This is a genomic window from Pseudomonas sp. WS 5532, assembly GCF_012985445.1.
GTDB classification, from domain to species: Bacteria; Pseudomonadota; Gammaproteobacteria; order Pseudomonadales; family Pseudomonadaceae; genus Aquipseudomonas; species Aquipseudomonas edaphica.
In genome coordinates, this window is the sequence record NZ_JAAQWK010000028.1 from 1 (window position 1) to 56,583 (window position 56,583).

Annotated in this window: 54 protein-coding genes and 1 pseudogene (1 of these 55 only partly in view); 33 read left to right on the plus strand and 22 right to left on the minus strand. The window is 59.8% G+C overall.

The genetic code is table 11. The annotated features are described in order from the left end of the window. Positions 1 to 308: 308 nt before the first annotated feature. Positions 309 to 1,529 (minus strand): CaiB/BaiF CoA-transferase family protein, encoded by a 1,221-nt coding sequence (locus HBO23_RS30095; RefSeq protein ID WP_170040721.1) that lies wholly within the window; start codon positions 1,527 to 1,529, stop codon positions 309 to 311. Positions 1,530 to 1,541: 12 nt separating this feature from the next. Next, a complete protein-coding gene (locus tag HBO23_RS30100) occupies positions 1,542 to 2,723 on the minus strand; it encodes an acyl-CoA dehydrogenase (protein WP_003187423.1) in 1,182 nt (393 codons plus the stop codon). A 157-nt stretch (positions 2,724 to 2,880) separates the two neighbouring features. On the opposite strand from HBO23_RS30100, the gene HBO23_RS30105 reads away from it, so the two are divergent. The 20 genes from HBO23_RS30105 to HBO23_RS30200 all read left to right on the plus strand — a co-directional run bounded on the left by HBO23_RS30105 (position 2,881) and on the right by HBO23_RS30200 (position 23,539). After that, positions 2,881 to 3,780 (plus strand): LysR family transcriptional regulator, encoded by a 900-nt coding sequence (locus HBO23_RS30105; RefSeq protein ID WP_017139060.1) that lies wholly within the window; start codon positions 2,881 to 2,883, stop codon positions 3,778 to 3,780. A gap of 452 nt (positions 3,781 to 4,232) precedes the next feature. After that, positions 4,233 to 5,354: a Re/Si-specific NAD(P)(+) transhydrogenase subunit alpha gene (locus HBO23_RS30110; RefSeq protein WP_099550154.1), complete on the plus strand. Its 1,122-nt coding sequence runs from the start codon at positions 4,233 to 4,235 to the stop codon at positions 5,352 to 5,354. Positions 5,355 to 5,369: 15 nt separating this feature from the next. After that, positions 5,370 to 5,690, plus strand: coding sequence for an NAD(P) transhydrogenase subunit alpha (locus HBO23_RS30115; RefSeq protein ID WP_003220416.1), 321 nt, complete (start codon positions 5,370 to 5,372; stop codon positions 5,688 to 5,690). Then, positions 5,690 to 7,126 (plus strand): NAD(P)(+) transhydrogenase (Re/Si-specific) subunit beta, encoded by a 1,437-nt coding sequence (locus HBO23_RS30120; protein WP_017139062.1) that lies wholly within the window; start codon positions 5,690 to 5,692, stop codon positions 7,124 to 7,126. Before HBO23_RS30115 ends, HBO23_RS30120 begins: the two co-directional genes overlap by 1 nt. 235 nt (positions 7,127 to 7,361) lie before the next feature. Beyond that, positions 7,362 to 8,855: an acetyl-CoA hydrolase/transferase family protein gene (locus tag HBO23_RS30125; RefSeq protein WP_017139063.1), complete on the plus strand. Its 1,494-nt coding sequence runs from the start codon at positions 7,362 to 7,364 to the stop codon at positions 8,853 to 8,855. A gap of 318 nt (positions 8,856 to 9,173) precedes the next feature. Beyond that, on the plus strand, positions 9,174 to 9,389 hold the full coding sequence (locus tag HBO23_RS30130) for a DUF1127 domain-containing protein (protein ID WP_003214752.1): 216 nt from the start codon (positions 9,174 to 9,176) through the stop codon (positions 9,387 to 9,389). Positions 9,390 to 9,652: 263 nt separating this feature from the next. Beyond that, positions 9,653 to 9,838, plus strand: coding sequence for a DUF1127 domain-containing protein (locus HBO23_RS30135; protein ID WP_017139065.1), 186 nt, complete (start codon positions 9,653 to 9,655; stop codon positions 9,836 to 9,838). A 160-nt stretch (positions 9,839 to 9,998) separates the two neighbouring features. After that, on the plus strand, positions 9,999 to 10,319 hold the full coding sequence (locus HBO23_RS30140) for a DUF2388 domain-containing protein (protein WP_017139066.1): 321 nt from the start codon (positions 9,999 to 10,001) through the stop codon (positions 10,317 to 10,319). A 106-nt stretch (positions 10,320 to 10,425) separates the two neighbouring features. Beyond that, the gene (locus HBO23_RS30145; protein ID WP_017139067.1) at positions 10,426 to 10,734 is read left to right on the plus strand and encodes a DUF2388 domain-containing protein; all 309 of its coding nucleotides are present in this window, start codon (positions 10,426 to 10,428) and stop codon (positions 10,732 to 10,734) included. 39 nt (positions 10,735 to 10,773) lie between these two features. Next, on the plus strand, positions 10,774 to 11,094 hold the full coding sequence (locus HBO23_RS30150; RefSeq protein ID WP_060756468.1) for a DUF2388 domain-containing protein: 321 nt from the start codon (positions 10,774 to 10,776) through the stop codon (positions 11,092 to 11,094). Further along, positions 11,091 to 13,052: a DUF4105 domain-containing protein gene (locus HBO23_RS30155; RefSeq protein ID WP_170040723.1), complete on the plus strand. Its 1,962-nt coding sequence runs from the start codon at positions 11,091 to 11,093 to the stop codon at positions 13,050 to 13,052. The genes HBO23_RS30150 and HBO23_RS30155 overlap by 4 nt, the downstream gene beginning before the upstream one ends. Before the next feature lie 256 nt (positions 13,053 to 13,308). Further along, positions 13,309 to 14,616, plus strand: a complete 1,308-nt coding sequence (locus HBO23_RS30160) for a CitMHS family transporter (protein ID WP_170040724.1) — start codon at positions 13,309 to 13,311, stop codon at positions 14,614 to 14,616. A gap of 65 nt (positions 14,617 to 14,681) precedes the next feature. Next, on the plus strand, positions 14,682 to 15,449 hold the full coding sequence (locus HBO23_RS30165; RefSeq protein WP_017139071.1) for a TerC family protein: 768 nt from the start codon (positions 14,682 to 14,684) through the stop codon (positions 15,447 to 15,449). A gap of 289 nt (positions 15,450 to 15,738) precedes the next feature. Next, on the plus strand, positions 15,739 to 17,397 hold the full coding sequence (locus HBO23_RS30170; RefSeq protein WP_017139072.1) for a Na/Pi cotransporter family protein: 1,659 nt from the start codon (positions 15,739 to 15,741) through the stop codon (positions 17,395 to 17,397). 58 nt (positions 17,398 to 17,455) lie between these two features. Further along, positions 17,456 to 18,838, plus strand: a complete 1,383-nt coding sequence (locus tag HBO23_RS30175) for a pitrilysin family protein (RefSeq protein WP_170040725.1) — start codon at positions 17,456 to 17,458, stop codon at positions 18,836 to 18,838. Between the two features lie 70 nt (positions 18,839 to 18,908). Continuing rightward, on the plus strand, positions 18,909 to 19,940 hold the full coding sequence (locus tag HBO23_RS30180) for a DUF5924 family protein (RefSeq protein ID WP_017139074.1): 1,032 nt from the start codon (positions 18,909 to 18,911) through the stop codon (positions 19,938 to 19,940). Positions 19,941 to 19,994: 54 nt separating this feature from the next. Further along, entirely contained in the window at positions 19,995 to 21,143 is a 1,149-nt protein-coding gene (locus HBO23_RS30185; protein ID WP_017139075.1) for an ABC transporter permease, read from the plus strand. After that, positions 21,140 to 21,943 carry an ABC transporter ATP-binding protein gene (locus tag HBO23_RS30190; RefSeq protein WP_017139076.1) on the plus strand — a complete coding sequence of 268 codons (804 nt, stop codon included), beginning with the start codon at positions 21,140 to 21,142 and terminating at the stop codon, positions 21,941 to 21,943. The genes HBO23_RS30185 and HBO23_RS30190 overlap by 4 nt, the downstream gene beginning before the upstream one ends. Position 21,944: 1 nt before the next feature. Beyond that, the gene (locus HBO23_RS30195) at positions 21,945 to 22,883 is read left to right on the plus strand and encodes an MlaD family protein (RefSeq protein WP_017139077.1); all 939 of its coding nucleotides are present in this window, start codon (positions 21,945 to 21,947) and stop codon (positions 22,881 to 22,883) included. After that, positions 22,880 to 23,539: an ABC-type transport auxiliary lipoprotein family protein gene (locus tag HBO23_RS30200; protein ID WP_170040726.1), complete on the plus strand. Its 660-nt coding sequence runs from the start codon at positions 22,880 to 22,882 to the stop codon at positions 23,537 to 23,539. Before HBO23_RS30195 ends, HBO23_RS30200 begins: the two co-directional genes overlap by 4 nt. An 86-nt stretch (positions 23,540 to 23,625) precedes the next feature. Here the strand turns inward: HBO23_RS30200 and HBO23_RS30205 are convergent, their stop codons facing one another. The 5 genes from HBO23_RS30205 to HBO23_RS30225 form a co-directional block, all read right to left on the minus strand. Beyond that, positions 23,626 to 24,855, minus strand: coding sequence for a spore maturation protein (locus HBO23_RS30205; RefSeq protein ID WP_017139079.1), 1,230 nt, complete (start codon positions 24,853 to 24,855; stop codon positions 23,626 to 23,628). A gap of 98 nt (positions 24,856 to 24,953) precedes the next feature. Then, entirely contained in the window at positions 24,954 to 26,285 is a 1,332-nt protein-coding gene (gene gltP / locus HBO23_RS30210; RefSeq protein WP_017139080.1) for a glutamate/aspartate:proton symporter GltP, read from the minus strand. A gap of 729 nt (positions 26,286 to 27,014) precedes the next feature. Then, positions 27,015 to 27,482 (minus strand): inhibitor of vertebrate lysozyme family protein, encoded by a 468-nt coding sequence (locus tag HBO23_RS30215; RefSeq protein ID WP_170040727.1) that lies wholly within the window; start codon positions 27,480 to 27,482, stop codon positions 27,015 to 27,017. Between the two features lie 2 nt (positions 27,483 to 27,484). Beyond that, a complete protein-coding gene (locus tag HBO23_RS30220; protein ID WP_003170804.1) occupies positions 27,485 to 27,649 on the minus strand; it encodes a DUF1328 domain-containing protein in 165 nt (54 codons plus the stop codon). Between the two features lie 78 nt (positions 27,650 to 27,727). Further along, a complete protein-coding gene (locus HBO23_RS30225) occupies positions 27,728 to 28,018 on the minus strand; it encodes a hypothetical protein (protein WP_017139082.1) in 291 nt (96 codons plus the stop codon). Between the two features lie 378 nt (positions 28,019 to 28,396). Between HBO23_RS30225 and algB the strand changes: the two genes are divergently transcribed. Both algB and HBO23_RS30235 read left to right on the plus strand, forming a co-directional pair. Further along, complete coding sequence (gene algB / locus HBO23_RS30230; RefSeq protein ID WP_170040728.1) at positions 28,397 to 29,743, plus strand: sigma-54-dependent response regulator transcription factor AlgB; 1,347 nt, start codon at positions 28,397 to 28,399, stop codon at positions 29,741 to 29,743. 10 nt (positions 29,744 to 29,753) lie between these two features. Next, on the plus strand, positions 29,754 to 31,541 hold the full coding sequence (locus HBO23_RS30235; protein ID WP_017139084.1) for an ATP-binding protein: 1,788 nt from the start codon (positions 29,754 to 29,756) through the stop codon (positions 31,539 to 31,541). A gap of 124 nt (positions 31,542 to 31,665) precedes the next feature. Here the strand turns inward: HBO23_RS30235 and HBO23_RS30240 are convergent, their stop codons facing one another. The 6 genes from HBO23_RS30240 to HBO23_RS34000 form a co-directional block, all read right to left on the minus strand. Further along, positions 31,666 to 32,442 carry an N-acetylmuramoyl-L-alanine amidase gene (locus HBO23_RS30240; RefSeq protein ID WP_017139085.1) on the minus strand — a complete coding sequence of 259 codons (777 nt, stop codon included), beginning with the start codon at positions 32,440 to 32,442 and terminating at the stop codon, positions 31,666 to 31,668. A gap of 88 nt (positions 32,443 to 32,530) precedes the next feature. After that, a complete protein-coding gene (locus HBO23_RS30245; protein WP_170040729.1) occupies positions 32,531 to 34,600 on the minus strand; it encodes a diguanylate cyclase in 2,070 nt (689 codons plus the stop codon). Beyond that, positions 34,597 to 35,475: an endonuclease/exonuclease/phosphatase family protein gene (locus HBO23_RS30250; RefSeq protein WP_017139087.1), complete on the minus strand. Its 879-nt coding sequence runs from the start codon at positions 35,473 to 35,475 to the stop codon at positions 34,597 to 34,599. The genes HBO23_RS30245 and HBO23_RS30250 overlap by 4 nt, the downstream gene beginning before the upstream one ends. Positions 35,476 to 35,485: 10 nt before the next feature. Further along, positions 35,486 to 36,121 carry a thiol:disulfide interchange protein DsbA gene (dsbA, locus tag HBO23_RS30255; RefSeq protein ID WP_017139088.1) on the minus strand — a complete coding sequence of 212 codons (636 nt, stop codon included), beginning with the start codon at positions 36,119 to 36,121 and terminating at the stop codon, positions 35,486 to 35,488. Between the two features lie 170 nt (positions 36,122 to 36,291). Next, positions 36,292 to 36,933 carry a c-type cytochrome gene (locus HBO23_RS30260; protein WP_017139089.1) on the minus strand — a complete coding sequence of 214 codons (642 nt, stop codon included), beginning with the start codon at positions 36,931 to 36,933 and terminating at the stop codon, positions 36,292 to 36,294. A 33-nt stretch (positions 36,934 to 36,966) separates the two neighbouring features. Next, positions 36,967 to 37,188: a cytochrome gene (locus tag HBO23_RS34000; RefSeq protein WP_017139090.1), complete on the minus strand. Its 222-nt coding sequence runs from the start codon at positions 37,186 to 37,188 to the stop codon at positions 36,967 to 36,969. A gap of 192 nt (positions 37,189 to 37,380) precedes the next feature. Here HBO23_RS34000 and yihA point away from each other — a divergent pair, with 192 nt between their 5' ends. After that, positions 37,381 to 38,022 carry a ribosome biogenesis GTP-binding protein YihA/YsxC gene (gene yihA, locus HBO23_RS30265; protein ID WP_042943980.1) on the plus strand — a complete coding sequence of 214 codons (642 nt, stop codon included), beginning with the start codon at positions 37,381 to 37,383 and terminating at the stop codon, positions 38,020 to 38,022. Between the two features lie 269 nt (positions 38,023 to 38,291). Here the strand turns inward: yihA and polA are convergent, their stop codons facing one another. Continuing rightward, positions 38,292 to 41,069, minus strand: a complete 2,778-nt coding sequence (gene polA / locus HBO23_RS30270; protein WP_170040730.1) for a DNA polymerase I — start codon at positions 41,067 to 41,069, stop codon at positions 38,292 to 38,294. 74 nt (positions 41,070 to 41,143) lie between these two features. Between polA and HBO23_RS30275 the strand changes: the two genes are divergently transcribed. Then, positions 41,144 to 41,434, plus strand: coding sequence for a DUF2782 domain-containing protein (locus tag HBO23_RS30275; protein ID WP_017139093.1), 291 nt, complete (start codon positions 41,144 to 41,146; stop codon positions 41,432 to 41,434). Between the two features lie 55 nt (positions 41,435 to 41,489). Beyond that, positions 41,490 to 42,443: a homoserine kinase gene (locus tag HBO23_RS30280; RefSeq protein ID WP_017139094.1), complete on the plus strand. Its 954-nt coding sequence runs from the start codon at positions 41,490 to 41,492 to the stop codon at positions 42,441 to 42,443. A gap of 121 nt (positions 42,444 to 42,564) precedes the next feature. On the opposite strand, the gene HBO23_RS30285 is transcribed toward HBO23_RS30280, so the two are convergent. After that, entirely contained in the window at positions 42,565 to 43,494 is a 930-nt protein-coding gene (locus HBO23_RS30285; RefSeq protein WP_017139097.1) for a zinc ABC transporter substrate-binding protein, read from the minus strand. Between the two features lie 46 nt (positions 43,495 to 43,540). Here HBO23_RS30285 and HBO23_RS30290 point away from each other — a divergent pair, with 46 nt between their 5' ends. Genes HBO23_RS30290 through HBO23_RS30305 form a run of 4 tightly spaced genes read left to right on the plus strand, consistent with a single transcriptional unit; the run spans position 43,541 to position 46,358 of the window. Next, on the plus strand, positions 43,541 to 44,035 hold the full coding sequence (locus tag HBO23_RS30290) for a Fur family transcriptional regulator (RefSeq protein ID WP_170040738.1): 495 nt from the start codon (positions 43,541 to 43,543) through the stop codon (positions 44,033 to 44,035). Next, a complete protein-coding gene (znuC, locus tag HBO23_RS30295) occupies positions 44,035 to 44,820 on the plus strand; it encodes a zinc ABC transporter ATP-binding protein ZnuC (protein WP_017139099.1) in 786 nt (261 codons plus the stop codon). Before HBO23_RS30290 ends, znuC begins: the two co-directional genes overlap by 1 nt. After that, entirely contained in the window at positions 44,813 to 45,601 is a 789-nt protein-coding gene (znuB, locus tag HBO23_RS30300) for a zinc ABC transporter permease subunit ZnuB (protein WP_159953511.1), read from the plus strand. Before znuC ends, znuB begins: the two co-directional genes overlap by 8 nt. 37 nt (positions 45,602 to 45,638) lie before the next feature. Next, the gene (locus HBO23_RS30305; protein ID WP_099488101.1) at positions 45,639 to 46,358 is read left to right on the plus strand and encodes a PA5502 family lipoprotein; all 720 of its coding nucleotides are present in this window, start codon (positions 45,639 to 45,641) and stop codon (positions 46,356 to 46,358) included. Positions 46,359 to 46,459: 101 nt separating this feature from the next. Here HBO23_RS30305 and katE read toward each other — a convergent pair whose 3' ends face one another. Continuing rightward, on the minus strand, positions 46,460 to 48,601 hold the full coding sequence (gene katE, locus HBO23_RS30310; RefSeq protein WP_017139102.1) for a catalase HPII: 2,142 nt from the start codon (positions 48,599 to 48,601) through the stop codon (positions 46,460 to 46,462). Between the two features lie 265 nt (positions 48,602 to 48,866). Between katE and HBO23_RS30315 the strand changes: the two genes are divergently transcribed. Genes HBO23_RS30315 through HBO23_RS30325 form a run of 3 tightly spaced genes read left to right on the plus strand, consistent with a single transcriptional unit; the run spans position 48,867 to position 51,372 of the window. Then, positions 48,867 to 49,874: a methionine ABC transporter ATP-binding protein gene (locus HBO23_RS30315; RefSeq protein WP_017139103.1), complete on the plus strand. Its 1,008-nt coding sequence runs from the start codon at positions 48,867 to 48,869 to the stop codon at positions 49,872 to 49,874. Continuing rightward, a complete protein-coding gene (locus tag HBO23_RS30320; RefSeq protein WP_017139104.1) occupies positions 49,874 to 50,548 on the plus strand; it encodes a methionine ABC transporter permease in 675 nt (224 codons plus the stop codon). Before HBO23_RS30315 ends, HBO23_RS30320 begins: the two co-directional genes overlap by 1 nt. A gap of 50 nt (positions 50,549 to 50,598) precedes the next feature. Continuing rightward, complete coding sequence (locus HBO23_RS30325; protein WP_170040731.1) at positions 50,599 to 51,372, plus strand: MetQ/NlpA family ABC transporter substrate-binding protein; 774 nt, start codon at positions 50,599 to 50,601, stop codon at positions 51,370 to 51,372. 302 nt (positions 51,373 to 51,674) lie between these two features. On the opposite strand, the pseudogene HBO23_RS30330 reads toward HBO23_RS30325, so the two are convergent. The 6 genes and pseudogenes from HBO23_RS30330 to HBO23_RS30355 all read right to left on the minus strand — a co-directional run. Continuing rightward, positions 51,675 to 52,001, minus strand: a pseudogene (locus HBO23_RS30330) (Bro-N domain-containing protein); the annotation flags it as partial. 459 nt (positions 52,002 to 52,460) lie between these two features. Continuing rightward, positions 52,461 to 53,096: an SCO family protein gene (locus HBO23_RS30335; protein ID WP_017137893.1), complete on the minus strand. Its 636-nt coding sequence runs from the start codon at positions 53,094 to 53,096 to the stop codon at positions 52,461 to 52,463. Then, positions 53,093 to 53,992, minus strand: a complete 900-nt coding sequence (gene cyoE / locus HBO23_RS30340; RefSeq protein WP_017137894.1) for a heme o synthase — start codon at positions 53,990 to 53,992, stop codon at positions 53,093 to 53,095. Before cyoE ends, HBO23_RS30335 begins: the two co-directional genes overlap by 4 nt. Beyond that, positions 53,980 to 55,059, minus strand: a complete 1,080-nt coding sequence (locus HBO23_RS30345; RefSeq protein ID WP_058420534.1) for a COX15/CtaA family protein — start codon at positions 55,057 to 55,059, stop codon at positions 53,980 to 53,982. The genes cyoE and HBO23_RS30345 overlap by 13 nt, the downstream gene beginning before the upstream one ends. Before the next feature lie 10 nt (positions 55,060 to 55,069). Further along, entirely contained in the window at positions 55,070 to 55,654 is a 585-nt protein-coding gene (locus tag HBO23_RS30350; protein WP_170040732.1) for a hypothetical protein, read from the minus strand. Continuing rightward, positions 55,620 to 56,384 carry an SURF1 family protein gene (locus HBO23_RS30355; protein WP_170040733.1) on the minus strand — a complete coding sequence of 255 codons (765 nt, stop codon included), beginning with the start codon at positions 56,382 to 56,384 and terminating at the stop codon, positions 55,620 to 55,622. Before HBO23_RS30355 ends, HBO23_RS30350 begins: the two co-directional genes overlap by 35 nt. A gap of 43 nt (positions 56,385 to 56,427) precedes the next feature. Here HBO23_RS30355 and HBO23_RS30360 point away from each other — a divergent pair, with 43 nt between their 5' ends. Next, positions 56,428 to 56,583, plus strand: partial view of a twin transmembrane helix small protein gene (locus tag HBO23_RS30360; RefSeq protein WP_110623938.1) — the 5' portion only. Its footprint extends 48 nt past the window's final position; the window shows 156 of its 204 coding nt (coding positions 1-156); it begins with the start codon at positions 56,428 to 56,430; the stop codon falls past the right edge of the window.

The window sequence follows — 56,583 nt, forward strand, 5'->3', positions numbered from 1 at the left end:
AACAACTTCAACCACTTGCGCTTACGATCTCTCGTTAGCGGGAGGCGAATTCTACAGCGTTACACGCTGCTGTCAACACCTCTTTTTCAACTTCCTTTTGGCTTCGATGAACTGAAGCAACTTGCTGTCGTAACTCGTTGTTTACCAAGGAGTTTTCCGTTTCGACTGCGCCGGAAGTGGGGCGAATTATAGACTTCTAGAATCTGCCGTCAACACTTAATTTAGTGCCTCTATCAATAAGTTAGAATTGATCAAAAAACAACCAGACCAACGCTCTTTGATCAAACTACTTATATAGAAGAGCAGCTTCAGATAACGCCCGCAGCCTTCAGCGCAGCCACATTCGCCGAATCCAGACCCAACACCCCCTGCAGCACCTGCACCGTATGCTCGCCCAATAGAGGAGGCGCATTACGATATTCCACCGGTGTCTTGGACAACCGCATCGGACTGGCGACCTGAGGCACCATCCCCGCCAATGCATGCGGCAACGCCATCGCCAACCCACGCGCCTTGACCTGCGGGTCGGCAAACACCTGCGCCAGATCATTGATCGGCCCACACGGCACGCCTACTTGCTCCAACTGCGACACCCACTCAGCCGTCGTCTTGAACACTGTGGCCTGGCGAATCAGCGGAATCAGCTCCGCACGGTTAGCCACCCGCACCTTGTTAGTCACGAAGCGCGGATCATCCGCCCACTGCGGCTGCCCGGCCACCTCAGCAAACTTGCGAAACTGTCCGTCATTACCCACCGTCAGAATGAAGTCGCCATCAGCCGTGGGAAAGTCCTGGTAAGGCACAATATTGGGGTGAGCATTGCCCAGGCGCTTGGGCGCAGTACCCGTCGTCAGGTAATTCATCGCCTGATTGGCCAGGCACGCCACCTGCACATCCAGCAACGCCATGTCGATATGCTGCCCACCGCCGTCATGATCCCGATGAGCCAGCGCCGCCAGGATCGCCACGGTCGAGTACAGCCCCGTCAGGATATCCGTCAACGCCACGCCCACCTTTACCGGCCCAGCTCCCTCATCACCCTCGGGCCGACCGGTCAGGCTCATAAGCCCACCCAGCCCCTGGATCATAAAGTCGTAGCCTGCACGCGTCGCATAAGGCCCCGTCTGGCCGAAGCCCGTGATCGAGCAATAGATCAACTCTGGATTGATTTCCTTGAGCGATTCATAGTCCAGCCCATACGCCGCCAGACCACCCACCTTGAAGTTCTCGATCAGGATATCGGACTTGGCCGCCAGGTCGCGCACCAACTTCTGCCCCTCCGGGCGCGTGAAGTCGATGGTCACCGACTCTTTGTTACGGTTGGCCGACAGGTAATACGCCGCCTCACTGGTGTTCTCGCCATAGGCGTCTTTAAGGAAGGGCGGCCCCCATGCCCGCGTATCATCGCCACTGCCCGGCCGCTCAACCTTGATCACCTCGGCCCCAAGGTCTGCAAGGATCTGCCCGGACCACGGGCCGGCCAGCACTCGTGACAAATCCAATACCCGCAGATGTGAAAGCGCACCCATGCCGTTCTCCTATTAATAGAACGCTTGAAGACCGGTCTGCGCGCGCCCAAGAATCAAGGCGTGCACGTCATGGGTGCCCTCATAGGTATTGACCACCTCCAGGTTGACCAGGTGACGCGCCACCCCGAACTCATCCGAAATACCGTTGCCGCCCAACATGTCCCGCGCCATGCGCGCGATATCCAGGGACTTGCCACACGAGTTGCGCTTCATGATCGACGTGATCTCAACCGCCGCCGTCCCTTCATCCTTCATGCGCCCCAAACGCAGGCAGCCTTGCAAGGCCAGGGTGATTTCGGTCTGCATATCTGCCAGCTTCTTCTGGATCAGCTGGGTAGCCGCCAAGGGCCGCCCAAACTGCTGACGGTCCAGGGTGTACTGACGAGCGGTATGCCAGCAAAACTCGGCAGCCCCCAGCGCCCCCCAGGAAATGCCATAGCGTGCCGAGTTAAGACAAGTGAAAGGCCCCTTCAGGCCGCGCACATCCGGGAAGATGTTCTCCTCGGGTACAAACACGTTATCCATGACGATCTCACCGGTAATCGAAGCCCGCAGGCCGACCTTGCCGTGAATCGCCGGAGCGCTCAGCCCCTTCCACCCCTTCTCCAGGACAAAACCACGGATATCACCCGCATCGTCCTTACCCCACACCACAAACACATCGGCGATCGGGCTGTTGGTGATCCACATCTTGGCGCCGGTCAGGCTGTAGCCGCCATCGACCTTACGTGCACGGGTAATCATCGCACCCGGGTCAGAACCGTGGTTAGGCTCGGTCAGGCCGAAACAGCCGATCCACTCGCCCGATGCCAGCTTTGGCAGGTACTTCTGCTTTTGCGCCTCGGTGCCAAATTCGTTGATCGGCACCATCACCAATGACGACTGCACACTCATCATTGAGCGATAACCGGAGTCGACACGCTCCACCTCACGGGCAATCAGCCCGTAGCTCACGTAGTTCAGGCCACTGCCGCCGTACTGCTCAGGGATCATCGCGCCCAGCAGGCCGGTTTCACCCATCTCGCGAAAAATCGCAGGGTCGGTCTTTTCATGGCGAAAGGCTTCGAGCACACGCGGCGCCAGCTTGTCCTGGGCGAATTGCTCAGCACTGTCGCGCACCATGCGCTCTTCTTCGGTGAGCTGTTGATCCAGCAACAGCGGATCGATCCAGTTGAAGCTTGCCTTGCCAGCCATGAATAAGTCCTCGGGGAAGAAAACAGAAGTCGTGGATGCAGCCTAGGCCTAGCAACCGCAGAGGGCAAACGAGGTTTATGCATAGGGTTGTGCTAATTTCTCACTTCGTAATGAGCTAGAAGCGCACAAATGCGCTTTATGAGTGAGTACAACGTACATGCGCAGAAAAATTCCCAGCACCACCGCCCTGGTCAGCTTTGAAGCAGCGGCCCGCCACGAGAGCTTTACCAAGGCGGCGCACGAGCTTTCACTCACTCAAGGCGCCATCTGTCGACAGATCGCCAGTCTGGAGGAGTTTTTGAGTGTCGAGCTATTTCGACGCTCACGGCGGGGCGTCAAGCTGACGGAAGCGGGGCTGTCGTATAGCCGTCGCGTTGCCATGCAACTGGACGCCGTAGAACGCGATACCTTGTCGGTCATGGGGCAGCAAGGTGCGAATGTCATCGAGCTGGCAGTGGTGCCAACGTTCGGCACCCAATGGCTGATCCCACGGCTTAAGGACTTCCAGCACCAACACCCGGAAGTCACGGTCAACCTCACCAACCGCACGCGCCCTTTTTTGTTTGCCGACACCGAGTTCGACGCCGCCATCTACTTTGGCGATGCCGATTGGTCGGGCACCGAATCCCACCGACTGATGGGCGAAAACCCCGTTCCCGTGTGCAGTCCGCGCTTACTGGGCAGCCGTGCCCACTTCAGCCCGGAAGAGATCGCCCAACTGCCACTGCTGCAACAAACCACTCGGCCATATGCCTGGCGCCAGTGGTTCAGCGCGCAACAACTGAACATACCTCGCGACATGACAGGCCCGCGTTACGAGCTATTCTCGATGTTGTCGCAGGCAGCCATGCATGACATGGGGATCGCGCTGATTCCGCCTTTCCTCATCCAGCGCGAGCTGGAGGAGAAGCATCTGGTGATCGCAAGCCTCGAAGCGCTGAGCAGCACAAAGGCTTACTACCTGATGATTCCCGAAAGAAAAGTCGAATCTGCGTCGCTGCACGCGTTTAGAGATTGGCTGATCGACCAGTCACAGCGCTATAACCCCAGCATTTAAAGGGCAAGGTTATTTTATTGATCTTGTAGTCAAGTAAATTAAGCGCCTACAGATGTAACTATATGTCGTGTTTTGGAAGACTGTACCTCTCAGCGTAAAAATGAGCTTAACGCCATGACTGACAAGGCTTGTAGCGACTATCAGCTGCCAATGCCCGACCATTCACGGCAAAGATAGGAAAACCGTCTACAACCCTCTAAAACCCTTTAAACACCTGTATTTAAAGAGGTTATTTTGCCATGTTGCGACAATCAGTCACAGGGTGACTTGTAGTTAATTTTTCGTCACCCGTCATAATCCCTTGAAGGCCGTAAAGTTCGCCTGCAAAATGCCGCGCCCCGCTGTCATTTCAGCGGGATCGTGCTGATCGGCCGCCCCAGCTGCGCCCCTCACGGTGCACTGGCCTTTTTACAAAAAGATCAAAAGCAAAAAGATCATGCAGGAGATTTGACGTGCACATTGGTGTTCCTCTCGAAACCCAGACCGGTGAAACGCGGGTGGCTGCCACCCCGGAAACCATCAAGAAGCTGATCGGCCAGGGCCATAAGGTCACTGTACAAAGCGGCGCAGGCATTACCGCCAGCATCGTCGACAGTGCCTATGAAACGGCAGGCGCAACCATTGGCAGCGCCAGCGACGCGTTTGGCGCCGAGCTGATTCTCAAGGTGGTTGCCCCCAGCGACAGCGAACTGACGCTGATCAAAAGCGGCACCGTGTTGGTGGGCATGCTCAACCCGTTCAGCAACGAAACCATCGCCAAGCTGGCAGAGCGAGGCATTACCGCCTTCGCGCTCGAAGCTGCGCCACGTACCTCGCGAGCCCAAAGCCTCGACGTGCTGTCGTCACAGGCCAACATTGCCGGCTATAAAGCCGTATTGCTGGCAGCCCATCACTACCCACGCTTCATGCCGATGCTGATGACTGCCGCCGGCACCGTCAAAGCCGCGCGCGTGCTGATCCTCGGCGCGGGTGTCGCAGGCCTGCAAGCCATCGCTACAGCGAAACGCCTGGGTGCCGTGATCGAAGCGTCTGACGTGCGCCCTGCCGTAAAAGAGCAGATCGAGTCCCTCGGCGCCAAGTTCGTCGACGTGCCCTACGAAACCGATGAGGAGCGTGAATGCGCGGTCGGTGTCGGCGGTTACGCGCGCCCGATGCCATCGAGCTGGATGCAGCGCCAGGCCCTGGCCGTGCATGAACGCGCCAAACAAGCGGACATTGTCATCACTACAGCGCTGATCCCGGGCCGCAAAGCCCCGACCTTGCTCAGTGCCGAAACCGTCGCACAAATGAAGCCGGGTTCGGTGGTCATCGACCTCGCCGCCGCCCAGGGTGGCAACTGCCCACTGACCGTCGCCGACCAAGTCGTGGTGGAAAACGGCGTGACCATTTGCGGCCCGACCAACCTGGCCGGTGCCGTCGCCGCCGATGCTTCTGCTTTATATGCGCGCAACCTGCTGGACTTCCTGAAGCTGGTCTTCACCAAGGAAGGGCAGTTTGAAATCAACCTCGAAGACGACATCGTCGCCGCGTGCCTGATGTGCCGCGACGGCCAAGTCATCCGCAAAAACGCCTAAGCAGGGATTCAGACGATGGAAGAGCTTATCTCCCCCGGTATCTACAACCTGATCATCTTTGTGCTGGCGATTTATGTCGGTTACCACGTGGTCTGGAACGTCACACCCGCGCTGCACACACCACTGATGGCGGTGACCAACGCGATCTCTGCGATCGTAATCGTCGGCGCCATGCTCGCCGCAGCCCTCACCGTGACACCACTGGGTAAAACCATGGGCACCCTGGCCGTGGCCTTGGCGGCGGTTAACGTATTCGGCGGGTTCCTGGTCACGCGCAGGATGCTGGAGATGTTCAAGAAGAAAGCCCCGAAAGCAAAAGAAGAGGCGCCAAAGTAATGAGCATGAATTTGGTTACGACGCTCTACTTGATCGCGTCGATCTGCTTTATCCAGGCCCTCAAAGGCCTGTCGCACCCAACCACATCGCGACGCGGCAACCTGTTCGGCATGCTCGGCATGGCGCTGGCGGTGCTGACGACCGTGGGCCTCATCTACAAGCTCGGCGCTGAGCTTGCAACAGCCGGTATCGGTTACGTGATCGTCGGCCTGCTGATCGGCGGCACCGCCGGTTCGATCATGGCCAAGCGCGTAGAAATGACCAAGATGCCAGAGCTGGTTGCCTTCATGCACAGCATGATCGGCCTGGCGGCGGTATTCATCGCGATTGCCGCCGTGGTCGAGCCGCAATCCTTGGGCATCGTCAAACACCTGGGCGACTCGATTCCTGCGGGCAACCGCCTGGAACTGTTCCTCGGCGCAGCCATTGGTGCAATTACCTTCTCCGGTTCGGTGATCGCATTCGGCAAACTCTCGGGCAAGTACAAGTTCCGCCTGTTCCAGGGCGCACCGGTACAGTTCGGTGGCCAGCACAAACTGAACCTGGTGCTCGGCCTGGCAACCCTGGGCCTGGGCCTGGCGTTCATGTTCACCGGCAACCTCACTGCGTTCGCGTTGATGCTGGCCCTGGCTTTCGTGCTGGGCGTGCTGATCATCATCCCGATCGGCGGCGCCGACATGCCGGTGGTTGTCTCGATGCTCAACAGCTACTCCGGTTGGGCAGCGGCGGGCATCGGCTTCTCGCTGAACAACTCGATGCTGATCATCGCCGGCTCCCTGGTGGGCTCCAGCGGCGCGATTCTGTCGTACATCATGTGCAAGGCAATGAACCGCTCCTTCTTTAATGTGCTGCTCGGTGGCTTCGGCAACACAGCAGATGCCGGCGCAGCGGCAGGCTCCAAAGAAGCGCGTCCGGTGAAATCCGGTTCGGCGGACGACGCCACGTTCCTGCTGACCAACGCCGACACCGTGATCATCGTTCCCGGCTACGGCCTGGCAGTCGCTCGGGCGCAACACGCCCTTAAAGAGCTGACCGAAAAGCTGACACACCGTGGCGTGACCGTGAAGTACGCGATCCACCCGGTAGCGGGCCGTATGCCTGGGCACATGAACGTGTTGCTGGCCGAGGCGGAAGTGCCTTACGACCAAGTGTTCGAGATGGAAGACATCAACTCCGAGTTCGGCCAGGCCGACGTGGTGCTGGTGTTGGGCGCCAACGACGTGGTCAACCCGGCCGCCAAGAACGACCCTAACTCACCGATTGCCGGTATGCCGATCCTTGAGGCATTCAAGGCCAAGACCATCATCGTCAACAAGCGCTCGATGGCCAGCGGCTACGCCGGTCTGGATAACGAGCTGTTCTACCTGGACAAGACCATGATGGTCTTCGGTGATGCCAAGAAAGTCATCGAAGATATGGTCAAAGCCGTCGAATAACACTGCGCCAGCGCAATACACGAAACCCTGGCCTCCAGTAGGCTGGGGTTTTTTTATTGTTCCCAAGCTCTGCGTGGGAATGCATCCGGGAATGCTCGGCGTTCCGCTTTGTACTCACGTGAAACCCGACCAAAGGCTCTAAATCGCTGCCTGGCATTCGACCATGGTAGCGGGCCGAATTTTTTTGAAATCACTACACTGCCCACCTTGCTTCCGTAGCCTGAGATAACAATTCATGTACCGTGATCGTATCCGCTTGCCTTCGTTGTTGAACAAGGTCATGAGCGCGGCAGATGCCGCCGCACTGATCGAGGACGGCATGACCGTCGGCATGAGCGGCTTCACCCGTGCCGGTGAAGCCAAGGCCGTCCCCCACGCCCTGGCCGAACGCGCCAAGACTTCGCCGCTGAAAATCACCCTGATGACCGGTGCCAGCCTGGGCAATGACTTGGACAAGCAACTGACCGAGGCCGGCGTTTTGTCGCGCCGCATGCCGTTTCAAGTCGACAGCACACTGCGCAAGGCGATCAACGCAGGCCAAGTTATGTTTATCGACCAGCACCTGTCGGAAACCGTCGAGCAACTGCGCAACAACCAGCTCAAGTTGCCGGACATCGCCGTGATCGAAGCCGTCGCGATCACCGAACAAGGACACATCGTGCCCACCACCTCCGTGGGCAACTCGGCCAGCTTTGCGATTTTCGCCAAACAAGTGATTGTCGAGATCAACCTGGCGCACAACCCGAACCTGGAAGGGCTGCACGACATCTATATCCCGACCTATCGGCCGACGCGCACGCCAATCCCACTGGTCAAGGTCGACGACCGCATCGGCAGTACCGCGATTCCGATCCCGCCGGAAAAAATCGTCGCCATCGTGATCACCAATCAGGCCGACTCCGCCTCAACCGTGACACCACCGGACGCCGACACCCAAGGCATCGCTAACCATCTGATCAACTTCCTCAAGCAGGAAGTCGACGCCGGGCGCATGACCAACAAGCTCGGCCCGCTGCAGGCCGGGATCGGCAACATCGCCAACGCGGTGATGTGCGGCCTGATCGAATCGCCATTCGAAGACCTGACCATGTATTCGGAAGTGTTGCAGGACTCGACCTTCGACCTGATCGACGCGGGCAAGCTGAGCTTTGCTTCGGGCAGCTCGATCACCTTGTCGGAGCGACGCAACGCTGACGTGTTCGGCAACCTGGAACACTACAAGGACAAGCTGGTACTGCGCCCTCAGGAAATCTCCAACCACCCTGAAGTGGTTCGGCGCCTGGGCATTATCGGTATCAACACTGCGCTTGAGTTCGACATCTACGGCAACGTCAACTCCACCCACGTCTGCGGCACGCGGATGATGAATGGGATTGGCGGCTCCGGAGACTTCGCGCGTAACGCGCACCTGGCGATTTTCGTCACCAAGTCGATTGCCAAGGGCGGCGCGATTTCCAGCGTGGTGCCGATGGTCAGCCATGTGGACCATACCGAGCATGACGTGGACATACTGGTGACCGAGGTTGGCCTCGCTGACCTGCGTGGCCTGGCGCCACGCGAGCGCGCACGGGTGATCATCGACAATTGCGTGCACCCGGCTTACCGCGATGCGCTGAACAGTTACTTCAACGCTGCCTGCGCGATCGGTGGGCATACTCCGCACATCCTGCGCGAAGCACTGAGTTGGCACATCAATCTGGAAGAAACCGGGCATATGCTCAAGGCTTGATTGATACAGATCCGAGCTGATGCAAACACAGTTTGTTCAGCTCGGTGACCACAGCCGTACATTTTGAAAAAACTGTACTGCTGTACCGGTCATTTCCTACTGAATTCTCCTACGAACCCCACCGCAAATGCCAATTTCGCACCGATAAAGTGCAGACAGGTACAGTTGCCTCATTTCCGTACAGTACAGCCGCTATAAACAGTTAACTGGCCCCTCACAATACAGGTGAACTGTATCTAGAGAGTCTTGCGTCGGAGGAGGATCATTGGCATCAGTTAAACCACTACCTAATCCCGCCACAAGCGGAAGGATGTCATCATGGAACGTACACTCAGTTCCGATCTGTTCTTCGAAGAAAAAGCTGTAAACACCCAGGCTTCCCTGCCTTTGCGCGTTCTCGCCAACCTGATGTTGTGGCAGCGCCGCATCTCCAGCCGCCATCAACTGGCTCGTCTGGATTCGCGTCTGCTGGCTGACGCCGGTATCAGCGAAGCTCAACGCTACGAAGAGCTGAGCAAGCCGTTCTGGCGCTAATTGGCGCCCGCTGGCCCTGACCCGCCGGGTCCACCGCCAGCACCCTGATTTAACAAAACAAAGCCCGCCCCGGGAAACCGGAGGCGGGCTTTGTTGTTTCCGGGTTTCAAACTTTACACGGCTAAAACAGACCCCAGAGATAAGGACCAGTACAGTTTAAATAACATAACAATTAGACGGTACAATTTAACTTTGGTGTATCTGTATTGGTAAAAGCTGGCCGCCCAAGATGGTGTTCCAAGACCTCATGGAAGGCCGCCGTCATGAACACACAGACCTCGCGTTACAAACAGTTGATCATTCGAATGGCTTGCGCCCTGGGCAGATGGGCGCGGCAGGCCCATGAACGCCGCCAACTTGCGCAACTTGACCCACGTGAATTAGCCGACGCCGGCATCAGCCAGGGCGACCGTACTGCCGAGCTGTCCAAACCTTTCTGGCGTGACTAGGCAGATAGAGGCTTTCCGAACGGATAAGCGGCAGCTTAAGATCCCGTTATTACGTGGCGAACCTTGTAGAGCGGACGTCTGATGCTTAATCCGCAGCAATGTCCGTTTCACAGTGGCCGCTTTGCGCCGCTTTTATTTGATCTTCTACAGGAGTTTTTCCATGTCCCGTCTTCGCCTGCTGAGTGCTGCCACCCTGTTGGCCCTGGCCGCCAACGCCAACGCGAGCAGCCTTATCGTGACCACCGACTCGATCGTCGGCGCCCTCAAAGCCACTTCCGATGCCAGCTCCGATGCCACGTCGTCCCTGCGTGACAACAAAGTCGTGCAAGCCGCCCGTGACGACGCTGCCAGCTTTGTTGCCAGCGAAGGCGCCATTCGTGGTGTGAAGCTGGAAAGCGCCCTGGCCCAGATTCGCCAACAGGCCCCACAACTGAACACAGCGACCGACGCACAACTGGCCCAGGCGATTCTGGCCATTTGATGATCCGGTAACGCCAGGGCATGCCAGCCGCTACCAAATGTGTCAGCGCTGGCTCTCGCCCGGGCGTTGCGCTAGCCTTGGCGCTCGCTTTCAGTTGTCGAGTCCCATGGCTTTTTCATACCGCCTGTTGATTGTTCCCGTGTTGTTTTCTGCCTGCTGGCCACCCTTGGCTTCGGCCTTTGATGTGTCCACCCAGAGCACCGTCATCAGTGCCTACGCCACCAGCAAGGTGACGTCAGCGCCCTTTGACAGAAAATTGATACTGGCCGCCCAGGATGACGCTGCCGCTTTTATCGCCACTGACGGCCAATGGCGGGGAGCTCGTCTGGAATCTGCGCTGGAGTATCTGCGCCGAACCCAGCCAAAACTTCATGTCAGCGACCTTGAACTGGCGCAGGCAATTCTCGTCCAATAATCATCGTATATTTCTATCTTTGTATTTCGGAGTCATTCCATGCGTAGCCCGCTGATCGCCGCCGCTCTGGGCCTGCTGTTGTTGGCCGATGTCGCCCACGCGCAAACCCTGAAAGCCACCAGTAACATCATCGTGCGTGCCTCGGCGCGCACCATTGATTTCACTTCGGACACCACCACTTCCATCCGCGACTCCAAAATCGTGCGCGAAGCCCACGATGACGCTGCCAGCTTCGTCGCCTCCAACGGCGAAATCCGCGGCGCACAATTGGAAGCAGCCTTCGATACCCTGCGCACCCGCGTACCGGAAGCCCGCGACGCCAGTGACCAGACCCTCGCCGAAGCTATCCTCGCTCTGTGAGGCGCCTGTTCGCCTGGCTACTGGCCGGGACTGTGCTGCTCTGTGCAGGCACAGCCCAGGCCAGCCTGCAACTGCGGCTCAAGACCGATGGCTTGAGCCCGGCCGAACAGCAGGCAAGCCAGGCGTTGCTCGACGAAGCGATGCGCGCTCTGCCGCCGCGCTTTATCGAGCAGTTGGACCGGCGTATTGATGTCGGCTGGACCGACAAGATGCCTGAAAACGCCTATGGCCAGGCTTCTCTGGTGTCCGAACTGGACCTCAACAGCAACCTGCTCGCCAGCCTCACCGACGGCAGCGCCGCCACCCAGAAGACCAATCGCCCCCATGGCACTGTGCGCCGCGAAATGCTCGCCACCGTGCTGCATGAGCTGACCCACATCTATGACCGTGCGCGCTTGTGGTCCACAGACGAGCGCCGCCTGATCCAGCGCTGCAGCCGCCAGAACAACATCACCGGCCTGATCGGCCTGCCCGATCAATGCCGTGGCCAGAACGACCGTCGTTTCACCCTGAGTGACGACCCGCGCCTGCTGGACATTGCCGGCTGGCCCCAATACGTGGGCCGTCGCGGCGAGCGCGAGCAACACAACCACCAGGTCGCCCGCAGCCCCGATATCTACGAAACCACCAGCCCGCTGGAGTTCGTGGCGGTCAATATGGAGTATTTCCTACTTGACCCGAGCTATGCCTGCCGTCGCCCCGCGCTGTTTCGCTATTACAAGGAACACTTCGGCTGGGCACCGCCCGAACAAGACACCTGCGCCAAGACCTACGCGTTCCTGAACGCCGGTAACGACTTCGCCAAAACGCCGTTGGGCCAGATCGACCCGGAGCGCGTGTATGAAATCGACTACTTGCTGGCCGAGGCCAACCAAAATCTGGTGAGCCGCTGGGGCCACAGCATGTTGCGCCTGGTGATCTGCGCACCCGGCCGCCCGCGTGGTCCGGATTGCCGATTGGACCTGGACCAGCACTTGGTGTTGTCTTACCGCGCTTTCGTCGGTGACGTACAGCTCTCGAGCTGGGATGGGCTGGTGGGCAAGTACCCGTCACGGCTGTTTGTGCTGCCGTTGGCGCAGGTGATCGACGAATACACCAAGACTGAACTGCGCGGCCTGGCCTCGGTGCCGCTCAAGCTCACCCGCCAAGAGATCAACGACACCGTCGAACATGCCGCCGAGATGCACTGGAGCTACGACGGCAATTACTTTTTTATCTCCAACAACTGCGCGGTGGAGAGCCTCAAGCTGCTACGCAGCGGCAGCGCCAACCCGCAACTGACCGGCCTGGACAACATCACCCCCAACGGCTTGCTCGAGGTGCTCAGTGCCCGCGGCCTGGCTGATACCAGTGTGCTAGACGACAAGCGCGAAGCCTTGCGCCTGGGTTATCACTTCGACTCGTTCCGCGAGCGCTACCAGGCGATGTTCGACGTGCTGCGCAAACACCTGCCGATCAAGCAGACCCAAGTCGAAGACTGGCTCGCCCTCAGTGCCGCAGAACGCCGCCAGTGGTTCATCCAGGCCGACCTGCGCACCAGCGCCGCGCTGCTGCTGCTGGAACAAGCCAGCTATCGCAAACAACTGATGCTGGCCCAGGACGAAGTCAAGCAGCGCTACCTCAATGCCCGTGAGCTGAAAAACGGCGGCATGGAAAAAGCCAACAACACACTGCAACAGATCCTCGCCAACAGCGGTTTTCTAAGCCGCCCGGCGGAATTGCTCGACAGCGGCGGCTACGGCCTGCCGCAACCTTCGGAAGCCAAACGCCTGGAATCGGAAAGCGCCGAGCGCCAGAAGCAACTGCAATCGTTGACCGGCGATCTGGATAAAGAGGTGAGGGCGCTGCTGGACCCCTCACGCGCCGACGAGATTGCCGCCTGCGAAGCCAACCTCAAGCAGATGGGCGAGCACCTGCGCGCCTTGCACAAAGCCTCAGGCGGTTTGGAGCTGCCCTGAGTCACCTTAAAGAAAACTCCTACAAACCTTCCATCATCTGACTTACACAGCGAAAGCTGGCTGAAAGCTTCCCCGTCTAGGATCGCCCCCACTGCCGGCAACAGACCGGCTGTAAACAACAACAATGGTGATTCCTGATGTCCGCTACTACCCGCCTGTTCGCTCCAACTCCACTCGTACGCTACGTGCCTTTCGTACTGCGCTGACCCCAACCCGGTTCGCCATTCCCTAGCCGCGCTACGCCCGGAGTATTCCTATGCTGACTTTCCTTGGCTTCGCCATGGTCATCACGTTCATGTACCTGATCATGACCAAGCGCCTGTCCGCGCTGATTGCCTTGATCATTGTGCCAATCCTGTTCGCCCTGTTTGGTGGTTTTGCCCCCGAGATCGGCCCGATGATGCTTGCGGGCATCACCAAGCTTGCGCCGACCGGCGTAATGCTGATGTTCGCCATTCTCTACTTTGCCCTGATGATCGACTCCGGCCTGTTCGACCCGGCCGTGCGCAAGATCCTCAAGATGGTCAAGGGCGACCCGCTGAAAGTTTCGGTCGGTACCGCCGTGCTTGCCCTGGTGGTGTCCCTGGACGGTGACGGCGCCACCACTTACATGATCTGCGTGGCCGCCATGCTGCCGCTGTACCAGCGCATCGGCATGAGCCCGCGGATCATGGCCGGCCTGATCATCCTCGCCGGCGGCGTGATGAACATGACGCCGTGGGGCGGCCCGACTGCCCGCGCCGCGAGTGCTTTGCATGTAGACCCGTCGGACATCTTCGTACCGATGATCCCGGCCATGGCTGTCGGCGTCGTGGCGATCCTGGTGATTGCCTATATGTACGGCAAACGCGAACGTGCCCGCCTGGGTGAACTGCACCTGCAGGGCGACGAGATCGATCACAGCGAGATCAGCGTGTCGCAATTCCCGGACGCCCGTCGCCCCAAGCTGATCTGGTTCAACGGCGCACTGACCTTCGCACTGATGTGCACCCTGATTGCCGGCCTGTTGCCGCTGCCAGTGCTGTTCATGGTGGCGTTCAGTATCGCGATGATCGTCAACTACCCGTGCCTGCAACAGCAGAAAGACCGCGTCGCCGCCCACGCCGGCAGCGTGCTGGCAGTCGTCGGGCTCATCTTCGCCGCGGGCATCTTCACCGGCATTCTGTCCGGTACCGGCATGGTTGATGCCATGTCCAAGAGCTTGCTGGCGGTTATCCCGGACGCACTCGGTCCGTACCTGGCGGTAATCACTGCCTTGGTGAGCATGCCGTTTACCTTCTTCATGTCCAACGACGCGTTCTACTACGGCGTACTGCCCGTACTCGCCGAAGCGGCCAGCCATTACGGCATAACCGCCGTGGAGATGGCTCGCGCGTCCATCGTTGGCCAGCCCGTGCATTTGCTCAGCCCGCTGGTGCCTTCGACTTACTTGCTGGTGGCCCTGGCCGGTATCGAGTTTGGCGATCACCAACGCTTTACCCTCAAGTGGGCAGTGCTGGTGTGCCTGTGCATAATGTTCGCCGCTTTGCTGATGGGGATTTTTCCGCTGTTCAGCACTCTATAATCGTAACGACCTGACCGCGCGGCGCTGCAGCTTGCGCGGTTTCACATTTGCTCAAAGGAATACACATGGAATGGCTGACCAATCCGGAAATCTGGATTGCCTTCTTCACCCTGACGGCCCTCGAGATCGTCCTGGGCATCGATAACATCATCATGATTTCGATCCTGGTCAGCCGCATGCCCAAGCATATGCAGGCGCGCACCCGGATCTTCGGCCTGGCCCTGGCCATGGTCACGCGAATCCTGTTGCTGCTGTCGATCACCTGGGTCATGCAACTCACCGCCGACCTGTTCGTGGTCTTCGGCCAGGGCATCTCCGGTCGCGACCTGATCCTGTTCTTCGGTGGCCTGTTCCTGCTGTGGAAAAGCTCCCAAGAGATGTACCACGCACTCGAAGGTGAAGACGAAACCCACGACGAGCCGGGCGGCAAGGGTGGCAAGTTCATCTACACCATCATCCAGATCGCGATCATCGACATCGTGTTCTCCCTGGACTCGGTTATCACGGCTGTCGGCATGGTTTCCCATGTGCCGGTCATGGTCGCTGCGATCGTGGTAGCCGTACTGGTGATGATGCTGGCTGCGGGCACTATCAGCGAATTCATCGACAAGCACCCGTCGCTGAAGATGCTGGCGCTGTCGTTCCTGCTGGTGGTGGGTACGGTGCTGATCGCCGAATCCTTCGACGTGCATGTGCCAAAAGGCTACGTCTACTTCGCCATGGCGTTCTCGCTGGCAGTAGAAGCGGTGAACATCAAGATGCGCACCGCCATCGCGAAAAAGAAGAAACAGCAGGATCCTGTGAAACTGCGCAAGGACATTCCGGGTCAATAAACCTGACCCGCTGCTGTTGATCGTTGTTGATCGTTCCCACGCTCCGCGTGGGAATGCCGCCTCAGGACGCTCCGCGTCCGCCCTCAAAGCGACGCAGAGCGTCACGGGATGCATTCCCACGCAGAGCGTGGGAACGATCTTCATGACAGTTTTGTTTCAATCCCCACTTTAGCTATGCGATGCTGGCGCAGAGCCCATTCGCCAACTACAGCTTAAGTACAAGACGTAGAACGGCACGCGGCAATTCTCATTTGCTCTTTCTGGAGCACACCCACACGGGGGGCCGAGCATGCTGACCTTGCTCAATCTGCTTTCCGCCGTGACCCTGCTTATCTGGGGCACGCACATCGTCCGTACCGGCATCTTGCGGGTCTACGGTTCCAACTTGCGCCAAGTCATCGGGCAGAACATGTCCAAGCGCTGGCTGGCGTTTATCGCCGGTATCCTGGTGACGGCCATGGTCCAGAGCAGCAACGCCACGGCGATGCTGGTGACGTCGTTTGTCGGCCAGGGCTTGATGGGCCTTATGCCGGCGCTGGCGACCATGCTCGGTGCCGACGTCGGCACGGCGTTGATGGCGCGGGTACTGACTTTCGACCTGTCCTGGCTGTCGCCACTGCTGATTTTTCTTGGGGTGATTTTCTTCCTCTCGCGTAAACAGACGCGGGCGGGGCAGATGGGCCGCGTCGGTATCGGCCTGGGCCTGATCATTCTGGCCCTGCAACTGATCGTCGAAGCCGCCGGGCCGATTACCCATGCCCAAGGCGTCAAAGTAATCTTTGCCTCGCTGACCGGCGATATTCTGCTGGATGCCTTGGTCGGCGCGCTGTTTGCGATGATTTCCTACTCCAGCCTGGCCGCCGTACTGCTGACCGCCACCCTCGCCGGTGCCGGTGTGATCGGCTTGCACGTGGCCATCGGCCTGGTGATCGGCGCCAACATCGGCAGTGGTGTGCTGGCCTTCCTCAGCACCAACATGCAGAACGCTGCCGGCCGCCAGGTCGCGCTGGGCAGCTTGTTGTACAAACTGATCGGCCTGTTGCTGATTATTCCGGTGCTCGACCCTCTCGTACGCTGGATGGATGGTTTGGACTACAGCGCCCAAGGCATGGTCATCACCTTCCATGTGCTCTACAACACCACGCGCTGCCTGATCCTGCTGCCCACCATCGGGCCAATGGCGCGCCTGTGCGCCTGGTTGCTGCCGGAACAACAGGAGACCAACGGCAAAGCCAGGCCACGTCACCTGGACCTGGCCTCGCTCGCCACCCCAAGCCTGGCGCTGGCCAACGCCGCCCGCGAGACCCTGCGCCTGGGCGACCTGATCGACAACATGCTCACCGCCATGCTCGAAGTACTGCGTGGCAAGCAAACCGCCATTACCCAGGAAATGCGCAGCCTCAGCGATGACGTCGAGGCCCTCTACAGCGCGATCAAGCTTTACCTGGCGCAAATGCCCCGCGAAGACCTCAGTGAACAGGACAGCCGCCGCTGGGCCGAGATCATCGAGCTGTCGATCAACCTCAAGCTGGCCGGCGACCTGATCGAACGTATGCTGCGCAAAGTCCAACAGCAGAAAACCTCACAGCGCCGACAGTTCTCCGAAGTCGGCCTGGAAGAACTCACCGGCCTGCACAGCCAGTTGATTGCCAACCTGCGCTTGGGCCTGTCGGTGTTTCTCAGCGCCGACCCCGAAAGCGCCCGCCAACTGCTGCGTGAAAAGCGCCGTTTCCGCGCCCAGGAGCGCCGCCTGGCCCACGCCCACGTCAGCCGTCTGCAGCGTAAAATCGTACAGAGCATGGAGACCAGTTCCCTGCACCTGGAGCTGATTGCCGACATGAAACGCCTGAACTCGTTGTTTTGCAGCAGTGCTTATGTAGTGTTGGAAACCTCAGACACCGGCGCACTCTCTGCCGAAGATATTGCCGACATCACTCATTCGCCCTGAACATACGATGGCCCGTGAAGTCAGTTAACAATGGACCTCACCCGCCAGGAAGCTTGTTATGCGTCGCCTGTTACTTGCCTGCCTGCTCATGGGCTCGGCACACACCTTTGCCTTCGACCGCCTGCAAGTCGAAGGCTACACCTTGCCCAATGGCCTGCAATTGTTGCTCAAGCCGGGCACCGAGCGTGGGCACGTGGCGATCCGCCTGGTGGTCGGCGTAGGCCTGGATGACTTTCCCTGCGCTGAAAAAGAACTGCCGCACTTGCTCGAACACTTGCTGTTCAGCGGCATCGACGGCGGTGGTGAAGGCGACCTTGAGGACCGCATGCAAGCCCTCGGCGGCGAATGGAACGCCTACACCAGCAATGCCGATACCACCTTTGTGATCGAGGCACCCGCGCAAAACCAGCGCAAGGTGCTGGACCTGTTACTGGCGATCCTCACCCGCACCGAACTGACCGACGCGAACATCAATGCCGCCAAAAAAGTGGTCGAGCGCGAAGACGGCGGCCATTACTCGCACCTGCAACGCTTGCTCGACCGCCAGGACCTGGGTCACACCGCCAGCAACCAATTGGCCATCGAACTGGGACTCAAATGCGCCGAGCGTGCCGAAGTCAGCCAGCTGACCCGCGATCAGTTGCAAACCCTGCGCACACATTGGTACGCGCCCAACAACATGACGCTGATCATCGTCGGCGACCTCGACAAACTGCTGCCGGCTTATCTGGAACGCACTTACGGTCAACTTGATCCGGTCGACCCCACCGAGCATCGGCCGCTGCCGGAAATCCAGCACACCGCCGCCAGCCATCGCGACCTTATCCACGGCTGGGTCGGTGACAGCGCCAAACTGCACTGGCTGTTCCCCGAACCGGTTTTGGACGACCAACACGATGAAACCTACGATTTGCTCAAGGACTACCTCGACTGGGCGCTGTACCGTCAGCTGCGCCTCAAGCACGGTTTGTCCTACGGCCCATGGAGTGAGCGCGAAGTGCTCGGCGGCGTCGGCTTCCTCAGCCTGAATGCCGACCTTGAGCGCGACAAACTCCCTGAGGCTGAACAGGTGTTGCAGAACCTCACGGCGCAACTGCTCAGGGACGGCCTCGACCCAGCGGTATTCGCCCGCCTGCAGCAAGCTGCCATCGCGCGCCAAGCCTGGGCGGTGCAGGGTAACAGCGCGCTGGCCGACTATTACTGGAGCGCTGCCGGCGACTATGCCGATGGCCATATCAGCGACCCGGCCAAGCGCATCAAGGCCGTAAACCTGGCGCAAACCAACCAGGCCATGCGCGAGGTGTTTAACCAGAAGGGCTACTGGCGCATCGAAAAACCCTTGCTGAGCTATGACGCCCTGAGCTGGATCGGTGCCGGTGTACTCGTGCTGATCGCCAGTGTGTTGATCGGCGTGCGCCTTTATCGCAAACAGATCACGTAATGAGGCACCGAACACAGGGCTAAGACGTTATTCTGTCTGGGATTTTTCCTACACCAATTGTGAATCGCCAATGCCAAATCTACCGCCCCTTATCCAGCGCATTATCGAACTGATCAAGCGCTATCCAGGGGTGATCGCACTCGGCGGTTTCATATCCGGTGTGTGCAGCTTCATCCTGGTGGACCGCCAGCAGGGCATGGCCAGCTGGATCGCGGTGATCATGCTGGTGAGCTGGCTGTGGCTGATGCTGGAAAACAGCTTTACCCAGCTGTTCGCCAAAGTCTTCAAGCGCGAAATCCCCGAGCCGCTGCTGCGCTACGCGACCCAGATGATCCACCAGGAAAGCCTGTTCTTCGTATTGCCGTTCTTTTTCGTCACCACCGCCTGGAACAGCGGCCAATCCGTATTCACTGGCCTGCTCGGCGCGGCGGCGCTGGTGTCGATCACCGACCCGCTGTACTACAAGTGGCTGGCACCCAAGCGCTCGCTGTTCCTGGCGCTGCACACCCTGACCTTGTTCGCGGCACTGCTCACCGCACTGCCCATCATCATGCACCTGACTACCGCCGAGAGTTACAAATTGGCGCTCGGCGTGGCCATGGCGCTGTCGATCCCGAGCCTGGCCGCGAGCCTGCCGCTGCGCAGCGTCAAAGGCTGGGCGATGCTGCTCGGGGTGACGGCCGCCATCGGCTGCGCCGGTTGGTTCCTGCGCAGTTGGGTGCCGCCGGCCACATTGTGGATGACCGAAGTGGCGATCAGCACCCAGCTGCAAGACCGCACACCGGGCGATGACCTCAAGGAAGTCACCGCCGCGCAACTGCGCAGCGGCGGGCTGTACGCTTACACCGCGATCAACGCGCCACGCGGGCTGGATGAGCGGATTTACCATGTGTGGAAATTCAACGGCCAAGAGGTCGACCGCATCGCCCTGGATATCCATGGCGGACGCAAGGAAGGCTATCGCGCCTGGACCCACAAGCAGAACTTCCCGGCCGACGCGGTCGGGCGCTGGCAGGTGCAGGTGTTGACGGAGGATGGGCAAGTCATCGGCGTGCTGCGTTTTAAAGTCACTGACCCAGCACAAACGGACAACCCAAAGTAGGCCGTATCGTGCTATTACGTAGCAATTGTGGATAGCCAAACAAGCTCGGAGCTTATGACCACTCGTACCACGGCCGGCGCAGCCCACCTCGACACCTCCAGCGTTCCCCCGTTGCTCAGGATTACGGGGGACTGGACGCTTGCCCACTACGCCAATCTTAAAAAGCTGAGCGACAAGCTCGACGGCCAATACGACGCCGGTGCACGCATCGACCTCAATGGCCTCGGCGCCCTGGATACCGCGGGTGCCTCGCTGCTGGTCGAGTTGCTGGGCCCGGAGCGCATCGAGCATTCCGCCGAGCAGACCGATTGCAGCTTGTCTACCGCCGACCGGGCACTGCTCAAAACCGTCTACCGCTCCCTGAACGATTTCTGCGTACCCGACAAAGAGCCGGAAGAAGCCGCCGGTATCCAAGTGCTGGCGCGTATCGGTCGAGCTGTCGACACTGTATGGCAGGACGGCATGAAACTGCTGGGCTTTATCGGCCTGATCCTCGAAACCTTCGCCCGTGGCGTTTTGCGCCCCAAACGCTGGCGCATCACACCGATGGTCGCGCATATCGAACAAACCGGCCTCGACGCTGCGCCCATCGTCGCGTTGCTGACCTTTCTGGTGGGCGCCGTGGTGGCGTTCCTCGGCGCCACCGTGCTCAAAAGCTTCGGTGCGACGATTTTTACCGTGGACCTGGTGGCGTTTTCTTTCCTGCGAGAATTCGGCGTATTGCTTACCGCCATCCTGATCGCAGGCCGAACGGCCAGCGCCTTTACCGCGCAAATCGGCTCGATGAAGGCTAACGAAGAAATCGACGCGATCCGCACCCTGGGCCTGGACCCAATGGAACTGTTGGTGCTGCCACGGGTAATGGCGCTGCTTGTGTCGCTGCCGATGCTGACATTTTTGGCGATGCTCTCGGGGATTGTCGGCGGCGGCGTGGTGTGTGCCGTCGCCCTGGATATTTCACCGGCGATGTTTCTCTCGCTGCTGCAATCGGACATTGGCGTGCAGCACTTTTTGGTGGGGATGGTGAAAGCGCCGATTTTCGCCTTCCTGATCGCGGCGATTGGCTGCCTCGAAGGCTTCAAGGTCAGCGGCAGCGCCGAATCGGTCGGCGCGCACACCACCTCCAGCGTGGTGCAGTCTATTTTCGTGGTGATTGTGCTGGATGCGGTCGCCGCGATGTTCTTTATGGAGATGGGCTGGTGAGTCGTCTACACCGTGCGCCCACTGAGGCGGTGATCGAAGTGCGCGGCCTGTGCAATCGCTTTGGCAGCCAGAGCGTGCACGAAAACCTCGATCTGGATTTGTACAAAGGCGAGATCCTCGCGGTGGTCGGCGGCTCCGGCAGCGGCAAGTCGGTACTGCTTCGCAGCATCGTCGGCCTGCGGCGGCCCAGCGAAGGTGAGGTGCGGGTATTCGGCAAGAACCTGCCCAATTTGTCGGAACATGAACGCTCGCTGGTGGAACGGCGCTTTGGCGTGCTGTTCCAGAAGGGTGCGCTGTTTTCCTCGCTGACGGTCACCGAAAACGTCGCCCTGCCGTTGATCGAACACGCCGGCCTCAGCCGTCGCGACGCCGAACACTTGGCGGCAGTCAAGCTAGCCCTGGCGGGGCTGCCTTTGTCGGCGGCGGATAAATACCCGGCGTCACTGTCCGGCGGCATGATCAAGCGCGCGGCCCTGGCACGCGCCCTGGCCCTGGACCCGGACATTCTGTTCCTGGACGAACCCACCGCCGGCCTCGACCCGATTGGCGCGGCGCAATTCGACCAACTGATCCTCACCCTGCGCGATGCGCTGGGCTTGAGCGTGTTCCTGGTCACCCACGACCTCGACACGCTCTACACCATCACCGACCGTGTGGCGGTGCTGGCGCAGAAGAAAGTGCTGGTGGCCGATGCCATCGATGTCGTCTCGGAAACGGACGACGCCTGGATTCACGAATATTTCCACGGCCCCCGTGGCCGCGCGGCATTGGATGCCGCTCAATCGCTTAACGAGGTATGACATGGAAACCCGAGCCCATCATGTGATGATCGGTCTGTTCAGCGTGATCGTGGTGGTCGGCGCAATGCTGTTCGGCCTGTGGCTGGCCAAGTCCAGCGTCGACAGCGCCTTCCAGGAATACGAGGTGGTGTTCAACGAGGCGGTCAGCGGCCTGTCCCAGGGCAGTTCGGTGCAATACAGCGGGATCAAGGTGGGCGATGTCACCAGCCTGCGTCTGGACCCGAAAGACCCGCGCCGGGTACTGGCGCGCATCCGTTTGGCCGGGCAGACACCGATCAAGGAAGACACCCAGGCCAAGCTGGCACTGACCGGCATCACCGGCACCTCGATCATCCAGCTCAGCGGTGGTACGCCGCAAAGCCCGGAGCTCAAGGGCAAGGACGGCAACCTGCCGGAAATTATCGCCTCGCCGTCCCCCATTGCGCGCCTGCTCAATAACAGCAACGACCTGATGACCAGCATCAACCTGCTGCTGCACAACGCCAACCACATGTTCTCGCGGGAGAACGTCGAGCGCCTGAGCAACACCCTGGACAACTTGCAACAAACCACCGGCGCCATTGCCGACCAACGCGGTGATATCAAGGTGGTGATGCAACAGTTGATGCAGGTGAGCAAGCAGGCGAGCGCCGCGCTGGAGCAAACCACCACGTTGATGCGCAATGCCAACGGCTTGCTCAATGACCAAGGCAAGCAAGCCTTCGGCAGTGCCGAGCAGGCCATGAAGTCGCTGGAACAAAGCACCACGACCATCAACACCTTGCTGACCAACAACAAAGACTCGGTGAACAGCGGCATGCAGGGCCTCAACGAACTGGCACCGGCCGTGCGCGAACTGCGCGAAACCCTCGGTTCGCTGCGCGCCATCTCCCGCCGCCTCGAAGCCAACCCCAGCGGTTACCTGCTGGGCAGCGACAAGAACAAGGAGTTCACGCCATGAAGCGTGCTTACCAAATAATCGCCCCGCTGGCCTTGGTACTGATCAGCGCCTGCTCGATCCTGCCCAAGCCGGATCCGTCTGACGTGTACCGCCTGGCGTCGGCGCCAACCAGCACCCAAGGCGCGCCGGTGAGCTGGTCGCTGCGTGTGTCCAAGCCGCAGAGCAGCGAGTTTCTCGACAGCTCGCGCATCGCCGTAGTGCCAAACGGCGACCTGATCAGCAGCTACGCGAACTCACGCTGGAGCGACCCGACGCCGGTGTTGCTGCGCAATCGGTTTATGGACGGTTTCCAGCGCGATGGGCGGGTGACGCTGCTGAGTACCGACGAGACCAACCTGCAGGCCGATTACGAGCTGGGCGGGCAGCTGCAGGCGTTTCAGAGTGAGTACCATGGCAGTGCGGTGGAGGTGGTGATCCGCCTGGATGCGCGTCTGGTGCGTGGCAGTGATCAGCGGATTATTGCCAGTCGGCGGTTTGAGGTGAAGCAGCCGGTCGGCGATACAAAAGTGCCCGCGGTAGTGGCGGCGTTTGGGCAGGCGGGGGATCGGTTGAATAAGCAGGTGGTGGATTGGGTGGTGCAGCAGGGCAATGCTGCACTTGTGGCGAGGGAGCTTGCTCCCGCTGGGCTGCGCAGCAGCCCCAAAACCCGCCCATGAATTTTAACTGACACACCTGCCAAACCCTGTTGGGGCCGCTTCGCGGCCCAGCGGGAGCAAGCTCCCTCGCCACAGATAACTAAGCCTTAACCAAAGAACCAGTAGCACACCGAAATTGCCGCCACCACGCCGGCAAACTCCGCCAGCAACGCACATCCAACCGCATGCCGCGCGCGCTGGATGCCCACCGAACCAAAGTACACCGCCAACACATAAAAGGTGGTCTCGGTACTGCCCTGAATCGTCGCCGCGACCAACGCCGGGAAGCTGTCCACGCCCTTGGCCTGCATGGTCTCGATCAACAGCGCCCGCGCCGCGCTGCCGGAGAACGGCTTGACCATCGCCGTCGGCAATGCATCGACAAAGCGCGTGTCCATGCCCGTCCAGGCCACCACATGGCGAATCCCCTCCAGGCCAAAGTCCAACGCCCCGGAGGCGCGCAATACGCCCACTGCACAAAGCATCGCCACCAGATACGGCAGCAGGTTCTTGGCAACATCGAAGCCCTCTTTGGCACCTTCGACAAATGCCTCATACACCTTCACCTTGCGCAACGCACCGATCACCAGAAACAGCATGATCAAGCCAAACAGCGTCAGGTTGCCGAGGATCGACGACAGGCCCGCCAGCGCCGTGGCGGACAGTGTCGCCAGCAACGCCATAAAGCCGCCCAGCATCAGCGCGCCGGGAATCAGATAGGCCAGCACCACCGGGTCCCACAAGCGCAGGCGCTGCATGACAGCCACCGACAACAGGCCCACCAGCGTTGAGGCGCTGGTGGCCAGCAGGATCGGCAGGAACACCAGCGTCGGGTCGGCGGCGCCTTGCTGGGCGCGGTACATGAAGATCGTCACCGGCAACAGCGTCAGCGAGGACGCGTTAAGCACCAGGAACAGAATCTGCGCGTTGCTCGCGGTGTTGGGGATGGGGTTGAGTTCCTGCAACGCCTTCATGGCTTTCAGGCCAATCGGTGTGGCGGCGTTGTCCAGGCCCAGGCCATTGGCGGCGAAGTTGAGGGTGATCAAGCCGATGGCCGGGTGGCCAGCGGGCACTTCCGGCATCAAACGGCGAAACAGCGGGCCGAGCGCCTTGGCCAGCCAATCGACGATGCCCGCTTTTTCGGCGATGCGCAAAAAGCCCAGCCATAAGGTCAGGGTGCCGAACAGCAGCACCATCACGTCCACCGACAGTTTGGCCATGGCGAAAATGCTTTCGACCATCGCCGCAAAAATCCCGGCATTACCGCCAACCAGCCATTGCGCCAGTGCTGACACCATTGCCACGACAAAGAAGCCAAGCCACAGGCCATTGAGCATCAGTTGAATCCCCCGAAAGATGGGGCGAATGATAGCGGGGCTGGCAGAAACGACAAACCCCGGAATTTTCCGGGGTTTGTTTCAAAGCAGCGGTGCTATCAGCCGCGGGTAGCTTGTGCGGTCGGTGCGGCTTCTTTGCTGCGCCAGTGCGGCAGCGAGTTCCAGTAGCGCTCGCCCTTGGCATCGTCGTACATGCCTTCCCAGCGGGAGATGACCAGAACAGCCAAGGCGTTGCCGATCACATTAAGTGCGGTACGCGCCATGTCCATCACTCGGTCGACGCCGGCGATGAAGGCCAGGCCTTCCAGCGGAATGCCCACGCTGCCCAGAGTCGCCAGCAACACCACGAAGGACACGCCCGGCACGCCGGCGATACCTTTGGAGGTGACCATCAGGGTCAGTACCAGCATCAGTTGCTGGCCAATCGACAGGTCGATGCCATACAGCTGGGCGATAAAGATGGCCGCGATACTCTGGTACAGGGTCGAACCGTCAAGGTTGAACGAGTAGCCAGTTGGCACTACGAAGCTGCAGATGGCCTTCGGCGCACCGTAGGCTTCCATCTTCTCGATCACACGCGGCAACACGGTTTCGGAGCTGGCGGTGGAGTAGGCCAGTACCAACTCATCCTTGAAGATGCGCATCAGCTTGAGAATCGAGAAGCCGAACAGGCGGGCGATCAGGCCCAGTACCGCAAAGGCGAAGAAGAGGATGGCGACGTAAACCAGGATCACCAGCTTGGCCAGCGGCAGCAAGGAGGCGAAACCGAAGTTGGCGACGGTTACCGCGATCAAGGCAAATACACCGATTGGGGCGTACTTCATGATCATGTGGGTCACTTTGAACATGCTCTCGGACACGCCCTGGAACATGGTCACCAGCGGTTCGCGCAGCTCAGGCTTGAGGCTCGACAAGCCCAGGCCGAACAGCACCGAGAAGAAGATGATCGGCAGCATGTCGCCACGGGCAACGGCAGCGAAAATATTCGATGGGATCAGGTTGAGGATGGTTTCGATGAACGCATGCTCATGCTGCACTTCGGCGGCGGTGGCGGTGTATTTGGAAATATCGACGGTACCCAGGGTACTCATGTCGATGCCAGCGCCCGGGTGGAACAGGTTGGCAAGCAACAGGCCGACCACAATGGCGATGGTGGTGACCACTTCGAAGTAAAGAATGGTTTTGACGCCGATCCGCCCCAGCTTCTTCGCATCCCCTACGCCGGCGATGCCAACAATCAGCGAGGAAATCACAATCGGGATCACGATCATCTTGATCAGGCGGATAAAGATATCGCCCGCTGGCTGCAACACATTGCTGATCCACCAGGCTTTTTCAGCACTGAAATGGTTGAGCACTGCACCGATTGCGATCCCCAGTACCAAACCGATGAGGATCTGCCAGGCGAGGCTTAGCTTTGCCTTCTTCATGTCATTACCCTTACTTCAAGTGGACTTAAGGCAAATGCGCCACTCGCAACGCTCGGAAGCGAAAAAGTGTGCGCATTTGCCTCCATGGAAGGTCACCGCAGCATGGCCGAAATGGCTTACTGGCAGGCGAAAAAAGGCGCAACTATTCCCATGCAAGGGTTCGACGTCTAATGCCGTAAACGCCTACCCTATGCCGAATCGGCATGACTTTTTTTGAAATTAGCTGTCCGAACGGTCAGTTCAAATCCGCCATTAAAGCCCGTGAATATGCCGTTAACCGGCCAATACCGGCTCGCTCAGAGATGTTGGACGACTTATACAGGTTGGCGAAAATGCCTGGGAATTCACTGACCTGGCGCCAGAAATGTCCTATGGCGCAGCCAAAATTTTCTCGATAGATGGTCGCCACGAAACACCAAGTAATGGTTAGGCGCGCGCAAAAGAGAAATTGTCGGCTATGAGCCGTATAAGAAGCGGAGCATGAGAGTGACAAGCCCGTCGCAAGTTCAGCAAGCGTGAGGGCTTGTGAACTTGCGTCGCAGCTTTTCACCTGACCCGGCCCTTGCGCAGGCACTCCCTGTACCCGTAGGTCACGCCGATCTCGATTGATCAGAGCAACCCGGCCCCCTGGTCATGCATCACCCTTGGCGGGCGATGCAGACAGAAAGAAGCGAGGGGCTTCTTTCTATGGACGCCGGCTCCGCAGACGACAGACGCATCAGACGGAACCTAGTACCAATTCGGATCTTTCTTAAGCTGCTCCATCAGCAGCTTTTGCATGCCTTCGTTCGGCTTACCGATAAAACGGTAATCGGCGTGCCGTGTCGGGGATTTGTCCGCCGGCAAACCGGCCGGGACTTCCACCAACATGGCGTAGGCATCTTCCTTGTCGAGGCTAAAGGCAACGATCAGGCGCTTGTTCAGGCACGTATCTGCAGTCTCACAGAGCGGCCCCACCAAATACTTGTCGCCATCTTCTTCAACGGCATTCATTTGCTCGGCCGTACCGGACAGGTTCATCACCCATTCCGGCAAGCGCTGTTCTTTCTTCACCACGCTTTGCCAGGTTTCGCGGTACTGCTTATCCGCACTAAGCAATTCGTTGGCTCGGGATTGGCCGTCATTGGCGGCCATCACCAGCCCGCTGCCGCCCAAGAGCAGGGCGGCAGTCATGGCTTTAAAGGACAAAATGGTCATATTCAGCCTCGGCCGCGACGACCAAAGAAGAACGAAGCGATGAACATCACCAGGAAGACCACAAACAGAATTTTTGCGATACCCGTGGCGGTGCCCGCGATACCACCGAAGCCCAGGACTGCAGCCACAATGGCGATGATCAGAAATGTGATTGCCCAACTCAACATGGTGATTCTCCTTAAGCTTTTATAGGGGTAACTGCGGTAGTGCCGTGCAGCCGCTCAACACAAGCGACCTTTTCTTGCTTAGAACACCCAGCGCTCTTGGGTTGGCAATTCACCCAGGGTTGAATCCTGGCCTGCCACTCTCAATTGCGGGGCGGTTACTTCAGTAGTAGCGCTGGCGCTGCCAACGGAACGGAAATGGGTTTGGGTCATCGACGGACGTTCGAATTGCGCGGTTTGCTGCTGACTTTGCTGCCAATGCTGCATCTGCTGGCCGGCAATCAACGTGACCATCAAAGCCAGGCTGGCGAACAGACCTTGCTGCAAGCGCAGTGGCGATACACGTAGTTGGCTGAGGCTTTGGCGAGTCATGCTGCATTTCTCCCGCATTTTGATTATTCGTTGGGAGAGCTATTGCAGAGTGCATGCCAGTTTTTTTACAAAATAAAACTCAATAAAATCAATTAGTTATAGATACACCAATACAGTATCGAACAGCATCCTGCACGATGACCCTTTGCAGGCCGTGCGAAATGCACGATGGTCAGTGGTCGGGTCAATGGATCGAAACAACCGCGGGCGTTGCCGAATTGGCAAGAAGGCAAGAAAACGCCATCAATCGGCGCCTTTGTAGGGGAACGTGAAGATACCTGCGCGAAGATGCCTTTTATGAATCAGAATAAACCATGCAACTTGCCCGATTAATCCGGGACTAAACACCATCATTTATAGTTAAGGAGCGCGGGACAGATGGAATCAGCCAAGGAACTTCAAGGCCGCATTCTTTTAGTGGATGACGAATCCGCGATCCTCCGCACCTTCCGTTACTGCCTGGAAGATGAAGGCTACAGCGTAGCCACTGCCAACAGCGCCGCCCAAGCCGATGCCTTGATGCAGCGTCAGGTATTCGATCTGTGCTTCCTGGACCTGCGCCTGGGTGAAGACAATGGCCTGGATGTGTTGGCCCAGATGCGCATCCAGGCGCCATGGATGCGCGTGGTGATTGTGACCGCGCATTCGGCTGTAGACACCGCCGTTGACGCGATCCAGGCCGGCGCCGCCGACTACCTGGTCAAGCCGTGCAGCCCCGATCAACTGCGCCTGGCCACCGCCAAGCAGTTGGAAGTGCGCCAGCTCTCCGCACGCCTGGAAGCACTGGAAGGCGCAGTGCGCCAACCCAAGGACGGCCTCGATTCCCACAGCCCGGCGATGATGGTGGTACTGGAAACTGCGCGTCAGGTGGCTGGCACCGATGCCAATATTTTGATCCTCGGTGAGTCCGGCACCGGTAAAGGCGAACTGGCCCGGGCCATTCACGGGTGGAGCAAACGCTCGAAAAAATCCTGCGTGACCATTAACTGTCCGTCACTGACAGCCGAGCTAATGGAAAGCGAGTTGTTCGGCCATAGCCGTGGCGCGTTTACCGGCGCCAGTGAGAGCACGCTGGGCCGCGTTAACCAAGCCGACGGCGGCACGCTGTTTCTCGACGAGATCGGCGACTTTTCCCTGACGTTGCAGCCAAAACTGCTGCGATTCATTCAAGACAAGGAATATGAGCGCGTAGGCGACCCGGTCACTCGACGTGCTGATGTGCGCATCCTCGCGGCCACCAACCTGAACCTGGAAGACATGGTGCGCGACGGCCGTTTCCGGGAAGACTTGCTCTACCGCCTCAACGTCATCACCCTGCACCTGCCGCCCCTGCGCGAGCGCAGTGAAGACATCCTGACTCTGGCCGACCGTTTCCTGGCGCGCTTCGTCAAGGAGTATGCCCGACCTGCACGCGGTTTCAGCGATGCCGCCCGTGAAGCGCTGCTTAACTACCGCTGGCCGGGCAATATCCGCGAACTGCGTAACGTGGTGGAGCGGGCCAGCATCATTTGCCCGCAGGAAAAGGTTGAAATCAGCCACCTCGGGATGGCCGAACAGCCGACCAACAATGCCCCGCGTATTGGCGCAGCACTGAGCCTGGACGAACTGGAGAAAGCCCATATCGGCGCCGTTCTCGCTACCAGCGACACCTTGGATCAAGCGGCCCGCACGCTGGGCATCGACGCGTCGACCCTGTACCGCAAACGTAAACAGTACAACCTGTGAGCTGTACCTTATGAAGCTTGCGATGAAACTGCGCACTCGGTTGTTTCTGAGTATCTCAGCGCTGATCACCGTCGCCCTGTTGGGACTGGTCCTGGGACTGGTCAGCGTCATGCAAATGGCCAAGAGCCAGGAGTCGCTGATCCGCAGCAACTTTATCACCCTGGACCTGGGCCTCAAGCTGCGCCAGACCTTGGGCGACCAGTTGATCCTGATGCTGGAGGAGCAGCCCGACCCCGCTGCCCTGCAGACGTCCAAGCAGAACTATTTTGCCCTGCTGGACCAGGGCATCGCCCATGAGCAGCAGGACGGCAGAACCAGTGGTTTCAGCCAGGCACGCATCGACTACCTGAATTTCCTCAAGGCGTTTGACGAAGCTCAGCAAAGCTCACTGGCCAACAATAAAAACGAAAAACTCACTGAAACCTTCAATGCACTGCGTAACGGACTGATCGCTGAACACAAAGGCGCCCTGGAAAATATCAACGACAGCGAGCACAAGTCGCGCAATCGCGCCTTGTTAATCGCCGGCTTGCTGGGGCTGGTCGGCCTGGCGGTGTTGATCATCGGCTTCGTCACCGCCCATGGCATCGCCCGGCGCTTTGGCGGGCCAATTGAAGCCTTGGCCAAGGCCGCCGACAAGATCGGGCAAGGCGATTTCGAAGTGACGCTGCCGATCTCATCGGCGGCAGAAATGAATCAGCTGACCCGTCGTTTCGGCATCATGGCCGAAGCACTGCGTCAGCATCAGGCGACCAATATCGATGAATTGCTGGCCGGCCAGCAACGCCTGCAAGCAGTGCTCGACAGCATCGACGACGGCTTGCTGATGATTGACCGCCAAGGCCGTCTGGAACACCTTAACCCCGTGGCACAGCGCCAGTTGGGCTGGGACGAAGAGCGCCTCGGCCAGGGCTTGGGTGAAGCCTTGGGTCGCCCTGAAATGGATGAGCAGCTGCAACTGGTGCTGCGCGGCGGCAACCTGGAGCGCGCGCCGGACGATCTGGAAGTGGAAGTCGAAGGCGAACTGCGCCTGCTGACCTACAGCCTGACGCCGGTCAGCCATACCCAAGGGCATATTCTAGGTGCGGTGATGGTGCTGCATGACGTCACCGAACAACGCGCGTTCGAACGTGTGCGCAGCGAGTTCGTATTGCGCGCCTCCCACGAATTACGCACGCCGGTGACGGGCATGCACATGGCCTTCGGGCTGTTTCGCGAACGGGCGAAGTTTCCCGCCGAGTCCCGTGAGGCCGACCTGCTGGATACGGTCAATGAAGAAATGCAGCGCCTGATGCAGTTGATCAACGACCTGCTCAACTTCTCGCGCTACCAGAACGGCCTGCAAAAACTCACGCTCGGGCCATGCGATGTCACTGATTTGCTCGAGCACGCACGAGCCCGGTTCACGGAGCCCGCGAACGCACAACACATCGAACTGCTGGTGGAAGCTCAATCGGAATTGCCCAGGCTGTACGCCGACCAGGTTCAACTCGAGCGTGTACTCGATAACCTTCTAGGCAATGCTTTGCGACATACCGCCAATGGTGGCCAGATTCGCTTGCAGGCGCGTCGCCACGGCGAACGGGTGATTATCAGCGTTGAAGATAACGGCGAGGGTATTGCCTATGGCCAACAGGGGCGCATCTTTGAACCTTTCGTACAAGTAGGCCGCAAGAAAGGCGGCGCTGGCCTGGGGCTGGCGTTGTGCAAGGAGATCGTACAGTTGCACGGCGGTCGCATGGGCGTGTATTCGCGGCCGGGGCAGGGTACGCAGTTCTATATGGCACTGCCGTTGTAGCCTGGATACAAAAAAATGTGGGAGCGGGCTTGCCCGCGATGATGGTGGTTCAGCCAAAACTTTGTTGACTGACACTCCGTCATCGCGGGCAAGCCCGCTCCCACATTTGTATGGGGTTACACCTTTAGCGGCGGTTCAATGCGCTCAGGATAGCTGCACTTTCCGCATCCGGCGTGCCGTCGAACCGTGATGGCCGGAAGTGCATCTGGAACGCCGCGATCACATGTCGCGTGGCCACATCCAGTTCACCCGTCTGCGGCGTCTGGTAGCCCAGGCGCGCCAGTTCTTCCTGGAACCACGTAATACTCGGCAGGCTAACGGCATACTGTTGCTGGAATCGAGCCACCGCCTGTGCATCCGGCCACACGCCCAAACCTTCAGCCGCCAGGCGCTTCCACGGAAACAACGGGCCTGGGTCGAGCTTGCGCAATGGCGCAATGTCGCTATGGCCGATAATGTTTTTGGGGTCGATGCCGTTGCGCTTGCTGATGTCCTTGAGCAACACCACCAACGACTGCACCTGGGCCTCGGAGTACGGGTACCACAGGCGGCCGGTCGGCGCGTCTGTATAACCTGGGTTCACGATCTCGATGCCAATGGAGCTGGAATTGAGCCAGGTGCGGCCCGCCCATTCGCTTTCACCGGCGTGCCAGGCGCGCTGGCTCTCGTCTACCAGCTTGTAGATGGTGCCTGAAGCATCATCGCCAATGAGGTAATGGCTGCTGACCTGGCCGTGCGTGAGCAGCGCCAGGGAGCGTTCAAGGCTGGCGGAGGTGTAATGGACAATGACGAACTGCACGCGGTTGTCGTGGTTCAAAGAAGGGTGGCTGGTGTTCAGCCGCGGGCCGCTGGCGCAGCCGGCGAGCAAAAGAAGCACAAAGGCAATGCAAAAGGATTTCATGGCGGAAGACAGTACGCAGAAGACGATAATGCAACAGTGTAACGGATGGTTCGGGGCTCGACGGTCAAATCACAAAATGGAACATCTTTTACGCCGCCTGCACCCGGTTGCGTCCAGCGGCCTTGGCCCGATACAACGCCTCATCGGCACGCTTTAGCGCCAGGTCACTGCGTTCTCCCGGCAGGAACTGCGCCACGCCCATGGACACCGTGATGGTCACCGGCTCGCCTTTGAAGTGGAACGGGCATGCCTCGATGGCCGAACGCAGCACCTCACCCACGTCCAAAGCATCTGCCAAACCTGAGTCAGGCATCAACAATACAAACTCTTCACCCCCAAATCGCGCGATAAAATCGCCGGAGCGCAGGCGCTTGCGCAACACATTGGCGATGATCTTCAGCACCTTGTCGCCGGCCAAGTGGCCGTAGCCATCGTTGATGCGCTTAAAGTGGTCCAGGTCGAGCATGGCCAGTGACAGGCTGTTGCCGCGCTGATGCCAGCTATTCACTTCATGATCCAGGCGCTCGCTCCAGGCCGCACGGTTGGGCAGGCCGGTGAGCGGGTCGATCAAGGCCTTCTGGCGCTGCACTTCCAAATGCTCGCGATAACCTTGGGCTTCCTGCTCCATGTTCGCCACCCGCTCGGCCAGGCTTTTGAGCCGCGCCGCGACTTCCTGCTCGCGCTGGTCACGCTGCTGCCGGTGTTCGTCCATGGTGCCGAGCAAGCCTTCAAGGTGGCTTTCCAGCACATGCTTGAGGCTGTCCAGGTCAGCAGCTTCCTGCACGCTGCTTTGCAGGCCGTCGACCTGTTCACGGATCTGCGTATCCAGCTCCCGTGCGGCCGAGCGGCTGTCGGCGTGCCCCTCACTGGCCACCTGCAGATGGCCCTGGAAGGCTTCGAGGCGTTCATTAAGCTGCTTGAGGTAGGCCTCGAACTCATGCTGGCCACTGTCGGTAATCGCCAGCATCAGCACCGCCAGGTCATCGAGGATCGGCAGCAATTCGTACCAGTTCAAGCCGTGGGCCAAGCGCTCGCGCATGGCTTCGGCCTGGGGCCGGTGGCGCTCGGGTAAGGACAGATCCTCCAGCAAGCCAAGCAAGGTGTCTTCGATATGCTTGGCGACCGAGCTGTAGGACGGCTCGGGGGAGTCGGGCAGGGCGTAGGTGCCGTCCGGTTGCAGCGCATCGGGATCGGGCTCGCAGGGTTCCAGCACGGGCGGAAGCGACAGGCTGCCTATGAGCGTTTGATCTGGCGTGTCGACCTCAACCTGCGGCTCTTCGATAAATGCAGCAAGGGCGCTTTCGGGCGCGGCTTCCTCTAGTGCTGGCTCGGGCATCTCTGGCTCAGAGACTTCGTCAGGCCCGACGGGGGCTTGCTCCCGCGCCGGTGCCTCAAAGGCAAAGGCTTCGCGGGCGACTTCAGCCACTTTGACCGACTCAGCGGGTTCAGGCTGCGCGGCGGCCGGCGTTACCGGCAATGGCGCAAAAGCGCGCAAGGCTTGGGTCAGCTCTTCGGATTGCACGGGCTCCAGTGGCTCGGGCGCGGCTTTGGCAGCAGCAGGTTTCGACGCCGGCGGTTGCGGTGCATAGAGCGGGGCAGATTCAACCACCGACGCCTCATTCGACACATCCTTTGCACCAAACAGGCGTTGCAGCAGGCCTGGTCCAGGGCGCGCAGCTTCGCCTTCAGGCTCCAGGTTATTTAGCGCCTGCCCTTGCAGGCTGCTCAATTCGCTGAGCAGCAGCGGGATCTCACGCGCCTGGCCGACTCGGCCATCAAGCTGTTTGGCGAAGGTTTTCAGCGGGCGGGCGACTTCACGCGGCAGAGGCAGTTTCTGCAACTGCGCAACTAAGGCAGTCAGCGCAGTGCTGATCTGGTCGACCCGGGTTTCGCGGCGCTGCTCCGAGTCGAGCACGGCTTTTTCCAGGCGTGGCAGCAAGGCGGCGAGGGCAGCGTCCATGTCGTCGGTACGCACCACATCGCGCATTTCTTTCATGCATTGATCAACCGCACGGTCGGTGCCTTCCGCCGCCAGCGTGCTGCGCACCAGGCCTCGGCGCAACAGGTCGAGGCGGGCAGCCCAGCGGCGTTCGAGCTTATCTTGCTGCTCAACGCTTTTAAGGTATTTCTCTTTCCAGCGCTGGGCGTCGTCGCTCATGCAAGGGGTCCGCGTGGGCCTGGGCTCAACGCGGGTAATGCATCAGCCGTGAGCGAACCCGGCAGACGAATCTCTACCGCGACGGGCAGGTGATCGGAAATGGGCTGCGCCAGCACCTGCACACTTTCCAGTGTAAGGCTGGGGCTGAGCAGGATATGGTCGAGACAGCGTTGCGGGCGCCAGCTGGGAAACGTGGCTTCGACTTGCGGCGCCAGTAACCCGAGGTCGCGCAACGGGGAATTCTGCAACAGGTCGGTGGCATGGGTGTTCATGTCACCCATCAGCACCTGGTGTTTGTAGTTGCCGATCAGATCACGCACGTAGGCCAACTGGAGGTTGCGTGTACGCGCTCCAAGCGCCAGGTGCATCATCACCACCACCAAGGCTTCCGGGCCTTCGCCGAAACGCACAAGAATCGCGCCGCGCCCTTTTGGGCCGGGCAACGGGTGATCTTCGATGGCTGTCGGCTTCAAGCGGCTGAGCACGCCATTGCTGTGCTGTGCCAGGCGCCCGAGGTTGCGGTTGAGTTGCTGATACCAATAAGGGAAAGCACCGAGATGGGCGAGATGCTCCACCTGATTGACATAACCGGAGCGCATGCTGCCGCCGTCGGCTTCCTGCAAGGCGACCAGATCGAAGTCGTTGAGCAGGTCGCCGATTTTCTGCAGATTACCGGTACGCCCTTTGTGCGGCAGCAGATGCTGCCAGCCACGGGTGAGGTAGTGCCGATACTTCTCGGTACTGTTGCCCACCTGAATATTGAAGCTGAGCAGCCGCAGACGACTGTCTGCCGGCAAGCCCGTGGACTCCAGGTGGTGTTCGTTGACCCGCGGTTCATGCAGGCCAACGCTACGTTCAGTACCCCAGCCGCGCATGATGGCCCCCTTACTTGGCTGCGCGCTCTTTAGCGATCAGTTGGTCGGCAACATTGAGGGTTTGCTCAGGACCACCGGTAGTGCCCAGGTCGAAACGGTATTTGCCGTTGACGATCATGGTCGGTACGCCTTGTACGCCGTACTTCTGGGCGAGTTCCTTGGCCTGTTTGATTTGGCCCTGGATAGCGAAGGAGTTGAAGGTGGCCAGGAACTTGTCCTTGTCGACGCCTTGGGTGGCAACAAAGTCAGCCATTTCGTCAGGCTTGGTCAGGCGCTTGCCTTCTTTTTGAATCGCATTAAATACAGCGTTGTGAACCTTGTGCTCGACACCCATGGCTTCCAGGGTCAGGAACAGTTGGCCGTGGGCATCCCATGGGCCGCCGAACATGGCCGGGATGCGTCGGAAGTTAACGTCGGACGGAAGTTTTTCGGCCCAAGGATTGATAGTCGGCTCAAAGGCGTAGCAATGCGGGCAGCCATACCAGAACAGCTCCACCACTTCGATCTTGCCTGGCTCCGAGACCGGAACCGGGTTGGCCAATTCAACGTAGGTTTTACCGGCTTCAAGCGGCACGTCGGCAGCTTGCGCGGTCATGCCGAAAAGGCTGACAGTGACGAGAGCGGCGCTGAGGATCAGATTACGCATGCTTTACTCCTGGACAAATAAAGTCGCCTCACGCGACCTTTAGTTGTGACAGGTCTACGCGGGCATGAGTTCGTTAGTGTAACGGCACCGGCCACAAAAAAGGGCGGCCTAAGCCACCCTTTTTATGCTTGCATCGATGGATTAATCGAGCGTTAACGTCGCAGGTCCAATCAGTGCAGGCCCTGAATATAGCTGGACAGCGCTTCGATATCTTTATCCGAAAGTTTCGCCGCAATGTCAGTCATCATTTTGTTGCTGGCATCGCCATCGATGGAGCGAACCTTCTCGCGGAAGTCCTTCAACTGCTTGGCTGTGTATTGGGCGTGCTGACCACTCAGGTGGGGAAAACCCGCCTCGGCCAGCCCACTGCCACCTGCGATGTGACAAGCCTTACAGGCAGGCATGCCACCGATAGGTTGGTCTTCAGCGAGTTTGCCGCCTTGAAACAACGCCTGGCCTTTATCAACGAGCTTCGGATCAGCAGCTCCCACACTGCCTTTCTGGCTGGCAAAATACGCCGCGATGTCCGCCAGGTCCTGATCGCTGAGATTAGTCAGCAAGCCGGTCATTTCCAGCACCGTGCGCTTGCCGTCCTTGATGTCGTGCATCTGCTTGGTCAGGTAACGCTCACCCTGGCCTGCCAGTTTGGGGAAGTTCGGCGCCGGGCTGTTGCCATCCGGTCCATGGCAAGCACCACATACGGCGGCTTTCGCTTGACCGGCAGTGGCATCACCTTTAAGGGGGCCCTCTGCAGCGACGGCAGCGCCAGTGATGCCCAAGGTCAACAGCAGACTCACGATCAGTTTGTTCATCAGCTAATCCAACTACGGCTAAGGGTTTAAGAGTTATCTACCGGGTTTACTCACCATCAACGCGTTGATGGCCTGGTAATCCTCAGTACTGCAGTCCATGCACAAACCACGCGGCGGCATTGCCTTGAAACCCTGAGTCACGTGTTGCATCAGCGTAGCCATGCAAACTCGGTTGTACAGCGCCTCTGGATCCTGTGTAGCCTGAGCGCCTAAAAGCGCGATCAGGACACCAAAAGCGCATAACCATCGGGTCATACATCGACCTTTTCAGGGTTTGAGAGCGTTTTGCGTTCTAATGCGCAATGAAGGTCTTTCGCTCCCGTGAACTTCATCCTTCGCTGGGACAAAGCACACACAAAATCTGCGGCATTATATACTGGCGCTACTGAAACGGAAACGACACCGCTTGCCGCACCCTTTCTCGGCACCGCCCACATCGGAAATCTCATGCAACTCAAGAATCCCATCCTCGGCCTGTGCCAACAGTCCACGTTCATGCTCAGCGCCGCCAAAGTGGACCAATGCCCCGATGACGAGGGCTTTGAAGTCGCCTTTGCCGGCCGTTCCAACGCCGGTAAGTCCAGCGCGCTGAACACCCTGACCCACGCCAGCCTGGCGCGCACCTCGAAAACCCCGGGCCGCACGCAGCTGCTCAATTTCTTCAAGCTAGACGATGATCGGCGTCTGGTCGACCTGCCGGGCTACGGTTATGCAAAAGTACCCATCCCGTTGAAGCTGCACTGGCAGCGTCACCTTGAGGCTTACCTGGGTGGCCGCGAGAGTTTGAAGGGCTTGATTCTGATGATGGACATCCGTCATCCAATGACCGATTTCGACCTGCTGATGCTCGATTGGGCCGTCGCCAGCGGCATGCCGATGCATATCCTGCTGACCAAGGCCGACAAGCTGACCTACGGCGCAGCCAAGAACACCTTGCTCAAAGTGCAGTCCGAAATCCGTAAAGGTTGGGGCGACGCGATCACCATCCAGTTGTTCTCGGCGCCCAAGCGCATGGGCCTGGAAGACGCTTACACCGTGCTGGCCGGCTGGATGGAATTAGCAGACAAGGGCGCGGAAATCGCCGAATAACTTTTGCGCAGGCAAAAAAAACCCCGGACTTCGTATGGGGAGGGGAAGTTCGGGGTCCAAGTTCCGGACCGCTAGGGCGGGGTCCAGATATCTGCCAACACTTAACACAACATAGGAGCATTGAAGGGCTTCACCACCCATTCAGTAACTCTGAGTAGCAGTTCACGGGTTAAGTTCCGGCAGGTCAAAAAAACTATTGGAAATAACCTGCGACGCCTTTTGATCTAAAGCGCTCTGCCATCACCCTCGGCAATGGCAGAGCCGCGCTGTCAGTGTGCTTCGTCCCAGTTATCGCCCACGCCCACGTCTACCACCAAAGGCACGTCAAGCTTGGCCGCCGCGCTCATATGCTCGCGGATCTTCTCGCTGACTTGCGCCACCAGATCCTCACGCACCTCAAGCACCAATTCATCGTGCACCTGCAGGATCACTTTGGCATCCAGGCCCGACTCGGTCAGCCAGTTGTCCACCAGCACCATGGCTTTCTTGATAATGTCCGCCGCCGTACCCTGCATCGGCGCGTTAATCGCTGTGCGTTCTGCGGCCGCGCGCTCCTGAGGCTTGTTGGAGTTGATGTCCGGCAGATACAGCCGACGCCCAAAGAAGGTTTCGACATAACCCTGGTCGGCCGCCTGGGCGCGGGTGCGCTCCATGTATTCACGCACGCCTGGGTAGCGCGCAAAGTACACATCAATGTAGGCCTTGGCGGTCTTGGTATCCACGCCAATGTCCTTGCCGAGCTTCTGCGCGCCCATGCCGTAGATCAGGCCAAAGTTGATCGCCTTGGCACTGCGGCGCTGGTTGGACGTGACCTCTGTCAGCTCAACCTTGAACACTTCGGCGGCGGTGGCGGTGTGCACGTCCAGGTCATTACGGAAGGCATTCATCAGCCCCTCGTCCTTGGACAAATGCGCCATGATCCGCAGCTCGATCTGCGAATAGTCCGCCGCCAGCAACTTGTAGCCTTTAGGCGCGACAAACGCCTGGCGAATGCGCCGCCCTTCGGCGGTGCGCACCGGGATGTTCTGCAGGTTCGGATCACTGGACGACAAACGCCCGGTCGCCGCCACCGCCTGATGATAAGACGTGTGAATACGCCCGGTACGCGGGTTGATCTGCTCCGGCAGGCGGTCGGTGTAGGTGCTTTTGAGCTTGCTCATGCTGCGGTACTGCATCAGTACCTTGGGCAACAGGAAGTCATCTTCGGCCAGCTTGGCCAATACTTCTTCAGCCGTGGACGCCTGGCCTTTGCCGGTCTTTTTCAATACCGGCAAACCGAGCTTCTCGTAAAGAATCGCCCCGAGTTGCTTGGGCGAGCCCAGGTTGAACTCTTCACCGGCGATCTCAAACGCCTGGCGCTCCAGCTCAACCATCTTGTTGCCCAGCTCGATACTCTGGATGCCCAGCAGCGCCTTATCCACCAATGCGCCTTGACGCTCGATACGCGCCAGCACCGGCACCAAGGGTATTTCAATGTCCGTCAGCACACTGGCAAGGCTTGGAATGGCTTCAAGCTGCGCATGCAAAGCCTGGTGCAGGCGCAGCGTCACGTCGGCATCTTCGGCCGCATAAGGGCCGGCTTGCTCAAGCGGGATCTGGTCGAACGTCAGCTGCTTGGCGCCCTTGCCGGCGATGTCCTGGAAGCTGACAGTGTCGTAGTCCAGGTACTTCTTGGCCAGGCTGTCCATGTCGTGCCGGGTCGCGGTGGAGTTCAGCACATAGGATTCGAGCATGGTGTCGAAAGCGATGCCGCGCACGGTAATACCGTTGGCCTGGTCGCCGCCGATGGCACAGTTGGCCAGGATGTTCATGTCGAACTTGGCGTGCTGGCCGACCTTGAGCTTGGTCGCGTCTTCCAGCAATGGCTTCAAGGCCAGCAGTACCGTGTCACGGTCCAGTTGTTGCGGCGCGCCGATGTAGGAATGGGTCAGCGGGATGTAGGCCGCTTCATGGGGCTGCACGGCAAAAGACACGCCGACCAGTTGCGCCTGCTGCGCATCGATCCCGGTGGTTTCGGTGTCGAACGCGAACAATTTTGCCGCGTTGAGTTTTTTCAGCCAGGCGTCGAATGTCGCCTGGTCGAGGATGGTGGTGTAAGACGCTTCTGCGGGTGCCACCCCTTCGATGGCCTCCTCAACAACAGGGGCAGCCTTGAGCTCAACGCGCTTGGCATCGCGCTGAATTTCATCAAACCAGCTCTTGAACTCCAGCAGCGTGTACAGCTCCAGCAGCTTTTCGCGGTCCGGTTCGATCAGGTGCAAATCATCCAGGCCCACATCCAGCGGCACGTCGACCTTGATCGTCGCCAGTTGATAGGACAGGAATGCCATCTCCTTATGCTCTTCCAACTTGGCCGGCAGGGTCTTGGCCCCGCGGATCGGCAAGGTCGGCACGATATCCAACTGCTCATACAGCTCTTTGATGCCGCCATTCACGCCCACCAGCAAGCCGGAAGCCGTCTTCGGACCAATCCCCGGCACGCCTGGGATGTTGTCGGACGAATCGCCCATCAGCGCCAGATAATCGATGATCTGCTCCGGAGCGACACCGAATTTCTCCTTCACGCCCTCGATGTCCATCGAGCTACCGGTCATGGTGTTGACCAAGGTAATGTGCCCGTCCACCAGCTGCGCCATGTCCTTGTCGCCGGTAGAAATCACTACCGGACGGTCAGCCGCCGCGCTGCTGCGGGCCAGCGTACCGATCACATCATCGGCCTCGACGCCTTCAACGCACAGCAAAGGGAAGCCCAGGGCGATCACACTCTGGTGCAGTGGCTCGATTTGCAGGCGCATGTCATCGGGCATGCTGGGGCGGTTAGCCTTGTATTCGGCGTACATCTCATCGCGAAAGGTCCCACCCTTGGCGTCGAACACCACCGCGAACGGGCTGTTTGGGTACTGCTTGCGCAGGCTTTTGAGCATGTTCAACACGCCCTTGACCGCACCGGTCGGCAGGCCTTTGGAGGTGGTCAGCGGTGGCAGCGCGTGGAAGGCGCGGTACAGATAAGAAGAACCGTCCACCAGGACGAGGGGGGCTTGGCTCATGAGCAGGATCAACCTTTTCGGCGGGTCAGGCGCTAGAATAGCCGGACCAATGACGACAAAGGGACAAGGTTATCATGCGTACAGTAAATCGCCTGTTGTTGACCGGCTTGATTGCACTCACCCCGATAGTGGCCATGGCGGCGGATACTGCGCCGTCGGGCGACCCGGAAGTTACCATTCGCACGGAAGGCGACAAGACCATTCAGGAATACCGCCAGAATGGCTTCCTGTACGCAATTAAGGTGACGCAAAAAGGCTTTCCACCGTATTTCCTGGTGCGCGCGGACGGAACCGATGCGAACTTCATCCGCTCTGACCAGCCGGATATGCTGATCCCGTCATGGAAGATCTTCGAATGGAAATGATTTCTTAACTTAAATTGGCGCCGCGCACTGCGGCGCCCGTACTGGCAGCTTAAACATGTCTGTGTTCACCCCCCTGGCTCGGCCCGAGCTGGAAACCTTTCTCGCCCCTTACGGGCTCGGCCGCCTGCTTGATTTCCAGGGGATTGCCGCCGGTAGCGAAAACACCAACTTCTTTATCAGCCTGGAACAGGGCGAATTCGTCCTGACTCTGGTTGAGCGCGGCCCAGTGGCGGAAATGCCGTTCTTCATCGAACTGCTAGACGTGCTCCACGACGCCGACCTGCCGGTGCCTTACGCGCTGCGTACCACCGATGGCATGGCGCTTCGCGAACTCAAAGGCAAACCGGCGCTGTTACAGCCGCGCCTGGCCGGCAAGCACATAAAGGACGCCAACGCGCAGCATTGCGCCCAGGTCGGCGACCTGCTCGGCCACCTGCACCTGGCGACGCAAGGCGACAAAGTGCTGGAGCGCAAGACCGATCGCGGCCTGGAGTGGATGCTCACTGAAGGCGCGCAGCTTATTTCACACCTGAACGAAGCCCAGCAGCGTCTGCTACAAGCGTCCTTGAGCGAAATCGAAGCCCACAAGGCCGACATCCTCGCCCTGCCGCGCGCCAACGTACACGCCGACCTGTTCCGCGACAACGCGATGTTCGAAGGCACCCACCTCACCGGTTTGATCGACTTCTACAACGCCTGCTCAGGCCCGATGCTCTACGACGTGGCAATCGCCTTGAATGACTGGTGCTCCGACGCCGATGGCGTGATTGATGGGCAACGCGCCCGCGCGTTGCTGGGCGCCTACGCGGGGCTGCGGCCGTTTACCGCCAAGGAGGCCGAGCTGTGGCCGACCCTGCTGCGCGTTGCGTGCGTGCGTTTCTGGCTGTCACGCCTGATCGCCGCAGAATCGTTTGCCGGGCAGGATGTGTTGATCCATGACCCGGCAGAGTTCGAGCATCGGCTGGCGCAGCGCCAGCAGGTCACAGTCCATCTGCCGTTCGCACTCTAGGGCTCAACTCGGTCAATGTGAGAGCTGGCTTGTCGAATCGTCGCACCGCTGCGATAGCGATGTGTCATTCGACATCGCCATCGCAGGCAAGCCAGCTCCCACAGTCATTCTGTGTTGGCTGTTAGAGCGACTCCAGGCACCCGGCCAAGTCATTCCCCAGCTTTTCCAGTACCTGCTCATAACCCTGCGCCGTCGCCGGGGTATAACCGCCCAACGCATCCAGCTCTGCCAACTTCACCGGCAAGCCCGCCACCAAAGTCTCGGCCAAACGCGGACGCAACGGCGGCTCGCTGAACACGCACGTCTTACCCACTTCCTGCAAACGCGTACGCATCGCGGCAACATGCTGAGCGCCCGGCTGCACTTCGGCGGCCACGCTGAACACGCCCGTGTGCTTGAGCCCGTAAGCGTCTTCGAAGTAATCAAATGCCTCGTGGAACACGAAGTACGGCTTGTCGCCGACGGTGGACAGGCGCGCCTTCAAGCGTGCATCCAAAGCATCCAGACGCTCATCGAACGCCTTCACATTGCTCTGATAACGCGCAGCGTTGGCCGGGTCGGCAGTGCTGAGGTCAGACGCCATGCGCGCAGCGATCACCCGAGCGTTGACCGTCGACAACCACAAGTGCGCATCCAGGCTGCCAGGGCGGTGATCGTGGTCGTGTTCGTCGGCATCATCGGCATGCGAGTGGCTATCTTCGGCGAACCGACGCAACTTCATCCCAGGCAAGTCTTGAACTGCCACGGTCGGCAGGCTACGCCCCTTGAGCACGCGTGGCAGGAAGCTTTCCATGTCCGGGCCGATCCAATACAGCAGGTCTACCGACTGCACGCGCCGTACGTCGGATGGGCGCAAGGCATAGTTATGCGGCGATGCGCCAGGCGGCAACAGCACCTCTGGAATCGCCACGCCGTCCTGCACAGCGGCGGCGATCAACTGCAACGGTTTGATGCTGGTCAGCACCTTGACCTCAGCCTGAGCGGCCCCGGTGATGAACAAACTGGTGACAAATACGACAAAAACGGGAAAAAGTCGGGACACGATGACCACTCAATGGCGTAGGAACAGGTAACATAATAACGTCTCTATCAAATGTCTGTCGCCGCTCATGCCTAAAACACCGCTTGCCAGCCGTCCCCACGACCACTCTCACTGCGTACACACCGCGCTGTCGGAGGCCGATACCCTGTGCGCGCAGAAAGGCTTGCGCCTGACTGCCCTGCGTCGTCGGGTGCTGGAGCTGGTGTGGCAAAGTCACAAGCCCCTGGGCGCCTACGACATTCTTGGCGTGCTCAGCGAGCAGGACGGCCGCCGCGCGGCACCGCCGACGGTGTACCGCGCGCTGGACTTCCTGCTGGAAAACGGCCTGGTGCATCGCATCGCATCGCTCAACGCCTTTGTCGGCTGCAGCCACCCGGAACACGCGCACCAGGGCCAATTCCTGATCTGCCGCGAATGCCACGCCGCCATCGAGCTTGAACAAAAAAGCATCAGCGACGCCATCGTCAAAAGCTCCGCCGACGTGGGCTTCAAGGTCGAAGGGCAAACGGTCGAAGTGGTCGGGCTCTGCTCCGGTTGCCAGGGGGCTTGATGAGCAACGCGTTAATCCGCCTGGAGCAGGTTGGGGTCACGTTCGCCGGGCAAAACGTACTGGATAACATCGCGTTGAGCGTGGAGCCGGGGCAGATCGTGACGCTGATCGGCCCCAATGGCGCCGGCAAGACCACGCTGGTGCGCGCCGTGCTTGGCCTGCTCAAGCCCGACAGCGGCAGCGTGTGGCGCAAGCCCAAGCTGCGCGTCGGTTACATGCCGCAAAAATTACATGTCGATCCAACGCTGCCGCTGTCGGTACTGCGCTTCCTGCGCCTGGTGCCTGGCGTCGACCGCGCACGCGCACAAGCGGCGCTTAAGGAAGTCGGTGCCGAACAGGTTATCGACAGCCCGGTGCAGAGCATCTCCGGCGGCGAGATGCAGCGCGTACTGCTGGCGCGCGCCTTGTTGCGCGAACCCGAGTTGCTGGTACTTGATGAACCCGTGCAAGGCGTGGATGTTGCCGGCCAGGCCGAGCTGTACAGCCTGATCACCCGCCTGCGTGACCGCCATGGCTGCGGCGTGCTGATGGTCTCCCACGACTTGCACCTGGTGATGAGCACCACGGATCAAGTGGTGTGCCTCAACCGCCACGTATGCTGCTCCGGCCACCCGGAACAGGTGAGCGGCGACCCGGCATTCGTCGAGCTGTTCGGCAAAAACGCGCAGAGCCTGGCGATCTATCACCACCATCACGATCACGCCCATGATTTGCATGGCGCTGTGGTCGACGATCCCGCTACGCCTCAACCCCACGTTCATGGAGATAGCTGCAAGCATGGCTGATTTTCTGCTCTACGCCCTGCTGGCAGGCTTGGCTTTGGCACTGGTGGCAGGCCCATTGGGCTCGTTCGTGGTCTGGCGGCGCATGGCCTACTTTGGCGACACGTTGTCGCATGCCGCGCTGCTGGGCGTGGCCATGGGCTTTCTGCTGGATGTGAGCCCGACCATCGCCGTCACTGTGGGCTGCCTATTACTGGCAGTGCTGCTGGTAACCCTGCAACAGCGCCAGCCGCTGGCCTCGGACACGCTGCTGGGCATTCTGGCGCCAAGCACGCTGTCGCTGGGCCTGGTGGTGCTGAGCTTCATGCATGAAGTACGCATCGACCTGATGGCCTACCTGTTCGGCGATTTGCTGGCGATCAGCCCCACTGACCTTGCCTGGATCCTCGGCGGCAGCGCCGCTGTGCTGGTGCTGCTGGTGGCCTTGTGGCGCCCGTTGCTGGCAATTACCGTGCACGAAGAGCTGGCCACCGTCGAAGGTTTGCCCGTACCGGCGCTGCGCATGACCCTGATGCTGTTGATCGCCGTGGTGATTGCTGTCGCAATGAAGATTGTCGGCGTATTGTTGATCACGTCGCTGCTGATCATTCCCGCAGCCGCCGCCCAGCGCCATGCCCGCTCACCGGAGCAGATGGCGATCGGCGCCAGCCTGCTGGGCATGCTCTCCGTGTGCGGGGGCCTGGCGCTGTCCTGGTTCAAGGACACGCCGGCCGGGCCGTCGATTGTGGTCACGGCCGCCGCCCTGTTTCTGCTGAGTTTTGTCCTGCCCCGTCGAGGGGTGTAGACTTGCTCGCTTTTTGCGCAAATAGAGAGTCGCAGGAATGAAGCCGTTCAACTCCCGTTATCTGCTCCTTGCCGCATTTTCCCTGCTGCTGGGCGCCTGCCAAAGCACACCGCCCGCCGCCCCCGAGGCGCAGGACCCGCGTGCTGCGGCCATCGCGCAGCTGGAGCAAAACCTGGCCAGCAGTGAACTGGCCACCGCCGAAGACGAGCTGGCCGCATTGCAGGCCCAATCGCCCAACGACCCGGCGCTGGAAAACTACCAGCGCCAATTGGCCGAAGCCTACCTGCAGCGCAGCCAGATCGTGTTGCAAAAAGGTGATGTGAATGCCGCCGCTACGGCGCTAAGCCGCGCACGCGCCTTGATGCCCAAGGCTCCGGCGCTCACGGGCGGCGTCAACAGCGCCATCAGCCACGCCCGCAAAGCCGAGCTGGATAAAGCCGAAGCCGCCTTGAAAGCTGCCGAGGCCAAGCCACCCGCCAAGGTCATCGACCCGGCGGCTCAAAGCACCACGGTTGCGTTGAACCTCACCGATATTGAAGAACTTCGCCATCAGTTGGATGCGATCGCCACCGATGTGGTGAATTACCAGTGCGACGTGACCATTCAGGCGCCGCGCACCCAGGATTACCCATGGCTGGCCACACTGCTGACCAAACGGGTGAAGCGCATTGATTCGGCGTATGACCTGAAGATTCACCGGCAGATTGTGAAACACATCCCGGCGCAGGTTGTGTTGATTCCGCGCAAAACCGAGTAAAGCCATCGCAGGCAAGCCAGCTCCCACCTTTTGAACTGTGAATACAGTCAAATGTGGGAGCTGGCTTGCCTGCGATAGCGGTCTAACAAACACCCAAAAGCTTAAGCCGGAATCGCCTTGGCCTTAGGCTCCCGCGCCCACACCCGATGCTGCGCAATCGCCGCAAAGAATGCCTTGAACGCCTTGGCATCCGCTCCCACGATCAACCCCGCATCCGCCTCCAGCTTAAGCTGCTCCAGCAACGGCTTGGCATCACTGGCAAGCGCAATCGCCTTCAGATGCTTGTACGCCTCCAACAGGAAGTGCAACGCCACGCCGTCGCCACTCAAGGCCTTGATCGACTCTTTACCGCCCGGCACGAACACCGCATCAAACGCCACCGACGGCATGCCTTCCATCGACGCATCCACCGGCAGGCTCTTGCCATCCGCAGTCTTCACCGGTGCCGACGTCGGCCCCAGCACCTTGGCATGCGCACCTTCGGCGGCCAGCGCTTTCTTCAACGCCGCAATCGCTGCGCCATCCACACCGTTAGCCGCAAGAATTGCGACTTTGCGTGTTTTGATGTCGCCCGACAGCAGGTTCACCTGGCTCAACGCCGGCGACTCTTTCAGCGACGTCTTGCGCGGCGGTACCGTGCCTTTGGTCGGCGCCGGCAGGCCGAGGTTCTGCGCAACGCGCTTGGCCAACTCCAGGTCGATATTGGCCAGAATCTCGTTGACCTGACGCGCGCGGATAAACTCACGCTCCACCTTGCCCAACTCGAAGCTGTAGGCCGCGATGATGTGCTCTTTCTCGTGGTGGCTCATGCTGTGGAAAAACAGCGTGGCTTGCGAGAAGTGGTCACCAAACGACTCACTGCGCTCACGTACCTTGTTGGCGTCAACGCGCTCGTAATAAGTCTCGAACCCGCCATCCTGAGCCGCCGCTGGCGTTTCTTTGGGCCAACCGCCATCAATCGAGTTCGGCTCGTAGGACGCACGGCCCTTATCGATCACGGTGCGGTGCTGGGCATCACGCTGGCCGTTATGGAAAGGCGTGACCGGCCGGTTAATCGGCAGCTCATGAAAATTCGGGCCACCGAGTCGGCTGATCTGCGTATCGGTGTAGGAAAACAGACGGCCTTGCAGCAGCGGGTCGTTGGTGAAGTCGATACCCGGCACGATATGGCCTGGGCAAAAGGCGACCTGCTCGACCTCGGCAAAGAAGTTGTCCGGGTTGCGGTTAAGCACCATTTTGCCTAGCGGGGTTATCGGCACCAGCTCTTCGGGGATGATCTTGGTCGGGTCAAGCAGGTCGAAGTCGAACTTGTGTTCGTCCTCTTCGGCAACGATTTGCACGCCCAACTCCCACTCAGGGTAGTCGCCGCCCTCGATCGCTTCCCACAGGTCGCGACGGTGGTGGTCGGTGTCTTTACCGGCAAGCTTTTGCGCTTCGTCCCACACCAGCGAGCAGGTGCCGACTTTCGGGTGCCAATGGAATTTCACAAAGCTGGACTTGCCTTCGGTATTGATCAACCGGAAGGTGTGAATACCAAAACCCTGCATGGAACGCAGGCTTTTTGGAATGGCACGGTCAGACATGGCCCACAGCACCATATGCGCCGATTCCGGCTGCAGCGAGACGAAATCCCAGAACGTATCGTGGGCCGAGCCGCCGGTAGGAATTTCGTTATGTGGCTCAGGCTTTACCGCATGCACAAAGTCCGGAAATTTGATCGCATCCTGGATGAAGAAGATCGGCATGTTGTTGCCCACCAGGTCGAAGTTGCCTTCGTCGGTGAAGAACTTCACGGCAAAGCCGCGTACGTCACGCACGGTATCGCCCGAACCACGCGGGCCTTGCACGGTGGAGAAGCGCACGAACACCGGGGTTTTATGCTCCGGGTTACGCAGGAACCCGGCCTTGCTCAGCGCAGAATGGTTCTTATAGGTCTGGAAATAACCATGGGCGCCAGTGCCACGGGCATGCACGATGCGCTCCGGGATACGCTCATGGTCAAAGTGCGTGATTTTTTCACGCATGATGAAGTCTTCCAGCAGCGAGGGGCCACGGGCGCCGACTTTGAGGGTGTTCTGGTTATCGGAAATCTTTACGCCTTGGTTGGTGCGCAGCGCCTGGCCGGTCGCATCGGAGCGAAACTCTTCCAGGGCCTGCAGCTTGGCGTTGGTGTTGCCACGGTCCAGGGTATCGGTGCCCGCAAGCTCACTCTTAGGCGGGGTGGCTGGCTTCTTGGTACTCATCAGTCAAAACTCCTTATTCAAAGTGGCCAGAGCGGTCCCCGGCTCGTTTGAGCAAACCCCCAGGCACGGCACCTGGGAAATTGAGTTGCTTAAGTAGTGACTGATGGGGTTTTGGGCCGTTCCTTTTTTATGACCTTTGATCGCGTTATTGCCAAATCGCTGGTTGAATGCGAAATAAATGCTAAGAAACGCTATACGGACAGGCTAAAATGCGCGCCCGGCTAACCGCTGATCCCTTTTCAATGCGCCCCACAAGGTTCGCTACGTGATCGAGTTTCATAACGTCCATAAAACCTACCGCGTCGCCGGTAAGGAAATCCCCGCCCTGCACCCCACCAGCCTGCGCGTCGAAAACGGCCAGGTGTTCGGCCTGATTGGCCACTCCGGTGCGGGCAAAAGTACCCTGCTGCGCCTGATCAATCGCCTGGAGCAGCCAAGCGGCGGTCAGATCAACGTCGACGGTGAGGAAGTCACCGCCCTGGACGCCAACGGCCTGCGCCGTTTTCGCCAGCAAGTGGGGATGATCTTCCAGCACTTCAACCTGCTGGCGTCCAAGACCGTTGCCGACAACGTGGCATTGCCGCTGACCCTGGCCGGCGAATTGTCGCGTAAAGACATCGACCTGCGCGTGGCTGAACTGCTCGCCCGCGTGGGCCTGTCGGACCATGCCAAGAAGTACCCGGCGCAGTTGTCCGGCGGCCAGAAGCAGCGCGTCGGCATCGCCCGCGCCCTGGCGACCAAGCCAAAAATTCTGCTGTGCGACGAAGCCACCAGCGCCCTCGACCCGCAGACCACCGCCTCGGTGCTCAAATTGTTGGCCGAGATCAACCGCGAGTTGAAGCTGACCATCGTGCTGATCACCCATGAAATGGACGTGATCCGCCGCGTGTGCGACCAGGTCGCCGTGATGGACGCCGGCGTGATCGTCGAGCAAGGCTCGGTGGCCGAGGTGTTCCTGCACCCCAAGCACCCGACCACCAAGCGCTTTGTGCAAGAAGCCGAGCAAGTCGATGAAGGCGAGCAGCGTGATGTGTTTGCCCATGTACCGGGCCGCATCGTGCGCCTGACGTTCCAGGGCGAAGCGACCTACGCGCCATTGCTGGGGACCGTCGCCCGCGAAACGGGAGTGGACTACAGCATCCTTGCCGGTCGCATCGACCACATCAAAGATACCCCCTACGGGCAACTGACCCTGGCCATCACCGGCGGTGACATGGAAGCGGCCTTCGCCCGCTTTACCGCAGCCGATGTGCATATGGAGGTCCTGCGTTAATGGACGTGTTACTGCATTACTTCGACAAAGTTGACTGGGCCGACATCTGGGTTGCCACCGGCGACACCATGCTGATGCTCAGCACCTCGCTGGTGTTCACCGTACTGGTTGGCTTGCCGCTGGGCGTTCTGCTGTTTCTGTTCAGCCCACGTCAGTTGCTCGAGCAGAAAGCCACCTATGGCGTGCTGGCATTTATCGTCAACGCCATACGCTCTCTGCCGTTTATCATTCTGCTGATTGTGATGATCCCTACGACGATCTTTATCACCGGCACTTCGCTCGGTGTGGCCGGCGCGATTCCACCTTTGGTGGTGGGCGCTTCGACGTTCTTCGCGCGCCTGGTGGAAACCGCATTGCGCGAGGTGGATCGCGGCATCATCGAGGCGACTCAAGCCATGGGCGCCACCACTCGGCAGATCATCACCAAGGCACTGCTGCCAGAGGCTAAACCCGGCATCATTGCGGCCATCACCGTCACCGCTATTGCTCTGGTGGGTTACACCGCCATGGCAGGCGTCGTGGGTGCTGGCGGGCTGGGCGACCTGGCGATCCGCTATGGTTACCAACGTTTCCAGGACGACGTGATGGTCGTCACCGTCGTGATGTTGATTGTGCTGGTACAGATTCTGCAAACCATCGGCGATAAGCTGGTGACACACTACTCTCGAAAATAACCGCCATTGCCGGCCCCCGCCGGCACATGCCCGAACAAGGAGCTTGTTGGATGAAAAAACTACTGGTTGCTTTCGCCGCCGTTGCCGCGTTTTCTGCCCATGCTGCCGAGACTATTACAGTCGCTGCATCGCCGGTGCCCCACGCGGAAATCCTCGAATTCGTGAAGCCTGCACTCGCCAAAGAAGGCGTTAATTTGCAGGTCAAAGTCTTCACCGACTACGTGCAGCCGAACGTACAGGTGGCTGAAAAACGCCTGGACGCCAACTTCTTCCAGCACCAGCCGTACCTGGATGAGTTCAACAAAACCAAGGGCACTCACCTGGTAAGCGTTGCCGCGGTACACCTGGAGCCACTGGGCGCCTACTCCAGCAAGTACAAAAAGCTGGAAGACCTGCCAAGCGGCGCCAACGTCGTGATCCCGAACGACGCCACCAACGGCGGTCGCGCCCTGCTGCTGCTGGCCAAGTACAACCTGATAACCCTGAAGGACCCGACCAACATCCTGTCGACCATCAAGGACATCAGCGGCAACCCAAAAAACCTGAAATTCCGCGAACTGGAAGCCGCCACCCTGCCGCGCGTGCTGACCCAGGTCGACCTGGCGCTGATCAACACCAACTACGCCCTGGAAGCCAAGCTGGACCCATCCAAGGATGCGCTGGTGATCGAAGGCAACGACTCGCCTTACGTGAACATCCTGGTGACCCGCGACGACAACAAGGATTCGGACGCGGTGAAGAAGCTGGTTGCAGCCCTGCACACGCCAGAAGTGAAAGCGTTCATTCTTGAGAAGTACAAAGGCGCGATTCTGCCGGCGTTCTGATCCAGAGCTACACCGTAAACCTAATGTGGGAGCTGGCTTGCCCGCGATAGCAGAGTGTCAGTCACCGAAGATGTTGACTGGCCTGCCGCTATCCCAGGCAAGCCAGCTCCCACATTTGTTTTGTGTTGTGATCGTTCCCACGCTCCGCGTGGGAATGCAGCCCGGGACGCTCTGCGTCCCGCTGTTGAGGTCGTGACGCAGAGCGTCACAGGAGGCATTCCCACGCAGAGCGTGGGAACGATCATATGCGCTGGAGCAAAACCGGCAACTCTGCCACCAGCTTTGTGTGGCTTTTGCTGTCAGCGCAGGGCTGGCACCACCTCATGGGTCAACCATTGGCGCAGGCACCGATTCTCCGGGTAGTAGTGGTAGATAAGCAGCGCGTAGACGCCAGACTCACTGACCATCAACGTCGGCGCACAGTGGCCATGAGTGATCAGCGCCAGGGTGTGTTGTTGGTCGGGATCGAGCTTGCGCAGTAGCGCAGGGTTTAGGTGCAGGCCCATCAGGTGGCCGATGTCGCAGGCGCTGAACCATGGCTGGTTGTCTATCAGCACGGCGTGCAGCTGGTGATGGTGGCGGGTGAAGACTTTGGGTGTGATCGGTGGATCAGGGGTAAGTGTTTGCACGGTCTAGCTCCTAACGTATCAAGGGACCGCCAAGCACTACTTCCACGTAATGGGTGGCGGCTGTACGCAGGTGTGGAAGACCGGGACGTTAGGCACCCGGCGCACTCGAAAGCGCCCCGCGCACAGCCACCATAAAACACAGACAAGAAAAAGCGCCTGACACTAGGTGGCGCTTTGTGCGCCTAACGATATAAGGGCTTCCACACCCTGTCACTGAATTTGCAGCGACAGGCCAAAGACTAGCCACCCCAAGACCGTCCAACAAGTTCACGCACAGCGCGACAACACGTGGGAAATCTCCGACGACACCCTGTTCAAACCTTGCACAAAACCACTGTGGGAGCTGGCTTGCCTGCGATGGCAGTGGGTCAGCAACTGAGATGCAAGCAGGCCCACCGCTATCGCAGGCAAGCCAGCTCCCACAGGTTATTTGTGTTGTTGGTTAGCTTGGTGATTGGCCTACTTGCGCTGTAGCAAACCAGGCAACTGCGCCACCAGCTTTTGATTATTCAACGGCGCACGAATAAACCCACGCTGCGTGCCGTCCGGGCCGATCAGCGCCAGGTTGCCGCTGTGGTCCACGGTGTAGTTGGGCTTGCTGGTATCGGCCGGAATAAACGGAATGCTCACCGCATTCGAGACCTTCTGCACATCCGCTACATTCGCGCCGGTCAGGCCTTCGAATTGCGGGTCGAAGTAGCCCAGGTACTGCTTGAGCTGGGTCGGCGTGTCGCGGTTCGGGTCAACGCTGACCAGGATCACCTGCAACTTATCCACCGCCTCTTTAGGCAATTCGCTCTTGATCTGGCGCAGTTGCGCGAGGGTGGTCGGGCAGATGTCGGGGCAGAAGGTGTAACCGAAGAACAGCAGGCTCCATTTGCCTTTCAACTCGTTGACCACCACCGGCTGGCCGTCCTGATTGGTCATGGTCACCGGCGGCAGCTGGCGGCTTTGCGGCAGCAGGATAATGCCGGCGTCGATCAGCGCGGTAGGGTCGCCCTGGCCTTTGCCGCTGAGCACTTTGTTAACGGTCAGGCCCATGATCAACGCGACGATGGCCACCAGGATGAAGACGGTTTTTTGAGTTCGAGTCATAGGTTCAACAATAGGTAGTGGTCGACGAGCAGCGCGATAAACAGCAGCAGCAAGTACCAGATAGAGTACTTGAAGGTGTTGATCGCCGCGTGCGGCTTGCTGCCACGGTACAGCACCCAGGCCCATTGCAGAAAGCGCCCGCCCAATACCAGCGCACACGCCAGGTACAGCAGGCCGCTCATATGGATCACATAGGGCATGAAGCTCACCGCCAGCAGGGCGAAGGTGTAGAGCAGGATATGCACCTTGGTGTAGTGCTCGCCGTGGGTGACCGGCAGCATCGGGATATCGGCCTTGGCGTATTCCTCTTTGCGGTGAATGGCCAGGGCCCAGAAGTGCGGCGGGGTCCAGGCGAAGATGATCAGCACCAGCAGCAGCGGCTCGGCGCTGACATGCCCGGTAACCGCGACCCAGCCGAGCAGCGGCGGCGCCGCACCGGCCAGGCCGCCGATCACGATATTTTGTGGCGTGGCACGCTTGAGAAAACCGGTGTAGATCACCGCGTAACCCAGCAATGAGGCCAACGTGAGCCAGGCCGCCAAAGGGTTGGTGAACGCCAGCAACAAGGCCAAACCTGCAACAGCCAGAAACAATGCAAACGCCAATGCCGCCACGGGCGACACGCGCCCTTCTGCCAACGGCCGTTTATGCGTGCGCGCCATCACCGCATCGATGCGCCGATCCACCACATGGTTGACCGCCGCCGCACCTCCGGCGCACAGGGCAATGCCCAAATTGCCGAACACCAGCACCGTCCACGGCACCCCGGCGCGGGTCGCGAGGAACATGCCCACCAAGGAGGTGATGAGCATCAGCACCACCACTTTCGGCTTGGTCAGCTCCAGGTAATCCCGCCAGATCGCCCGATCGTGACGCGCGCCGATCAAGGTCGCCATGGCATCTCTCCTTTTAGGGTGATGAGACCCGATACGTGTTTGCGCGGGATAAAACGCCAGCCAAACGGCAACTGATTGCGCACCCGGACCAGGCTGGTACGGGCGTGGTAGTTGACCAGCACCAGCGTCAGCAATAACCCCGCCCCACCGGCGTTGTGCCCGACCGCCACCGGCAGCGGCAAGCCGAACGCCACATTGCTCACGCCCAGGCAGATTTGCGCCGCGAGGGCGATCAGCAGCAGGCCCGACAGCCGCGTCATGCCCACGGCGCGCAATTGCCAGGCCAGCCCCAGCAGCACCAGCGTCACCAGCACCGCGCCGATGCGATGGGTCAGGTGGATGGCCGTGCGCGCCTCACTGTCGAGCTGGCCGCCGAGGTAATTGGGGCCGATATGCTGGGTAAGGTGAAACCCGTTGGCAAAGTCCGCCGCCGGCCACCACTCGCCATGACACGTCGGCAGGTCGACACAGGCCACCGCCGCGTAGTTTGAACTGACCCAACCGCCCAGCGCGATCTGCCCGATCACCAGCACCAGGCCCGCCGTGGCCCAATATTGCAGGCGCTTGGGCACGATCAAAGCGGGCAACACGCCGGACAGGCGCAAGGTGAGCAAAAACAACAGGCTCAAGGTGGCAAAACCGCCAAGCAAATGCCCCGTGACCACTTGCGGCCACAACTTCAGCGTCACCGTCCACATACCGAACGCCGCCTGGGCAAACACCACCGCCAACACAAACAGCGGCAGTTTCACTGGCTGCCCCGGATCACGCCGATGGCTCCACGAGCGCGCCGCCAGCAGCACGATCAGCAAGCCCAAGGTGCCGGCGAAGTAGCGATGGGTCATCTCGGCCCAGCCCTTGTCGGCTTCTACCGGCGTATCGGGAAAATGCAGCTCGGCATGCGCCAGCTGGGCTTCGCTTTGCGGCACGCTGATAAACCCGTAGCAGCCGGGCCAGTCCGGGCAGCCGAGGCCAGCGTGGGTCAGGCGCGTGTAGGCGCCGAGCAGCACGACCAGCAGCGCCAGCAAGGTGGCAAACAACGCGAGGCGAAATCCAGGTTTGGCCATGACGATGCCCTTATCCGATGTTCGACAGTTTCAGCAGCAGGCGCAGGTCGTTGAGCAGGTCCTTGCCCTTGACCTTGGCGTCGTAGCGCAGCACCAGGTTGCCGTGCGGGTCGACGATCCACAGTTGCGCCTCACCCGGCGCGGCCGCGTTTTTACTGAAGGTAGTCAGATCCAGCGGGTAGCGCTGCAGTTGTGGGTATTCGGCCTTGAGCTTGGCGTCGTAATCCGTGCTCATCGGCTGCGCGCTGGCCAGGGCATGGCTGGCGCGAGAGGCATCGCGGCCCAGGCTGATTTGCAGCTGGCGCGCCAGATACACCAGTTGCTGGCACTCAGCGGCGCAGGCGGTGGGCGCGGTAACCAACAGTTGCCAGCGATCTTCATCGGCCTGCACGCCGATGTCGGCGCGGGTCTGGCCGTTGCCGATCATCTCGCCGTGGTAACTGCGGCTGTCGGGCACCCAGAACTGCAACTTGTACATAAAGGTGGCCAGCGCCATTGGGCCGATCACCATCATCAGGATCAGAATCAGCTGCCAGCGGCCTTTGCGCCGGTCGGGCGCCTCAGACGTGCTGGGTGGATTCATGGCCGCTCCCATGGAGTTTCTCCTTTTTGTTATGCCATCCGAGGTAGAGGTAAAGCGCCAGCAACGCCAGTGCCATGGCGAACCACTGCACGGCGTAGCCCAAGTGTTTTTCCGGGCCCATGGCGACCACCGGCCAGGTAGTGTCGTAGGTGCCGGGGCCAGGTTCGGCGCGCAACTCATAGGCGAAACCGCTGCGGCCCAACTCCGCCCAGAGCGCGGCGGGATGCAACGCAGTCAGCAAGCGCGGCCATTGCGTGGTGGCGGGGTCGGCGTGCAGTTGGAAGGTTTCGCCGGGCGCGATGTACACCCAGGCATCCAGATTCAGAGGTTGTTCAGGCGTGGTGAACACGGGCGGCGTGCGCCGGTCCGGCCACGGCAACCAGCCGCGATTGAGTAGCAGCCATTCGCCGCTGGCCTGGTCGTGAAAGGGCTGCAGGAGTTCAACACCGGCCTTGCCGTCGCGCATGCGGTTGTCGAGCAGCACGCTGTGCTCAGCATCGAACTGACCGCGCAGCCGCACGCGGCGGAAGGCCGGGTCGGCCATGCCATCAAGTTGCACGCTGCTGAGCGGCTCAGCCACACGCCGTTCGGCATAGCTGTCCACCAGCAGCTGTTTTTCATGCCCGCGAGCCAATTGCCAGAACCCCAGCCCAACCATCAACGGCAGCAGCACAAGCACCACCAGCGTGGGAGCGAGCCCTGGGCGAAAGTCTTTTATGGCGCTGGCTATACTTGTTTTCATTGCCCGCCTTTTCATTGCCCGCCCATCCGAATGGAACCTGACCATGCTCAAAGCAACCATTGCCCTGATGCTGATCGCGACTGTCGTGAGCCTGTTCAGTGGCTTGTTCTTTCTGGTCAAGGACGAGGGCAACTCCAACCGCCTCGTCACTGCCTTGACCGTGCGTGTTGTACTGGCCGCGATCACCGTAGGCTTGATC

What these genes read in the sequence shown, in the direction of transcription:
- HBO23_RS30100 (WP_003187423.1), bottom strand. Translation starts at nt 2,723, where the DNA reads ATGGCTGGCAAGGCAAGCTTCAACTGGATCGATCCGCTGTTGCTGGAT.
- gltP (WP_017139080.1), bottom strand. Translation starts at nt 26,285, where the DNA reads ATGAAGAAGGCAAAGCTAAGCCTCGCCTGGCAGATCCTCATCGGTTTG.
- HBO23_RS30200 (WP_170040726.1), top strand. Translation starts at nt 22,880, where the DNA reads ATGAAGCGTGCTTACCAAATAATCGCCCCGCTGGCCTTGGTACTGATC.
- polA (WP_170040730.1), bottom strand. Translation starts at nt 41,069, where the DNA reads ATGAGCCAAGCCCCCCTCGTCCTGGTGGACGGTTCTTCTTATCTGTAC.
- HBO23_RS30120 (WP_017139062.1), top strand. Translation starts at nt 5,690, where the DNA reads ATGAGCATGAATTTGGTTACGACGCTCTACTTGATCGCGTCGATCTGC.
- HBO23_RS30280 (WP_017139094.1), top strand. Translation starts at nt 41,490, where the DNA reads ATGTCTGTGTTCACCCCCCTGGCTCGGCCCGAGCTGGAAACCTTTCTC.
- HBO23_RS30320 (WP_017139104.1), top strand. Translation starts at nt 49,874, where the DNA reads ATGGACGTGTTACTGCATTACTTCGACAAAGTTGACTGGGCCGACATC.
- HBO23_RS30135 (WP_017139065.1), top strand. Translation starts at nt 9,653, where the DNA reads ATGAACACACAGACCTCGCGTTACAAACAGTTGATCATTCGAATGGCT.
- HBO23_RS30275 (WP_017139093.1), top strand. Translation starts at nt 41,144, where the DNA reads ATGCGTACAGTAAATCGCCTGTTGTTGACCGGCTTGATTGCACTCACC.
- HBO23_RS30235 (WP_017139084.1), top strand. Translation starts at nt 29,754, where the DNA reads ATGAAGCTTGCGATGAAACTGCGCACTCGGTTGTTTCTGAGTATCTCA.
- HBO23_RS30160 (WP_170040724.1), top strand. Translation starts at nt 13,309, where the DNA reads ATGCTGACTTTCCTTGGCTTCGCCATGGTCATCACGTTCATGTACCTG.
- HBO23_RS30250 (WP_017139087.1), bottom strand. Translation starts at nt 35,475, where the DNA reads ATGCGCGGCTGGGGTACTGAACGTAGCGTTGGCCTGCATGAACCGCGG.
- HBO23_RS30125 (WP_017139063.1), top strand. Translation starts at nt 7,362, where the DNA reads ATGTACCGTGATCGTATCCGCTTGCCTTCGTTGTTGAACAAGGTCATG.
- algB (WP_170040728.1), top strand. Translation starts at nt 28,397, where the DNA reads ATGGAATCAGCCAAGGAACTTCAAGGCCGCATTCTTTTAGTGGATGAC.
- HBO23_RS30145 (WP_017139067.1), top strand. Translation starts at nt 10,426, where the DNA reads ATGGCTTTTTCATACCGCCTGTTGATTGTTCCCGTGTTGTTTTCTGCC.
- HBO23_RS30305 (WP_099488101.1), top strand. Translation starts at nt 45,639, where the DNA reads ATGAAGCCGTTCAACTCCCGTTATCTGCTCCTTGCCGCATTTTCCCTG.
- HBO23_RS30345 (WP_058420534.1), bottom strand. Translation starts at nt 55,059, where the DNA reads ATGGCCAAACCTGGATTTCGCCTCGCGTTGTTTGCCACCTTGCTGGCG.
- HBO23_RS30130 (WP_003214752.1), top strand. Translation starts at nt 9,174, where the DNA reads ATGGAACGTACACTCAGTTCCGATCTGTTCTTCGAAGAAAAAGCTGTA.
- HBO23_RS30245 (WP_170040729.1), bottom strand. Translation starts at nt 34,600, where the DNA reads ATGAGCGACGACGCCCAGCGCTGGAAAGAGAAATACCTTAAAAGCGTT.
- HBO23_RS30195 (WP_017139077.1), top strand. Translation starts at nt 21,945, where the DNA reads ATGGAAACCCGAGCCCATCATGTGATGATCGGTCTGTTCAGCGTGATC.
- HBO23_RS30205 (WP_017139079.1), bottom strand. Translation starts at nt 24,855, where the DNA reads ATGCTCAATGGCCTGTGGCTTGGCTTCTTTGTCGTGGCAATGGTGTCA.
- HBO23_RS30260 (WP_017139089.1), bottom strand. Translation starts at nt 36,933, where the DNA reads ATGAACAAACTGATCGTGAGTCTGCTGTTGACCTTGGGCATCACTGGC.
- HBO23_RS30325 (WP_170040731.1), top strand. Translation starts at nt 50,599, where the DNA reads ATGAAAAAACTACTGGTTGCTTTCGCCGCCGTTGCCGCGTTTTCTGCC.
- cyoE (WP_017137894.1), bottom strand. Translation starts at nt 53,992, where the DNA reads ATGGCGACCTTGATCGGCGCGCGTCACGATCGGGCGATCTGGCGGGAT.
- HBO23_RS30175 (WP_170040725.1), top strand. Translation starts at nt 17,456, where the DNA reads ATGCGTCGCCTGTTACTTGCCTGCCTGCTCATGGGCTCGGCACACACC.
- HBO23_RS30180 (WP_017139074.1), top strand. Translation starts at nt 18,909, where the DNA reads ATGCCAAATCTACCGCCCCTTATCCAGCGCATTATCGAACTGATCAAG.
- znuB (WP_159953511.1), top strand. Translation starts at nt 44,813, where the DNA reads ATGGCTGATTTTCTGCTCTACGCCCTGCTGGCAGGCTTGGCTTTGGCA.
- znuC (WP_017139099.1), top strand. Translation starts at nt 44,035, where the DNA reads ATGAGCAACGCGTTAATCCGCCTGGAGCAGGTTGGGGTCACGTTCGCC.
- HBO23_RS30355 (WP_170040733.1), bottom strand. Translation starts at nt 56,384, where the DNA reads ATGAAAACAAGTATAGCCAGCGCCATAAAAGACTTTCGCCCAGGGCTC.
- HBO23_RS34000 (WP_017139090.1), bottom strand. Translation starts at nt 37,188, where the DNA reads ATGACCCGATGGTTATGCGCTTTTGGTGTCCTGATCGCGCTTTTAGGC.
- HBO23_RS30225 (WP_017139082.1), bottom strand. Translation starts at nt 28,018, where the DNA reads ATGACTCGCCAAAGCCTCAGCCAACTACGTGTATCGCCACTGCGCTTG.
- HBO23_RS30140 (WP_017139066.1), top strand. Translation starts at nt 9,999, where the DNA reads ATGTCCCGTCTTCGCCTGCTGAGTGCTGCCACCCTGTTGGCCCTGGCC.
- HBO23_RS30220 (WP_003170804.1), bottom strand. Translation starts at nt 27,649, where the DNA reads ATGTTGAGTTGGGCAATCACATTTCTGATCATCGCCATTGTGGCTGCA.
- HBO23_RS30215 (WP_170040727.1), bottom strand. Translation starts at nt 27,482, where the DNA reads ATGACCATTTTGTCCTTTAAAGCCATGACTGCCGCCCTGCTCTTGGGC.
- HBO23_RS30185 (WP_017139075.1), top strand. Translation starts at nt 19,995, where the DNA reads ATGACCACTCGTACCACGGCCGGCGCAGCCCACCTCGACACCTCCAGC.
- dsbA (WP_017139088.1), bottom strand. Translation starts at nt 36,121, where the DNA reads ATGCGTAATCTGATCCTCAGCGCCGCTCTCGTCACTGTCAGCCTTTTC.
- HBO23_RS30115 (WP_003220416.1), top strand. Translation starts at nt 5,370, where the DNA reads ATGGAAGAGCTTATCTCCCCCGGTATCTACAACCTGATCATCTTTGTG.
- HBO23_RS30240 (WP_017139085.1), bottom strand. Translation starts at nt 32,442, where the DNA reads ATGAAATCCTTTTGCATTGCCTTTGTGCTTCTTTTGCTCGCCGGCTGC.
- HBO23_RS30105 (WP_017139060.1), top strand. Translation starts at nt 2,881, where the DNA reads ATGCGCAGAAAAATTCCCAGCACCACCGCCCTGGTCAGCTTTGAAGCA.
- katE (WP_017139102.1), bottom strand. Translation starts at nt 48,601, where the DNA reads ATGAGTACCAAGAAGCCAGCCACCCCGCCTAAGAGTGAGCTTGCGGGC.
- HBO23_RS30095 (WP_170040721.1), bottom strand. Translation starts at nt 1,529, where the DNA reads ATGGGTGCGCTTTCACATCTGCGGGTATTGGATTTGTCACGAGTGCTG.
- HBO23_RS30165 (WP_017139071.1), top strand. Translation starts at nt 14,682, where the DNA reads ATGGAATGGCTGACCAATCCGGAAATCTGGATTGCCTTCTTCACCCTG.
- HBO23_RS30150 (WP_060756468.1), top strand. Translation starts at nt 10,774, where the DNA reads ATGCGTAGCCCGCTGATCGCCGCCGCTCTGGGCCTGCTGTTGTTGGCC.
- HBO23_RS30350 (WP_170040732.1), bottom strand. Translation starts at nt 55,654, where the DNA reads ATGGGAGCGGCCATGAATCCACCCAGCACGTCTGAGGCGCCCGACCGG.
- yihA (WP_042943980.1), top strand. Translation starts at nt 37,381, where the DNA reads ATGCAACTCAAGAATCCCATCCTCGGCCTGTGCCAACAGTCCACGTTC.
- HBO23_RS30335 (WP_017137893.1), bottom strand. Translation starts at nt 53,096, where the DNA reads ATGACTCGAACTCAAAAAACCGTCTTCATCCTGGTGGCCATCGTCGCG.
- HBO23_RS30170 (WP_017139072.1), top strand. Translation starts at nt 15,739, where the DNA reads ATGCTGACCTTGCTCAATCTGCTTTCCGCCGTGACCCTGCTTATCTGG.